Below are 57,671 nucleotides of genomic sequence, written 5' to 3' on the forward strand. Positions count from 1 at the left end.
GATCGTCGGAACCGGTGAGCGCACTGCCGATGCCCAGGGCGACCGCTCCGGCCCGCATCCACTCCGCTGCGTTCTCGGGATCGACTCCCCCTGTCGGCACCAGCGGAAGGTCAGGGAGGGCGGTGAGGACGTCGCGCATCGCGGCCGGAGTCCAGAGCGAGGCGGGGAACAGCTTCACGAAGGTCGCCCCCCAGTTCAGCGCCTGAACCGCTTCTGTCGGTGTGGCCGCGCCCGGGAGTACAGGCACTCCTGCGTCGACGGCGGCGCGGATGACGTCGCGGTCCGTGGTCGGCGTGACGACGAAGCGGGCGCCGGCATCGACTGCCGACTCGACGTCGCCGACAGACAGTGCGGTACCCACGCCCACCATCGTTCCGGCGGGGGCCCGACTGACAGCATCCCGAATGACGCCGAGCGCCCCGGGAGTGACGAGCGACACCTCTACCGCAGCCAAGCCGCTCCTGATCAGCGTCGCGACGTTCGCGGCAGCGACCTGCGTACTCGCCGCCCTGACGATCGCCACCACACCTTGGTCTCGGATGACGTCCTCCGCCCTCATATCCTCAGCCCTCATGACCTTGACCCTCACTCTTCACGTCCGATAGAAGCGGATGCTGCGGTGCCCGAATGCCCTCGACAGCCCCGACGTCACCCATCGTTTCCACGACCCGGGACGCGACGACGGCAGCACGCGCGGCGCACTCCTCGAACGTCAGCTGATCGAGGAACCCGCTGATGAAGCCTGCGGCGAAGGCATCGCCCGCCCCCACGGTGTCTCGAACGGCAGCGACGACGCTTGGCTGATGGAAGCTTCCGTCAGTACGGTGGACGATCGCTCCGGCGGCGCCATCCTTGACCACCACGACGCGACACCCGGTGCCGAGCAATCGTTCGACGGCATCTTCAGGTTCGGTGCCGGCGAGAAGGGCCAGCTCGAAACGGTCTCCGATGGCGATGTCGGCGCGGCCGCGAAGGCCGGACAGCGCCTCGGCGAACGCGGCCGGATCGCCGAGAGCGGACCGGTAGTTGGGGTCGACCACAACGATCGCTCCGTTCGCGCGCGCGAGTTCGACTGCACGCTCGACAGCGCGGCGCGCCGACAGCGACCGCACGGCAGTGATGCCCGTAACGAAGACGACGCTGACCTCGCTCCGCCATGCCGCCTCGACGTCCTGCACGGATAACGCTGTGGCGGCGGAGCCCTGGCGGAGATGCACGGCGTCGACGCCGTGCGGCCCGCGGACCAGCACCCCTGTGGGGCGGGAGTCGCGAAGGACAAACTCCCCCACACCCCACTCGCTGAGCTGATTCGCGACACTGTCCCCGAGCGGATCGTGCCCCACCCGGGTGACGAGGATGGCGTCGTGGCCCAGGTGCGCGCAGGCGGTGGCGACGTTGGCCTCGCTCCCCGCGACTACTCTGCAGTACTCGACCGCGGTCCTGGGTGATGGCGAATCAGTGGACAGGAACACGGCGAGAGTCTCGCCGAGCGTGAAGAGCGTACCCGTCACGTCGCGACCGTGGTGCTCTGGCCGCCATCGACGGGAACAGCCGCTCCGGTGACGTACGACGCAGCGTCACTCGCGAGGAAGCAGATGACGTTCGCCACCTCGTCCGGGGTACCCATGCGACCCAGCGTCGCCTGGGCGATCGCGGCCGCACGCCCGGCCTCATCGGCGTGATCCCAGATCCGCGTCTCGATCGATCCGGGAAGGACCGCGTTCACCCGCACTTCTGGCGCATATTCGAGCGACAACTGTCGGCTGAGCGCGACCACCCCGCCCTTGGCCGCGGCATAGGCAGAGTACCCCGGCCAGGCGAAGTTCGCGTGTACGCTCGCCACGTTGACCATGCTCCCGCGCTGCGCGGTCAGTGCATCGTGAAACGTCTTCATCGAACGCCAGACAGCGTTGAGGGTGACATCGACCTGGCGTGCCCAGTCGATCTCCGACAGCTCATGGGCTGGCGAGAGCACATGGAAGAAGGCGTTGTTGACGATCTTCCCGGGAAGGCGCTCCGCGCTGCGGAGCTCGACCTCGAGCGCCGCCCACCCTTCGGCCGACGAGACATCCAACAGGTGAGCGGTCGCGGCGCCGCCGGCCGCCCGGATCTCGTCCGCGACGAGCCTCGCTGCATCCAGGTCGATATCAGCGATGACGACGTCGTCGCCGGCTTGGGCGAGTGCCCGAGCCGTGGCAGCTCCGATGCCGTGCGCGGCTCCAGTGATGAGCGCCGTTGTCGAGGTGCGCGATGACATTTCGATCCTTTCTCACCGCCGGAGAACGTCGATGGACTCCATGACCGGCGATTGATAGTATAAACATACTTATGAGTCGTTAGTCACGCGTTCACCATCTGGACGACGCGCGATCCGCGATCTCATTGTGTCCGCTGTCGCGGCCATGACTCCAGGAACAAGACGAAGGCGACGCTCCATGAACACCGAGAACCCGCGACGAGGCGCTCAGAACCTCGGCTCCACCGGCCTCCGAAGCCGGGAGTGGCTCGGCGACGGGGGCAAGAACGGATTCATCGCGCGCCATCACCTCCGTCAAGCAGGGTTCTCCGGTCGGCAGTTCGATGGGCGTCCAGTGATCGGCATCGCTAACACATGGTCCGAGCTGACCCCCTGCAACATCCATCTGCGTGGACTCGCGGAAGCCGTGCGGCGCGGCATCCAGCAAGCCGGAGGCTTCGCCCTCGAGTTCCCGGTGCTGTCCTTGGGCGAGCCCTTCATGCGTCCAACCACGATGCTGTATCGGAACATGATGGCCATGGAACTCGAAGAGCTGTGCCGGGCGAACCCGCTCGATGCGGTGGTCGTGCTCACCGGATGCGACAAGACCACACCCGCAGCCCTGATGGCTCTCGCCAGTGTCGACATCCCTTCGATCGTTCTCACCGGCGGCCCCATGCTGAACGGCCGCTTCCGGGGACGCGTCGTCGGAAGCGGGACCGACATCTGGCGGATGACCGAGGCCCATCGGGCCGGTCTTGTGAGCGACGCCGAGTTCACCGAGTTCGAGAGCTGCCTCAATCGGTCACCGGGCCACTGCATGACAATGGGCACGGCATCGACGATGGCGAGCCTCACCGAAGCCCTCGGCATGCAGCTTCCTGGCGCGGCCGCTCTCCCCGCCGTCGACTCGCGACGCATGGTCCTCGCAGAAAACACCGGAGCGCGCGCCGTCGCGCTGGCCACCGAGGGCCTGCGCCCGTCGGAGATCATGACACGCGAAGCCATCGAGAACGCGCTCGTCGTCAACGCCGCCTGCGGAGGGTCGACGAACGCCGTGCTCCATATGCTCGCGATCGCCGGACGCCTGGGCGTTCCGCTCACTCTCGAGGAGATCGACGAGGTCAGCCGAGACATCCCCCTCCTCGCCGACATCATGCCCAGCGGCCGTTTCCTCATGGAGGAGTTCGCCTACGCGGGCGGCGTCCCCGCTCTGATGGCAGAACTCGGCGACCTTCTGCACCGCGACGCGATCACCGTCACCGGCGGGACGATCGGCGACAACGTGAAGGATGCGCGCAACGACGATCCCGAAACCATCCGCTCTCTGAGCAACCCCGTCCTTCCTGCCGGCTCCGGCACTGCCGTGCTGCATGGCAATCTCGCTCCGGACGGGGCCGTGATCAAGGTGAGCGCGGCGGATTCCTCGCTCCTCAGGCATCGCGGCCCCGCCCTCGTCTTCGATCGGCTCGAGGACTACCACGCGGTCATGAACGACCCGGAACTGGACGTCTCTTCGGACACTGTGCTGATCGTTCGCGGCTGCGGCCCACGGGGATATCCGGGGATGCCGGAGGTCGGCAATCTGCCCATTCCGCAGAAGCTTCTCGACCAGGGCATCCTCGACATGGTGCGCATCTCCGACGCCCGCATGAGCGGCACTGCGTTCGGCGCCTGCGTTTTGCATGTCGCCCCCGAGTCCGCGGTCGGCGGACCACTCGCATTCGTCCGCACCGGCGACATCATCGAGCTCGACGTCGCCGGGCGCACGCTCGACATGCTCGTGACCGACGAAGAGCTCGCGAAGCGCCGCCGCGGCTGGGTAGCCCCAGCCGCACCCAGCGGTCGCGGGTGGACGCGGATGTACACCGAGCACGTGACCCAGGCAAACACCGGCGTCGACCTGGACTTCCTCATCGGCTCCAGTGGTAACGCGCCCGGCCGTTCGCCTTTCTGATCGGAGAAGAAGCTATGACACCAGTACAGATCGCGGGCGTGTGCCCCGTCGTCGAAACACCGTTCACCGCGGACGGAGAGATCCACCCCGCCAGCATGGAGCAGTTGATCGACCGGCTGCTCCATGCTGGCGTGCGCGCGGTGATGTATCCCGGCTTCGCGAGCGAGTTTTACAAGCTCTCCGAAGCGGAACGCGACATGATGACCGGCATCGTCATCGAACGCATGCATCAGGTGGAGGGAACGGTCGTGGTCGTGTCTGTGCCGGATCACGCCACCGACATCGCAGTGCGCCGTGCGCGGGCCGCCGTCGCGGCCGGTGCGGACATGATCAACATCCTCCCTCCGCACCAGCACGGTCCGAGCTCCGACGCCGTCGCGGCTCACGTCCGCGCCATCCTCCGCGCGATCGCCCCCACGCCGGCGATCCTCCAGTACGCTCCGGCGCAGACGGGCACCACCCTCACCTCCTCGATGATCTCGGAGATGGCGCGCGAGAACCCGAACCTCGTCCAGGTCAAGGTCGAGTCCGCCCCGCCCGGACGCCTAATCTCAGCACTCGATTCCGAGGATCCGCGCCTCGACAGCATCGTCGGCTATGCCGGCGTTCAGCTCATCGATGCGTTGACGCGCGGCGCCGTCGCGGTGCAGCCCGGATCGTCGTTCCCGGAGATCTACCTGCGCATCTGGGATCTCTGGCAGACGGGCGATCGGACCGCCGCCCGAGAACTGCACACTCGCCTCCTGCCGTACATCTCCTACTGGATGCAGTCGATCGAACTGATCATTGCGGCAGAGAAGCGCATCTCGCAGCTACGGGGTCTGATCGAGTCGGATTTGTGCCGCGCCCCTGCTCGTACGCTCGACGCGCAGGAACTCGTGATGATAGACGCTTTCCTCGAGGAATTCGCCGACCTTTTGGGCTGAGGCGAGTCGCGCTCCGCGGGCTGCGGAGCGCGACCATGCCGCTCTACACCTGCGCGGGTAGGAGGCGAAGAATGAATCCGCCGCTCACCTGGACGCCGTCTTCCGCGCGCTGGACGACAGACGGGTCCATCCAATCGAACGATCCACTCACCGGGTAGTTCCGCCGGGAGAGGGCCACCAGACTCACGGCCGGATGCTCGGTGAACACATCGAACCCTTGGAGGCGCGCACCCACTGCCGTCGACCACGGGTGATGGCGACCGGTGACCTCGAATTCCAGCTCGTGCTCGCCATCCGCCAGATCGTCTGCACTGAAGATCGCGTGCCCCGAGCAGTCGACCGGCGAGAACAGATCGAACTCCCCGACAGGTTGACCGTCGAGGCGAACATCGATGATCCCGAGGTCGGGACCGAGCGCGCCGATGCAGTCGATCGCCGTCCCGGTGAAGCGCACGATGGCGCGTCCCCCCGGCTTGTCGCACCGATGGTCCTTTATCCCTGACGACCCTTGATTCAATCCGCCCGCGACCTCGCGATACTCCCAGGCGCCCACGAGGCGCACTCTCGCATCGCTCGGGGCGATCGACGTGCGACCGGGTGCGAGGCGCGTGCTGTGGTCTCCGTCGAGCAGAACCTCGATACCGGCGCCGCTGTCGTCCGTGATGATCTGCCGCCGGACATCCGTGCGTGCGGCGCGGAAGTCCTTGCTCCATCGATCACGTGCCGAACGGTCGATGCTTCCCGCTCTCACCTCGTTCCAGGATGCCGCCTCGTCGCCCATCCGCTGCGGGTCGGGCCGCGCATCGCGGACCGCCCGGCCGCGCGGACGCCGAAGATACTCTTCTCCGGCGATCGCGCCGCTCGCGCCCGCCACCCATTCGGTGACCGAGGCGGAGGTACCCAGCTGGAGTTCCATGCCCGCTTCGAGGATTCGACCGTTCGCGACCCCCGCAGGCATGCTCAGGCTGTACTCGAGCCGGATCATGCCGGTGCCGTCGACGAATAGATCGAACGTGGCTCGCAACGGTCCCGAGCTGCCGCTCACACGCACATTGACCGTCGCTTCAGCGGCGGTCACGTCGACCTGCTCCGGGCTCCAGGGGCCGAGCTGTATCCCCTCGATCGAGGGGATCGGGCCGCCCACCTCGACAGGCTGTTCACCGATCATCGCCCTGCGGATGGAGCCGCTACTGCGGTCGATCTCGATCCTGAAGGACCCCTGATCCCCCGTGATGACGAAGGCGTCCTCTGTCTCGGTGAGCTGCGGCGCCGCGATGGCGCTTTCGTGCGCGTCGTGTCCACCCGGCGAGACGAGGAGACGGTGATCGATGACCCGGGCACCGTCCAGGACCGCCAGCTCGACTGCTCCGGCGGGGATGCGCACGCCGGTCTCCTCGCCCGGTGCGACGTCGGGCCCGGCAGCACGAGTCGTGGAACCGTCGGGCAGCCGCCACTCGAAGACGAGCTCGGACAGGCGCCGTGTGGAGTATGCGTTGCCGACCATCACCTCGTCCGAGGCGTTCGACGTTGCCCGACCGGCGGCGATCCCCAGCCGCACCGGAGAAAAGGCGCTGCGGACCGCCCACCATTCCGGCTTCCGGCGGCGCCAGATGTCGATGAGTCCCCAGGGGCCGAACCCGACGATGCCGCCGGGGAGCGAGAACTGCTCGTCGACACCGGACCAGATCGCGATTCCGAGTCCGCCGTCGGACCCATGGAGGCGCTCGGCGAAGTCCGCGATGCTCACGGCCCAGTCCGCGTGGATGCCGGGGTCCCGACGCAGATCCCCGGATTGATACACAGGAACGTGAACGACCTCGTCATGCAGCACGGGCTTGCCCGCGGAGCCGAGGTCGGCGCCGTACGCCGGATAGTGCGAGCTCAGGATGTCTTCCGGCCCACCCTCGAAGCTCATGATGATCGGCCGCGAGGAGTCCAGGGATTGCACCAACTCGTGGGAACGGACGAAGTTCTCACCCCAGGTGCTCTCGTTGCCGATGGACCAGATGATGACGCTGGCGTGGTTGCGTGCGACAGCGATCATCTCGGCCAGCGGTTCGATGTACTCGGCGAGGAACCGTGGATCATCCTGGGTTGCGGGCCACCCGAATTGGCCGGCCCAGCAGACGCCGTTCTCGACCTCGAGGTAGATGCCGAGCTCGTCGGCGGCTTCGAGGAGCGCGGGGTGGGGTGGATAGTGCGATGTGCGCACGAAGTTGATGTTCGCCGCACGGAACAGCTCGAGGTCGCGGCGCTCGAGCGTGCCGTCGGACGAGCGGCCCAGCGCAGGGTCGATGTCGTGACGATTCACCCCGCGGAGGATCGTCTTCCGGCCATTGACGAGCAGCGTGTTTCCGCGCACTTCGACGGTTCGGAACCCGATGCGCTGTCGGTAGGACACGGGTCGCGTACCGCTCACCGTGATGCGGAGGTCGTACAGCGCAGGATTCTCATCCGACCAGAGTTCGGCGTCGTTGACGGGGAACCGCACATGGACGCTCCCGTCCGGCGCCGCCGCGATACCTGCCGCGCCCGCGCCGAGATCGACGGGGGACCCCGTCGGATCCGTGAGCTCGACTCCGAGTTCGGCATCTTGATGATCTCCGCCGAGGCGGAGGTCGAGCGTCAACGACGGGTGCCCGTCTTGGTCGACCGGCGTGGAGACGTGGAGTTCCTCGACCAGCGTCTCCGGGACGATCAGCACCGACACCGGGCGGAGTATCCCGCCGATGCAGTGGAACGCATAGTTGGATGCTGTCGACACCGAGTCCGATCGATCGGTCACCCCTACGGCCAGAACGTTCTCGGCATCCGAGTTCAGCATCGCGGTCACGTCGCATTCGAAACGCGTGAAGCCACCCAGATGCGTTCTCGCGAGGTGACCATTGACCCAGATGCGCGCTTGGTTGTAGACCCCGTCGAATCGCAGTACCGCACGACACCGAGGCGGCACGACGATCGGCGGCAAGGTGAGCCGGTACCCGGCTTCCACATCAGAGCTGACCGAGAACCCCTGCATCGACGGCTCACCCGGAACAGTGATCTGCGCCCAATCGGAGACGTCGGCATCGGGTGCGGCGAATCCCTGGTCGGGTTGCGTGCAGTAGACCCACCCTGTGGTGAGCACCGTGACGGGTGCGTCCACGCCCGAGACGGATTCAGGGGTAGGCAGCAGCCGAGGTTCGGCGTCGGGTGTGTGGGACACGGGTTCTCCTGGAAGATGTGGCATCGGCAGCGATCACCGCGAAGTGCTCAGGACGGGGGTAGTCTCGGATCGGATTCGTGGTCGGTGGCACTCGCGCCTCCGACCATATAATCTTACTATATTAAGAGGAGAAGCGATTGGCTAGTTGGCGGGGCCTGCACGGCATGGTGATGAACAGCCTGGGATCGCGCATCGTCCGGGGCGAGCTTCCGCCTGGCGCGCCCCTCGAGCCTGAAACGCTGATGATCGAGTTCGAGGTCAGCCGAACCGTCATCCGCGAAGCCCTGAAGACCCTCGCCGCCAAGGGACTCGTCGACGCACGCCCGAAACTCGGGACGCATGCCACAGATCGATCACGGTGGCAGCTCCTCGATGTCGACGTGATGCGCTGGCGAGTCGAGGGAGTGGTCGACCGCCGCCTGGTCCTCGAGCTCGATCAGGTGCGGACAGTCATCGAACCTTCTGCCGCGGCGATGGCCGCCGAAGCCCACTCCCCCGAGCAACTCGCCACGATCCGGGAGGCGCACGCCAAGATGGCGGCAGCCTTCGAGAGCGGCGACGAATCCTCCCACGTCGACAACGACGTGGCTTTTCACCTCGCAATCCTCGCCGCAAGTGGGAACGAGCTTCTCGAGAGATTCGAGGTCATCCTCGAGCCTGCTCTCCGCGCACGCCACGCTCTGGCGACCAAACACGCCGCGTCGAGGGAGTATCTCGATCTGCACCTCGCGGTGTACGAGGCGATCCGGGAAGGGGATGCTGAGGCAGCACGCAAGCGCGCGGCCGAGTTGATGCAGAGCTCCGCCCACGACCTCGAGCTGATCCTCAACGCCGCGCACGTCGGCTCGTGAGTCGATACGGCTCGACCGCACTCGCAGAACATCGCTGATTCCTTAACACGCTTGTTTCGAAACCTCTTTTCATATAAAACTACTTAACGCTCGTCGAGCACTTCGCCAACGATGACGAGGAAGGTAGCCATGAGAAACAGGAAACGTAAGCTGGCTGCGGTGATCACCGCAGCAGCGCTGGTAACAGGAGGCGTGGTGGCGGGTTCCGCTCCCGCGACGGCCGCGGTCGGGGTATACGTCGATCCGAATGGAGTCCTGGTTCAGGACTGGGAGGGCTGGGGCACGGCGATGGCCTGGTGGGCCGACCGCATCGGCACTTGGCCGGAGGCGAAGCGCGCCGAGATCGCCGATCAGCTGTTCTCCACCACGAACGGCCTGGGCCTGAACATCATTCGATACAACCTCGGGGGCAGCGCCGACCCCAACCCCGTCACGCAGATGCGGCCGGGCGGCGCAGTGCCCTCCTACCTTCAGAAGGACGAGACGACGGGCGTCGTCTCCTATGACTGGACCCTCGATACCGGTCAGCGCCAGATGCTCGATATGGCCAAGGCACGCGGGGCCGATACCTTCGAGGCGTTCGTGAACAGCCCGCCGGCGTTCATGACAGCCAGTGGAGACCCGCGTGGCAACCCGAACTGCAGCACCACCGACAACATCGCACCGGCCAACTACGACGCGTTCGTCGCCTATATGGTGACGGTGCTGAAGAAGTACAAGAACGGCTCGGCAGTGGACGGCGCCGGTTTCGGCACCGAGTTCGACACGATCTCGCCATACAACGAGCCAGACATCTGCTGGAACTCCGGCGGTGCGGGAATCTCCGAGGGAAACAAACTCTCGGCTGCGGCGCAGTCGGCGATCCTGGTGAAGCTCGACGCGGCGCTTGCTGCCGAGGGTCTCGACACCGAGATCTCCGGTCCGGAAACGTCCAACATGAACAACCTCGTGTCGCAGTGGAGCGCTCTGACCCCCGCCGCGAAAGCGGCTGTCGACCAGATCAACGTTCACGAGTACGGCGGCACGGACAGAGCCGGCGTTCGCAACACCGCCGTATCCGCAGGAAAGAAGCTGTGGATGTCGGAGTACGGATGCTGTGACGGCACTGGCGGCGACAACCATCAACTCACCAACCCCGGCCTATGGATCTCGCAGCAGATCTCGAACGATCTCAACGTGATGCGGCCGTCGGCGTGGGTGATGTGGCAGGTCGTCGAAGACGAGGGCATCCAGCAGAGCTACGACATCACCTGGGGTGCGATCCACGCCGATATGGCGGGTTCTACCTATACGCATAACCAGACGAAGATGTTCCCGTTCTTCCGGCAGTACACGAACTTCATCCGTCCCGGATCGCAGATCATCAGCACCGGGGACAACAATGTCGTGGCGTCGTATCAGCCGACGACCGGGAAGCTCTCGCTCGTCGCCGTGAACAACACCGGATCCGCCGTGAACAAGAGCATGAACCTCGGCGCGTTCTCGACCGTTGGTTCCTCGGCGACAGCGGTGCGCACCTCAGGCACCGAATCGTTCGTATCCCTGTCCCCGGTCGCGGTGTCGAACAAGCAGTTCACGACCACACTGCCGGCGAACTCGGTGACGTCGTACACCGTGAACGTCGGCGCCGCTGCCGCACCCTGGAACGCGTCAACGACCTACGAGATCGTCGCAGCCCACAGCAACCAGCGACTCGGAATCGCCGCCGGCAGCACAGCCGACGGAGGCCAGGCCCTTCAATGGACCGACACCAACGGCGCTGAGCAGGGCTGGAATCTCCAGCCGACCACCGACGGTTACTACAAGATCACCAACGCCAACAGCAGCAAGGCGCTCTCCGTCTCCGGCGAAAGCATCGCCAACGGCGGGAACATCGTGCAATGGACGTATGGCGGCGGGCTGCATCAGCAGTGGAAGATCGTCCCCACCAACGACGGCGGCTACGCCATCGTCAACCGCAAGAGTGGAAAGCTGCTCTCCATAAGCGGCGAATCCACCAACCCCGGAGCATCCGCCATCCAATGGACCGACGGCTCCGGCGCCCACCAGAGATGGACGCTGGTACCCCGCTAAGAACAAGTCCGGTGAAGGATGCGTACGGTTGCTCATGTCGAATGAGCAATCGCACGCATCCTTCCGTCCGATCCCGACCCAGCGCAACGGGAGTTATGGCAGACGGCGCGGTCGATTGCGCGCGGGGAACCGGCGTAGCAGCGTGGGCCGCTGGTCGTCAGACGGCAGCAGGTGCGGTCGGTTCTTCGCAAGTGTGTGGGCCGACTGTGAGGCGCGCTTCCACGCGGGATGGCTGATGCCGGGGACCGGTCGAGTCGCGAATCACGAGCCGCACGTCATAGGTTCTACGTCCGTGCACGCCTGATTCGGGGGCGAGGAGCGCGGCAACTGCGTCGGCGGCCATCTCTTCGACCGGTTGGTGCACGGTGGTCAGAGGCGGCGCGGCGAACGGCGCCTCGGGTGAGTCGTCGAAGGATACGACGGAGACCTCGGACGGCACCTGGAGTCCCACCTCTCGCAGAGCGCGGAGGGCGCCTACGGCGATCATGTCCGATGAGGCGAACACAGCGGACGGTGTCTGTTCCTCGAGGATCGTCCGCATGCCGTCGTATCCACCTTCTCTGGTGTAGCTGATCGCGGCCGCGGGTCCGGGAGTGCGGCCGGAAAGCCGATGGGCGTCGGACCAGGCTGCGTGTCGTTCATCGGCGCCCGGTGGGGATCCGAGGAATGCGACGGAATCGTGACCGAGATCGAAGAGATGCTCGAGAGCCATCAGCGTCCCCGCGCGCAGATCTGGCCGCAGAATCGCTCGGGAGGCAAGGGGTGCATCAGCATCCAGCTGGACGAGAGGGCTCGACAGCCGATCGATTTTCCGGGCATTGTCGTCGTCGAGTGGAGATACCAGGATGATTCCCGACACTTGGCGCGCATCGAGCTCGCGGAGGTGGTCGATCGTCTTCGCGGGATCACCGAGGGTACTTCCTATGATCACGCGGCTACCGAGTCGTTCGGCTTCGATTTCGACAGCGCGGGCGAGTCGCGCGTAGAACGGGTTGCCGATGTCGTGGATGACCAGGCCCAGCACTTCGCTACTGCCGAGGCTGAGCGCCCTTGCGGCGGCGTTGGGGCGATAGCCGAGCTTCTGCACGGCGTCTCGCACCCGATCGGCGGTGGCGGGAGCGACGGGTTGAGGGCCGCCGTTGAGCGTGTAGCTCACGACGGCAACGCTCACACCCGCGAGTTTGGCCACGTCCGCGCGCGTGACCGCCTTGCGCGACTCGTTGCTCACGCGGTCAGTCTCCCACAACCGCGACTCTCGCCGCTGCGTTTCCGAGCGCGATGGGCGCATCGCCGAAGTCCGGGATCTCGAGTCTCTCGCCGCCACGCAGCGCGGATTCGTGCGCGATTATCCCGGGAAGAGTGAAGCGCGCGGCGATCCATGCGTTGACCGGCGGAAGCGATCCCTGGTTGACGGCGGTCACGAAATCATCGACGAGGAAATGGTGGCTGCCTTCGTGACCGTTGCGCTCACCTTCGAAGCTCTGCGGTAGGCGGCTGCGGTCGTGCACGAGTGCGTATCCGGAAGCGAACGCGTCGCGAAGGTCGGGGTCGATGTCAGCAAGCGCCGGGTCGTCCAACGACATCGAGGTGTCGGTTGCCACGAGGCTGGAGATATCTTCGACATGCTCCTTGTCCTGCCAGACGGCGACGTTCGCGAGCTGTTCGAAGCTCGCCTCGGTCCCGAAGTAGCGGAAGCGGGATTCGCGGATCCGGGACGGATAACCCACGCGACGCATTTCGTTGATTCGCATGATCCCGCCATCGGCAAGTTCGAAGAGCGCGGTGGCGTTCGAGAAGTCGTTGTCGAACTGGCTCACGGTTTTGTCGAAGACGCCATCGCCGCGTTCGTCGCGCACTCCGATGCAGCTCACGCTGACGGCGTGTCCGCCGATCGCGCCCAGGACTCCGCCGATCGAGTGCGTCGGATAGAGCATGGGCGGGTAACTCGCCGTTGCCCGCCAGTTGTCCCCGCCGGAGTATTGATAGGCCTTGTAGAAGCCCAGGTCCATGTCGTGGACGTAGTCGCCCTCGGTGTAGAAGACCCGACCGAAGTCGCCTGCTTCTTTTCGCTGCCTCGCGTACACGGTGGCCGGATTGTAGTAGCTGGTCTCTCCCATCATGTAGGTGAGACCCGTCTGCTCGACCAACTCGATGATGCGCGCGATCTCGTCGCGGGTGATCGCCATCGGCACGGCACAGTAGACGTGCTTGCCCGCCTCAAGGGCCGCAGCCACGATGCTCCCGTGTGTCCAGCGCTGCGTGAAGATCGCGACCGCGTCGATCGACGGATCCTCGAGCAGTGCTTCGAATGAGGGTGCCACACCGTCGAGGCCGAGCCGCTCGACGTTCTCGGCGGCACGTTCCGGAATGAGGTCAGTCACGACGACCCGATCAATGCCCGGGTGCAATTTGAACAAGTGGGCGAAGTGGCCAGCGAACTGGCCGGCACCGACGATGCCCAGGGTGAAAGACATGTGTTCTCGCTTCCTCGCGTTGTCGTGCGCTGATGCCCGACGAACAGCGATCGTGACACATAACATTACGCGTGTCAATAATAAGACATCCTTCTGTTCACGGGCTTTGATTGCCAGTTGCGCTCAAATAGTTACGCGGGTAAAGTCGCCGCAACGCCCCGGCATTTCCTGAACCGACAGCGGACAGAGTCCGCCCTACACGAAGGCGATAGACGATGAAGTCACCGATTCCCCTGGCCGCAGCGACGGTCGTAGTCCTGGCTGTTGCCGTGACCGGCTGCGCAGGCAGCGGCTCCAGCGCCACCACCACGCTCGAGTTTCAGACGGCCACCGGCGCTGATTCGCCGGTTTTCGCCGAACTCGAGGCTGCCGCTGAGGCCTTCACGAAAGAGAACCCCGAGATCGCTATCGATGTCATCCCGCAGACGAGCAGCTATGAAGCAGACATGAAGGTGCGGCTGGCCGCTGACGACGTTCCCGACATCATGGGTACCCACGGCTGGTCGCTGCTGCGCTATTCCCCGTTCCTCGAGCCGTTGAAGGCGCAAGCATGGAACGCCGACGTCAACCCGGCGCTGAACGATGCGATGCGTGGGGAGGACGATGAGATCTATGCGTTGCCCATCGTCACCGATGTCGCTGGTCTCGTCGTCAACTACGACGTCCTGGAGAGCGTCGGCGCGAGCGCTTCCGATCTGACGACCTGGTCCGGCTTCACCGAAGTCGCTGAGAAGATCGCGGCAACCGGGATCGCGCCGATCGTTGTCGGTGGCAAGGACGAGTTCCAGGGGAACGTCGTCGATTGGATGGCCAGCGCTTACTACGACGAGGCCTCGCTCCAGGACCTCGGTGAGGGAACCTGGGTCAACGAGCCGTACGAAGAGATGCTCACCCTCGTCGACGATTGGCGCGCAGCCGACTTGTTCAACGACGACTACTCGTCGGCGACGGGCGATGACATGGCTCGCGCTCTCGCCGACGGACAGGGCGCTTTCGAGTTCGGCCAGAACAGCCGCATCACCGCTGCGCTCGACTACAACCCCGACGCGAATATCGGGTACATCCCGGTGCCAGCGCTCGAGGGCGGAGACCCCTTCCTCATCGGCGGCGAGATGGTCGCGTTCGGTACGGCCCGCGGCGGCGAGCACCTCGAAGAGTCCCTGAAGTTCCTCAACTTCCTGTCCGAGCCTGACCGCATCGCCAGTCTTGCCGCGGCCGCGGGGAATGCACCTGGTTTGGTGACGGCCGACGTGAAGCTCGCCGGCCCCCTCGCCGACTCCTACAACGAGTACGCAGCCTCGGGCGAGGTCCCGCTGGTGCCCTACTTCGATCGCGTGTACCTGCCCAACGGCATGTGGGACACGATGGTCACCACGACGGATGCCGTCATCACCGGCCAGCAGAATCCCTCAGCGGCGACATCGCAGATGGCGTCCGATTTCGACAGCCTGTTCAGCCAGTCCAAGTGATCCGGTGAGGGGCGCACATCGGTCGCGCCCCTCACCTGCGACCAAGAGGAGCACTCATGGCCATCAATGCGCTACCGCTGGCGGGAACGAAGTCCCTCCCTCGCATCCGTTCTCGTCGCCCCCGCGGCGCCGGCATCAACACCCTCTACCTCCCGGCGATTCTGCTGTTCGCCATATTCTCCGTCTACCCTCTGATCTCCGGCGTCCAGATCTCGTTCACGGACTGGGACGGATACAGCGCGGGTCGCGACGCCGTGGGACTGGACAACTACATCCGGTTGCTGACCGACGTGAACTTCCGAACGGCACTGCTCAACACGTTCGTCTACGGCATCGGCTCAACTGTGATCCAGCAGGTGATCGGTCTCGGGCTCGCCCTGGCATTGAACCGAGCCTTCCGCGGCAGGGGGCTCGCCCGCACGATCATCTATCTCCCGGTGCTCGTGTCACCGATCGTCATGGGCACCATGTACTACCAGTTGTTCCGCTACAACGGGGGCGCGCTCAATGACATCGCCGCGGCGGTCGGAGGGTCGCCTGTGCCGTGGCTCAGCGATGCGGGCCTGGGAATCGCTGTCATCGTCGCGGTGAACTCTCTGCAGTACGTCGGTATCTCGATGGTCATCTACCTCGCCGGTCTGCAGGCCGTCCCTCAGGAATACTACGAAGCCGCAGCCATCGACGGCGCCGGCCCATGGCAACGATTCCGCTCGATCACCGTCCCGCTGCTGCAACCGGCATTCGCCACGAGCGTCATCCTCAACCTCATCGGCGGACTCAAGCTCTTCGACGTCATCACGGTGATGACCGGCGGCGGCCCGGGTTACGCGACGCACTCCGTCTCATCACTCATCGGCAAGACGTACTTCGACAACCAGGCTGCAGGCTATGCCTCCGCAATGGGCGTTGTACTGTTCCTCATCATCGTGGTGCTGACCATCGTGCTCAACAACGCACTCAACCGAAAGCGGGTGGACTCGTGAACGACACACGACCGATTGCCAAGGCCGCCATCTGGATCTTCGTCGGAGCAGCGATGATCCTGCAGCTCCTGCCCTTCTACGTCACCGTCACGACCGCCCTCAAGCCCCGAACAGACCGCAGTTCATCATGGCTGCTCCCACAGGGTGAGATCGCATGGGAGAACTTCCAGACCGCCATCGAAGATGGAAACGTGATCACCGCGATCGTGAACACGGCACTCATCACCGTCGTGAGCACGCTTCTCACCTGTGTCATCGCTGCGGCCGCCGCCTATCCCCTGGCCCGCCGAACGACGATCGGCAACCGCACACTACTACTGGCGATCGTGGGACTCATGATGATTCCGCCGCTGTCCACGCTGGTGCCGCTCTACACCCTTCTCCGCGGCATCGGAGCGCTCAACACCCACTGGGGACTCACTATCGTGATGGTGGCGAACGGCCTCCCACTGGCGATCTTCTTGTACGCCGCCTTCATGCGCTCGTTGCCCGTCTCGGTCGAAGAGGCCGCACGCGTCGACGGAGCCTCCCAACTGCAAGTCCTGTGGCAGATCGTCGTACCGATGCTGAAGCCGGTCACCGCCACGGTCATCATCCTCACCTCCGTGGGAGTGTGGAACGAGTTCGCCCTGTCGAACTACATACTCACCAAGCCGGACACGCGCATGATCGCCCCCTCTATCAGCACCTTCTTCTCCGCCACGGGGTCCAACTTCGGCGCGGCCGCGGCTGCCTCGCTGCTCGCCGTCGCGCCCGTCCTTATCGCCTACCTCTTCCTGCAACGACAATTCATCTCGGGCATGGTCGCCGGCGCCGAGAAGTGAAGACGTCGGGCTCGCGGTTCCGTCGCACGAGAGCACTTGTGCGTCACGGTCTCGAGGCTGAGGACCCAGCTCGCTCCTGGTCTGGCAGTCACCATATATTGAATGGAGCTGGAGTGGCGCGGATGAGGCACGCCCTCCGTGTCACGAGTGGATCTGCTTCACCGTCACCACGACGTTCAGCGACAATGACGCGGTCGTGACCTACGCAGGGGCGCGGGGTCACTCCGGCGATCGCAACGCCGGCGACTTCTCCAACGACGTCTTCTAGACGCAGGCGAACGGGCCTCGGCGGCTGGTACTTGCCCGTGGCAAGCGCGCGGAGTTGTTGCATCGGCCCGCCGTTGGCTATGAGCGGGACCGCCTCCACAGTTCGAGTCCCGAGGAGCGTCCGCGACGTTGCGAGGGGCAGCGAACAGGGCGGCTCGGGGAGTTCGCGAAACCCGTCCCCCGATCGGGCGACACCTGTCGCCGAGACGCTGCCCTCACGTTCGATTGATCACCGGCTCCATGCAATGAGATCCCTGCCGAGGCAGGGATCTCATTCTGCGGAGACGAGGGGATTTGAACCCCTGGTCCCCGTGAGGGGACTCCACCTTAGCAGGGTGNGTGCACTCGGCCGGACTATGCGACGTCTCCAGGCATCCGCTCCGTGAAGACCGGATGCACCTTGCAAGCATAACGGGTTCAGGGGACAGTCACGAATCGGGACTCAGGCGACTTCGGCCGGGCCGCCTGCAGGACGAAAGCACGTCTGCAGGACGAAAACCGACGGATGCTCCCGCATCCGTGCCCCGGTCCTGCACACGGCACGGGTTCCGAGCGTGCCACCCACCGACGGTCGGTCAGCCGGCGCTCGACTCCCGCACGACGAGCTCGGGCTGGAATCGCACGCGACGATCGTGTTCGACGCCGTCGAGCTCCTTCAGCAGCAGGTCGACACCTGTCCAGCCGAGCAGCCTGGCGGGCTGGCGCACCGAGCTCAGCGGCACGACAGTGGCCGAAGCGAAGTCGATGTCGTCGTACCCGACCATCGCGATGTCCTGGGGCACGCGGATCGCGGATCCGAAGCTGAAGGCCTGCAGCAGGCCGACGGCGAGCAGGTCGTTCGCGGCGAAGACCGCATCCGGGCGCGATTCCGGGGCACGCGCCGCGATGGCCTCGCCCGCAGCCCTGCCCTGCAGCACGGTGAGCGCAGACTGCTCGAAGATCTCGAGAGTGACGTCGGGGTGGGCTGCGACCGCCGCCTGCACCCCCCGAAGACGATCGGCGACCTGATGCACCGACTGCGGCCCACCGACGAACGCGAGTCGGCGTCGTCCGGCCGAGAGCAGGTGCTCTGCAGCGAGCCGGCCACCCTCGACGTCGTCGACCGACACCGACGGAAGAAGGCCCTCCTCCACCTCACGGTCGACGAGGATCACCGGCATGCCACCCGCGGCGAAGCGGTGCACGGCCGAGAGGTCGTCGGAGGCAGGCGTCAGCAGCACGCCGTTGACGCGCTGCTCCTGGAAGAGTTCGAGATGAGCGACCTGGCGCTCGTCGCGCTCGTCGCTGTTGCCGAGCAGCACGGTCATGCCGGCATCCGCTGCTCTGTCTTCTGCCCCGCGCACGACCTCGGCGAAGAACGGGTTGCCGATGTCGGGCACCACGAGACCGATGCTGCGGCTGCGTCCTGCCCGCAGCTGCCTGGCCGCGTCGTTGCGCACGAAGCCCAGCTCCTGGATGACGCGCTGCACGCGTTCGACCGTCTTGGCGGACACGCGTTCCGGCTGATTGAGCACGTTCGAGACGGTGCCGACCGAGACGCCGGCCGCAGCAGCGACGTCCTTCACCCCTACAGCCATGGCGTGCCTCCGTCCGTCCGCGCGTGCGCCAACGACTACCTTCTCATTCCTCGCCGCTCTCCCGGCGCCGACGACGCCCCGGCACGGCGACGACGGCGAGCGCCGCGCAGCCGATTCCGGCGATGAAGAGGGGCGCGAGCGCCCAGGTCACGACACCGGTGAAGACGGCCGCGGCCGCGATGTAGGCGGCACCGGCAGCATCCGCCCTGATCGCTCCGGGCACCGCACGCACGGCGTCCTTCCACCCGAGGGAAGGCGACCAGGCTCCTGCGGCGAGGAGCACGGCGACGGCGAGAGCGAGCAGTCCCGCCCAGCCGACGACCGCGATGGCCTCGCCACCGGGCAGAGCACCCGACCCTGCGAGCACCACGTCGATCGTCAGCACGGTCGCGATCAGCGCAGCCGGCACACCGACGGCGAGCGACGGCAGGATGCCGGCGCGCACGTCCTCCCAGAACAGCGCGGTACGCGAGTCCTCGGCCGCGACGAAGCGTCGCAGATGACGGATGCCGGCGGCCAGCGCGATCGGCAGAGTGACGACGCCGAGGGCGATGATCGTCATGAGCAGCCCGACCGTCAGCACCTCGCCGAACAGCCCGAACTTCGCCGTCGCGCCGGGGTTGACTCCCGGCTCGACCCCACCGACCGTGGGGCCGGCACCCGAGCTCGCCTCACGCTTCGCGGCCCGATGGGCCCGACGGTCTTCGCGGATGACCGACATCGCTATCCCTTCAGCCCCTGTGTGGCCACGCCGTCGACGAGGAACCTCTGGAAGACCACGAAGAACAGCAGCACCGGCAGCAGCGCGACGAACGAGGCAGTGACCGTGGCGCCGTAGTCGGACGACGAGGTCTGGTCGTTGTAGAGACGCAGCGCGATGGGCAGCGGGTAGTTCTCGGGGCTGGTCAGGTAGAGGAGAGGCCCGAGGAAGTCGTTCCACGCCCAGATGAACGAGAAGATCGCGCAGGTGATCAGCGCCGGCTTGATGAGCGGCAGGATGATCGACCAGAAGATCCGCATGTGGCCCGCACCGTCGATCTTCGCGGCCTCGTCCATGTCGCGCGGCATCTGACGGATGAACTGCACGAGCAGGAAGACGAAGAACGCCTCGGTGGCGAGGAACTTCGGCAGGATCAGCGGGATGAACGTGTCGACCCAGCCGAGCTGGTTGAAGATGATGTACTGCGGGATGATCACGACGTGGAACGGCAGCAGCAGCGTGCCGATCATCGCCGCGAACAGCACCCCGAGTCCCTTGAACTGCACCCGGGCGAACGCATACGCGGCGAGAGCAGACGAGAGCACGGTGCCGACGACCGCGGAGACCGCGAGGATCAGCGAGTTCAGGAAGAAGCGCCACATCGGCACTCCGGCGATGCCCTCCATGACCTTGCCGTAGTTCTCGATGGTCGGTGCCTGCGGGAACAGTCCCGGGTTCTGACCGAACTCGGAGTTCGGCTTGAACGTCGACAGGAACAGCCACAGCAGCGGATACAGCACGACCGCGGTGAGCACGATCAGACCGATGAACCAGATGACGGTCTGCCAGGTCTTGCGCTTGATCCTGCGACGAGGGGCAGGCGGGCCGGCGGGCGTCGTCTGCTGCGCGGCGAAGACCGGGGTCGACGCGGCACCGGACGTGGTGGCCTGGTTGGAGGTACTCATTTGTCGTCTCCCGAGTAGTGCACCCACGACCTCTGCGTGCGGAAGAGGATGAAGGCGATGATCGCGACGACGACGAGGAGCACCCAGGCGATCGCCGCGGCGTAGCCCATCTGTCCGTCGGAGAATCCGCGCTTGTACAGGTACACGGTGATGAAGTTCGTCATGCCGGCGGGGCCGCCGGTGCCGTTCGAGATGATGTAGGCCGAGGCGAACACCTGGAACGCACCGATCAGACCGAGCAGCAGGTTGAAGAACATCACCGGCGAGAGCATGGGGATGGTCACCGCGCGGAACCGGCGGTACGCGTTCGCGCCGTCCATCTCGGCCGCCTCGTACAGCTCCTTGGGGATCTGCTTGAGACCCGCGAGGAAGATCACCATCGTGGCACCGAACTGCCACACGGCGAGCAGGATCATCATCGGGAGCACGAGGCCCGGGTTTCCGATCCATCCCCCGAGGTTGATCCCGAAGATCTGCAGACCGCTGTCGACCGGACCGTCGGAGGAGAACATCGCACGCCACACGATCGCGACGGACACCGAGCCGCCGATGAGCGACGGAGCGTAGAACGCCGAGCGGAAGAAGCCCGCCCCCTTGTCGCGGTAGTTCAGCAGCATCGCGACGGCCAGCGCCGCGGCCAGGGTGATCGGGGTGCCGATGAACACGTAGACCAGAGTGATCTGCGCCGACTGGATGAAGTTCGGGTCGTTCGTGAACAGGCGGACGTAGTTGTCCAGGCCGATCCACTTGGGCGGCTGGAAGATGTTGTACTTCGTGAAGGACAGGTAGAGGGAGTACACCATCGGCACTCCGGTCAGCCCGAAGAAGCCGATCAGCCATGGGGTGAGGAACGCATAGCCTGTCGCGGTCTCGCGACGCAGTCGTGCGCGCTGTCCGGGCCGTGCGAGTTCGTTCTCGGGACGGCGGCCGCTGCGCAGCGCCCGCCCTCGCCCGGACTTCTTGCCCGTGACGATCGTCCTGGTCGCCGTCGTGCTCATGACAGCTCCTTCCGAAGTGGATGGGGTACGGTGGGTCGGGCGGACGTCGCCCGACCCACCGACGGAATCACTGGTTGAGGACGACGTCCATCTCGGAGAAGAACTGCTCCACGGCCTCGTCGACCGTCGTCGTGCCGAAGTTCAGCTCGGTGCCCAGCGTCCGGAACTTCTCCTCGAGGGTGCCGTAGCCGACGATCGGCACGGGCGGAGCGTCGCCGAGGCGGTCGGAGATGGACTCCTCGTAATCCTTGACGAGCTGGCTCATCGGGTCGAGGTCGGCCGCCTCGAGAGCGGTCTCGGATGCCGGGAGGCCACGGTTCGTGCCGAAGATCTCACCGGACTCGGGCGAGTTCACCAGGAAGTTGACGAGCGTCGCCGCCGCCTCCGGGTGCTCCGTCTTGGCCGAGATCGTGTGCAGCATCGACGGCTTCAGGTAGAGGTCCTTCGCGCCGTCCTTGGTGACGGGAGGAGCCACGAGGCCGAGCTCGGTGTAGTTCTCACCGAGGTTGGCGAGGTAGCCGGCACCGAAGTTGTCCCACGTCAGCTCGCTGGCGTTCTTGGCCGCGTCGAAGGCGCTCAGCGGGTTGAGCTCTTCGACGGTCTGCTGAGGAACGACGGCTCCATCGCGGATGTCATCGCCGGACTCCCAGAACTCCTTCAGGCGGTCCTCGTCGAAGCCGGGGGTGCCGTCCTCGTCGAACAGGTTCTTGCCTTCGCTGCGCAGCTGGATCTCGAAGTTCTGGATGCGGCCGGTCCAGTCGGACCCGCCCCAGAACGCTCCGCCACTGGCGTCGGTGACCTCGCCGATCCACTCGTCGTAGTCATCCCAGTCGCCGCCGGCGAACTGCTCGACGCCCGCGGTCTCGAGAAGAGCGGGGTTCGTGAACATGCCCCACGCGTTGGTGGAGGTCGCGATGCCGTAGGTGGTGTCGTCGACGACGCCGATGCCGAGGATGTTCTCAGGCAGCGGGTCTGTCTCGATGACGGATCCGAGGTAGGGCTCGAGGTCGAGCAGCAGGCCGTTCTCGGAGTACTGACGCAGGTACGAGTAGTCGAACTGCATCACGTCGGGGAGTCCGCCACCGGCCGCCTCGGTCTGACGCTTCTCCCAGAACTCCGGGAATCCGAGGAAGGTCGCGTTCACCGTGATGTTCGGGTACTCCTCGTTGAACGCCTCGATCGCCTGGTTGTACAGGTCGGCGCGGACGTCGTTGCCCCAGAACGCGAGGTCGAGCGTGACCTTCTCGTCAGGGTCGTAGGTGGCCCCGCCCTCGGGGCTGCCGCCGCCGGCGCAGCCGGCGAGTACCAGCGCTGCGCTGGTGGCGACGGCCGCTGCGGCCGCCAGACGCTTCTTGCTGAACATCGTTGTCCTCTCTGGTGAACGTCCTCGTTCGGCTGAGCCGCGGAACGCCTGTGTCCATGTGGTGCGGGTAACGATTCCCATGGTGCGGGGAAAACGCTTACCTGCACGCTAATCCAGATTGAAACGTTTCGCAACCGGCAATTTCGCGGCCGGATTACATCGATTACCGCGGGATCTTCCAGTCTTTCACGACCAGGTTCCCAGCCTCGACCTCGAGACCCAACCGATATACCGCGGCTCGTCTCTGCTCGCCCGTGGCGGCGTGCACCGGCGCCGCCTCCGCGGTGGCGAAGAAGTAGAACCACAGCTCGTCGCCGTGGCGCACATGCGCGCCGTGATTGCCGTGGCCTCCCCCGGGAGCATCGGCGAGGATGACGGCATCCTCACCGCCCTGCCTGGTCCACCGGACGCCGTCGTCTGAGCGATACACGCCCATCCCCCGCCACTCGTCGACGATCATCCACCAGAATCCCCCGAGGACGAAGACCGTCGGCCCCTCATGGGGGCGTCCGCCGATCGCGATGCCGTCGAGACGCCACTCCGCGAGGTCGGCGGATGACGCGACCATCGTGACCGAGTCCGCCGCCTCGTCCTTGTACCAGATCCGCCAGAGGCCGTCGGGGGTGCGCGCGACCGCCGCGTCGATGACCCGATCACTGCTCAACGCCAGCGGTCCGCGTCTCTCCCAGCGACGGAGGTCACCTGAGACGTACTCGACGATCTCGCGCACGAATCCGGGCCAGCGGTCGGGTATACCGTCGATCTCGGTCAGGTACATGCGCCACTGCGCGCCGTCCCAGACGACCTCGGGCGCCCAGTGCGTGCGGTCGACCTCGGCGGGCGGCGGGCCCGACTCCAGGACGAGGTCGGAAGCCGCGGGCTCGAGCGTGCCGTCGTAGGTCCACTCGACGCCGTCGCGCGAGGTGGCGACGCCGATGCGGCTGCCGTGGATCCATGAGACGCCGGGACCCGCGTCCTCGAGGCTCGCCCGGCGCTGCGTGTAGAACATCCACCACAGGCCGTCGGCATCGATCACGACCCGCGGATCCGTGGCGCCGTCGTAGACCGGGTCGCGGTAGAGCTCGATCATCGGCGGAGGTCGGTCACCGGACTCGCGAAACCGGCACGATGCGTCGGGTGTGCGGCGAGCACCTCGGGCGTGATCACCGCGCCGTCGGATGCCGCCGAGGCGTAGATCCCCGCGACGATCTCGAGCGACCGCGCGGGAGCATCCGCAGTCGCCGGCAAAGGCTCGCCGTCGAGCAGCGCGTCGAACACGTCGCGCAGCAGCGGCTCGTGGTCGCTGCGCTCCTCGACATCGGGGAACGCCCACGAGTCCGCCTCGGCCTCGAAGCCGGGCGCCGGGGTGATCCGCCAATTCTCGTGCCCGTGTCCGTAGACGTGGTCGACCGTGATCGTGGCCCTCTGCGTGTCGATGCGGATCGAGCTCGCCTCTCGCGGCGACACCGCGCTCGTGATCAGCTGCGCGACGACACCCTGCTCGAAGACGATCGTCGCGGTCGACACGTCTTCGGTCTCGGTCTCGCGATCGAGCCTCCAGAGGCGCCCCTGCACCGACGACCAGTCACCCAGCAGGTGAGCGAGCAGATCGATCTGATGGATGCCGTGGCCGAGGGTCGTGCCGCCGCCCTCCGTCTCCCACTTGCCGCGCCACGGCACCGCGAAGTAGTCGGCGTCACGGAACCACAGCGTCTGGCACACCGCGACGAGCGGGCGACCGAGCGCTCCGCTCTGCAGAAGTCCGCGCACGTGCGCTGCCGCCGTGCCTGTGCGCTGCTGGAACACCACCGCCAGCTGCCTGTCGGTCGCGAGTGCACCCGCGCGCATGTCGTCGAGCTCGTCGAGGGACGGTGCCGGCGGCTTCTCGACGATCACGTGCGCGCCCGCGGCGAAGGCGGCCAGCGACTGCGTGCGGTGCGGACCCGGCGGGGTGCAGATGAGCACCACGTCCGGATGCTCGGCCGCGAGCATCTCGTCGAGGTCGGAGTAGGCGGCGGCGATGTCGTATCTGCCGGCGAACTCCTCGGCCTTCTCGAGGCTGAGGTCGGCGACGGCGACGAGTTCTGCGCGCGGATACGCGGCGACGGCGCGGGCGTGGGAGTTCGCCACGGAGCCGGTGCCCACCAGGGCAGCTCGAAGGGTCTTCTCGGAAGTCATCGGTCCTCCTCAGGACGGTGAGTCGGTGTCGTCTCAGATCGCGTCATCTCAGATCGCGTCATCTCATGCCGTTCTGCACCAGGTGCAGCCGAGCGTATCGCCCGTCGGCCGCGAGCAGCTCGTCGTGGGAGCCCTGCTCGACGATGCGGCCGTGCTCGAGCACGACGATGCGATCGGCCTGCCGAACAGTCGACAGCCGGTGCGCGACGACCAGGGTGGTTCGGCCGCGCATGAGTCGTTCGAGAGCCTCTTTCACGAGGCCTTCGGATTCGGGATCGAGGGCACTGGTGGCCTCATCGAGCAGCAGGATGCGCGGGTCGCGCACGAGCGCACGGGCGATCGCCAGTCGCTGACGCTGGCCACCCGACAGGCGCGCACCCCGCTCGCCGACCACCGTGTCCCAGCCGTGGGGCTGCTCGCTCACGAACTCCCACGCGTTGGCATCGCGCAGCGCCTGTTCGACGCGGTCCGGCGTGACGTCGGGCATGCCGTAGGCGATGTTGTCGAACACCGACCCCTCGAACAGCACCGATTCCTGCGGCACGACCGAGATGGAGCGACGGACCGTCCGCAGGTCCAGCTCCTGCATGTCCTGCCCGTCGAGCCTGATACGGCCGCTGGTGGGTCTGACGAAGCCGAGCACCAGGTTGAGGAGCGTCGATTTGCCCGACCCCGACGACCCCACGAACGCGACGGTCTCGCCCGGCGCGATGCGCAGATCGATCTCGAACAGGGCGTCCTCCTCGGCATCCGCGTACCGATGCGTCGCGGAGTCGAGCACGATCTCACCGGCGACGGCCGAGACCGTGCGCTTGCCCGAGTTCTGCTCGACGTCGGGCTCCTGCAGCACCTCCGCGATGGAACGCACCGACTCCAGGCCGCGCGCACCGACGGGGATGAGCATGAGCAGCTGGGTCAGCCCACCGGTCAGCAGCGTGAAGTAGCTCGAGAGCATCACGACCTCACCGGGCGTGATCGGCAGGAATCCGGTGAGCGCGCACACCGCGGCGAGCATGAGGCAGGCGACGCCGAGCAGCTGCATGGCCACCCACGAGATCGACGCGACGCGTCCGTTCAGCAGATCGAGGTCGAGTCCCGCCCGGCGCACGCCGTCGGCCCCGCCCGCGACCCGGGTGATCGCCGTCTCCTCGAGCCCGTGCGCGCGGGTCACCGGGATCAGGGATGCCATCTCGCCCACCCGCGCCGACAGGGTCTCGATCTCGCGACGGAACACCTCGTTACGGCGCTGCGAGCGGTTGCGCATGCCATAGCGGATGCCGATGGCGATGGGCACCGCGAGGGCGTAGACCGGCAGGAACTGCGGCACGGTGACCGCCGTCATGGCGAGCGCCCCGAGCATGACCATCATCGATGACAGGAGCGGATGCGTGACCTGCTGCAGCATCAGCTCGACGTTCTCGACGTCGCGCACGACCTTGGTCTGCACGATCGACGAGCTCATGCGTGTGTGGTACCCGATCGAGAGACTCTGCAGTCGCGCGGTGAGCGCATTGCGCAGGTCCGCGCCGAGGTCGCGCACCACGGTCATGAAGTTGCGTGTGTAGATGATGTGGTTGGGGTAGTTCTGAACCAGAAGCACGGCGGCGAGCGCGAACCACCAGAGCACCTCGGTGACGTCGCCCTTGCTCGCCACGACATCGATGATCGCCGCGGTGATGACCGGCAGGAACCACAGCGGGATCTCCTTCACCGCGAACGCCGTGATCGCGAACGTGAGGCGCCAGGGGCGGCGTGCGACCAGACGCAACACAGAACGGGTCGGGTGCTGACCGTCGATGAGCGCAGCCGGATGGGAAAGCGCTTTCTGTGTCATGGTCCTATCGTAGAGTCCGAGCCGTCGCCAGGGAAGCGCGACGACCTGAATCGGCCGGGAGCACACACATGACCTTCGACGCAGCGTTCGACTGGGCCCGCCGCCACGTGCAGGCGGAGCGACTGCCCACCGCCGTGCTCGGCATGGCGACGGCCGACGGGATCGTCGACCTCGAGGGCTTCGGCGCCGCCACGGATGCCGTGTATCCGCTGTTCTCGATCACGAAGGTCCTCACCGGCATCACGGCGGCGAGGGCGATCGAGCGCGGCCTGCTCACCCCGAACACTCCGTTGACCGACGCCCTCCCCGACTTCGGGTCGTCCCGCGATGACGTCGTGCGCCTGTGGCACCTCGCCTCGCACACATCCGGGATCTCCGAGCCCGCGCTCGACACGGCGCTGCCGCTGCGCCAGGAACTGCTCACCAGAGGACGCGACTTCGCCGCCGGAACCGCCTCGCGGTATTCGACGCTGGCCTTCGAGGGCATCGCGGCACTGATCGAGCATGCGACGGACTCGTCGTGGGATCACGGCACTCTCGACTGGGCCCATCGCATCGGCGCGATCGGCCTGACCCTCGACACCGCGGAGTCGGTCGGTGTGCCTGACGCTGCGGCGGGAGGACTCGACCTCGATCGATTCCACGCCAGCCGGGCACCGGGTGCGGGTCTGCTGGGCCGAGCCGAGGACCTGCTGCACCTGGGCACCGAACTGCTGCGCATCGACCGGGGCGGCCGCGACGGCATCCTCTCTCCTGCCGGACTCGCGATGATGCGGCGCCCGCTCACGGGAGACATCCCCCGCCTCGACCCGTACCCCGACGAGCGCGGTCAGGACTGGGGCTTCACGTTCAATCTGCGTTCTCGGGCCCCTGGACTCGTCGACCGCGACGTCTTCGGCCACGGCGGGTGGGCCGGCACCGAGTTCTGGGTCCACCCCGGTGCCGGGGTCGCCTGGGTGCTGCTCACCAACGCCGCCGTCCGCCCCGGCGTCGATGCCGACGAGCTCGACAACGCGGTGGTGAGCGCGCTCTAGCGCGGCCCGCCCGCGCGACGGTCGGCCCCCGCGCGAGCCGCTGGGCTCATATTCGAGACATCGCCTGAAACGTCTCAAGAAAGTTCTTGCCACCGCCTCCGACCGCGTGCAAGGATCGGTGCCAACCCTCGGGAATACGTTTTCCGGGCAATTCGGATCGATCAATCGGCCGAGACGAAGTGGTCTCTTTCGCCTCGGCTCCCCCTTTTGATATCCGCACCGACGCGGGTCTCTCAGTCGTACCCCTTAGCCAGTGATGTCCAAGGAGGAACCGTGGAGCATTCCACCCGTTCTGCACGAAAGTCCCGTCCGTTCCCGCGCCTGCGCGCAGGGTTCGCCGCCGCCACGATCGCCGCCGTGATCGGGGCGACCATGACCGCCGTCCCGGCGGCGGCCGCGCTCGAACCGACCACCGATGGCGCCTGGCGCTTCGACTTCGGCACGGCCACGAGCCCGGTCGCCGAGGGATACGAGCCGGTGCTCGCGACCTCGCTCTACACGGCCGCATCGGGATGGGGAGTGACGGTTCCCGACGGCGTCGCACTGTTCGCCCGTGACCGCACCGGCAACCGCACTCCGGCGGATCCGGTGGCCGAGGACTTCGTCGCGGGGACCTCCTGGGGCTTCCTGCTCGACAGCGTCCCCGCCGGCGAGTACGACGTGACCGTGACCATCGGCGATGCGCTGACGACGGCGTCGAGCACGAACGCGACGCTCACGCTCGAGGGGGTCGCGCAGACGCGACTGCTGTCACCCAAGGGCGGCTCGACCACCGAGACGTTCCGCACGAAGGTCGAAGACGGTCAGCTGACCGTGGGCTTCACGGGGAGCGGTCTCGGGGCCTACGTCAACGGACTCGTCGTCGCCCCGGTGCTCCCTGCGGTGCCCGCCGACCTCGCTGTCGCCAAGGTCGCCTGGAACACGGTCGACCTGACGTGGACGCCCTCCGATGGCGCCACGGCCTACCGCGTGCTGCGAGCCGACGTCGATGGCGACGCTGTCGGCGAGTTCAGCCGGATCGCCGAGATCGAGACGACGACGTTCTCCGACACCGCCGTCGCCGAGGGCGACACCTTCGCCTACGTGGTCGAGGCCGTCAACTCCTATGGGCTCGTGTCCGCCCGCACCGCCGAGGTGCGCAGCGGCGCCGTCCCGGCGCTCGCCGTGCCGGCGACCCCTGAAGGACTCGCGGTCGCGCAGGTGACGAAGGATGCCGTCGCGCTGACCTGGACCGCGACGCCCAACGCCGACGAGTACGCCGTCGAGCGCGCGGGTGCCGACGGACTCTTCTCCCCCGTCGCCACCGTGTCCGCACCTGCATTCACCGACACCGTCGACACGTCCGAGAAGTGGACGTACCGGGTGACGGCGCGCAACGCGGCAGGCACCTCCGATGCATCCGTCGCCGTCGAATCCGCGGTCTACGCGGCGCCCGCTCCCCTGCCCGCCGGCGACCGGATCGTCTTCGACTTCGGCCCCGGCGCCCTCGCCGACGGCGCCGTCGGCGTCACCTCGGCCGTCGGGTTCTCCGACGAATGGGGATACGGCTTCAGCACGGCTCCGGTCTCTGCAGAACCCGATGTCGATCGCGGCGGCGACGACCCGCTGCGCGGAGACCACGTCGCAGCCCAGGGCGGCACCTTCGAGGTGCAGCTCGGTGCAGGCGACTACATCGTCAGCGTCATCGCGGGTGACCGCAGTGCCGCGAGCGAGATCGCGATCACTGCGGAGGGCATCGCCAAGGTGCAGACGACCGCGAAGCCCGCCGGGGAGTACCTCGAGATGGCCTTCCCGATCGCCCTCATCGATGGTCGTCTGACCCTGCAGGTCGGCGGCTCGGCGGCCGCACTCGACGCACTCACCATCACGCGCCAGACGAGCCGCTCGCCCGGAGCGCTGCCGACGGTGTACCTCGCCGGCGACTCGACCGTCCAGACCTACACCGACACGTTCGCACCGCAGGCCGGGTGGGGGCAGATGATCGACCGCTTCTTCGCCGATGACGTCGCGTTCGCGAATCATGCGATCGGCGGACGGTCCTCGAAGAACTTCATCACGCAGGGCCGTCTCGACGAGATCCTCCGCGGGATCCGCCCCGGCGACTATCTGTTCGTGCAGTTCGGCCACAACGACGCGACTCAGGGCGTCGACGATCGCTACGCGTCTCCCGCCGACTACAAGGAGTATCTGCGCAGCTACGTGCAGGGAGCCCGCCAGCGCGGCGCCACCCCCGTGCTCGTCACCCCCGTCTCGCGCCGCAGCTTCGACGCCACGACGGGCGCCGCCAACGTGAGCTTCCCCGAATACGTGGCGAAGATGATCGAGCTCGCGCAGGAGGAGGGAGTCCCGCTCGTCGACCTGTCGGCATCGAGCCGTGCCTACCTCGACGAGATCGGCCCCGAGGCCGCGAAGTCGGTGTTCCTCTGGGTCGATCCGGGCATCTTCCCCGGGCGCCCGTCCGGCACCCAGGACGACACGCATTTCCAGGACTACGGCGCGATCCAGATGGCTCGTCTGATCGCCCAGGACGTCGCCGCCCTCGACGATCCCCTCGCCGCGAAGGTCGTCGACGTCGAGCCGCCGGCCGCGGTGCCGTCCGCGCCCGCGAATCTCGTCGCCGGCTCCATCTCGAATGCCGGCGCCGTGCTGCAGTGGAACGCGTCCTCGGGCGCAGACATCTACCGCATCGAACGCCAGGCCACTGCCGATCCGGAACAGGTCTGGTCGCTGGTGACCACGACCACGCAGACGAGCGCCATCGTGCAGGGCCTCGCCGAGGGCGCGGGATACCGCTACCGGGTGTTCGCGGTGAACGGCCGGGGCGTCTCGGACGCGTCGAACACCGTGAGCTTCTCGACAAAGCAGGCGAAGTGGAAGTTCGACTTCCAGCTCACCGGCGGGGTCGTGATGCCGGGCTACACCGAGGTGAACCCCGACGACGGATACACGCCTGATGCCGGATTCGGCTTCGGGACCCCTTTGGCAGCGAGCGCCGGACGCGACCGCGGGAACGCGGGTGGTGCGAGCGACCTCGAGCGTGACTTCGTCCTCCCCGGTGACTCGAGCGAGTTCCTCCTCGACGTGCCGAACGGCACGTACTCGGTCAAGACCTACTCGGGCGATTGGATCGGCTCCACCCGGACCAACTTCGACATCGAAGGCAAGGCATTCGGAACGGGCAACGCCGGATCCGGATCCGTGAACGCGTCTGTCCGCGGCCCTGTGCTCGTCACCGACGGTCAGCTCACCGTGCGGGTGCACGGTGCCGCCGCAGGAACACGCCTGAACGGCATCGAGGTGACTCCGATCCTGCTCGGCCCGGCCGGCCTCGAGGTGACGGACGTGGACGCGGATCCTGCTGCGCCGACCGTCTCCCTCGCCTGGAGCGCCGAGCCGGGGATGACCTGGAAGGTGTACCGCACCTCGGCCTTCGAGAAGTCGTCGACCCTGGTCGGCGAGACGGCGACGGCCTCGTTCGTCGATGCCGGCGCCCGCCTGGGGCTCGATTACGCCTATCACGTCACCGCGGTCGACCAGACCGGACTCGAGTCGGTGCCCTCGGCATCCGTCGACGTGTCCTTGGTGGATCCGGCGGTCGACGCTCCCTCGGCACCCACCGCTCTGGCAGTCGACCGGCTCGAGAAGCGCGAGGTGGAGATCTCGTGGGCGCAGCCGAGCACCGCCGTGTACACGATGGTCTTCCGGTCCGAGATCGAGGGTGAGCGCGGTGAACTCGCCGGCTTCGCCAGCTCGAACCGCTTCGTCGACACCGCCGTGCTGACCACGATCCCGTACCACTACACCGCTGTCGCGGTGAATGCCGGTGGTGCGGGGCCCGACTCCGCGCAGCTGAGCACGGAGGCGGCCACCGTGCTGCAGCGGCAGGCCGAGTACCTCGACCGTGCGCCCGCAGCAGTGCAGACGGACGACGGAGTCCTGGTCAGCTGGCGCATGCTCGGCACCGACCCGGATGCGATCGCCTTCCACGTCTACCGTGACGGCACCCGCATCACGGACGAGCCGATCACCGACTCGACCAACCTCCTCGATGCCGACGGTGCGGGCGACTCGACGTACTTCGTCACCAGCCTCCTCGATGATCGCGAGTTCACGGTGACCGACGAGTTCGGAGTGCAGGACGGCGACCACCTCTCGATCCCTCTCGACAAGCCTGCCGACGCGTACACGAAGGACGGCCAGCCGTACTCCTACCGCGCCAACGATGCGAGCGTCGGAGATCTCGACGGCGACGGGCAGTACGAGATCCTCGTCAAGTGGGACCCCTCGAACTCGAAGGACAACTCGCAGTCGGGTTACACGGGCAACGTGTACCTCGACGCCTACCGCCTCGACGGCACGCGCCTGTGGCGCATCGATCTGGGGGTGAACATCCGGGCGGGCGCGCACTACACGCAGTTCCAGGTGTTCGACTACGACGGCGACGGCCGCGCCGAGGTGGTCATGAAGACCGCTGACGGCACGATCGACGGCGTGGGTCAGCCCATCGGCAACGCCAGCGCCGACCACCGCAACAGCACGGGGTACGTGCTGACCGGCCCCGAGTACCTCAGCGTCTTCACCGGACTGACGGGGGCTGCGGTCGACACCGTGGACTACGTGCCGGCCCGAGGCGATGTCGGCTCGTGGGGCGACACCTACGGCAACCGGGTCGACCGGTTCCTGGCGGCGACCGCCTACCTCGACGGCGAGCACCCCAGTGCGATCTTCAGTCGCGGGTACTACACCCGGGCCGTGATGGCGGCGTACGACTTCGACGGCACCACGCTCACTCAGCGCTGGGTGCTCGACTCGAACGACCCGGGCAACGAGGGCTTCTACGGAATGGGCAACCACAACCTGTCGGTCGCCGACGTCGACGGCGACCAGAAGGACGAGATCGTCTACGGATCGGCCACGGTCGACGACGACGGCACACTCCTGTACTCGACCGGCCTCGGCCACGGCGACGCGATCCACGTCTCGGACCTCGTGCCCTCGAACCCCGGACTCGAGGTGTTCGCCGCACACGAGGAGATGAACGCCTCGGGCAACGTCGGTGCGACGATGCGCGACGCGCGCACGGGTGAGGTCCTGTGGTCCATTCCCGCGGCCAAGGACACCGGTCGTGCCGCCTCCGCCGACATCGACCCCCGATACGAAGGCGCCGAAGGCTGGGCGATCGGCGGTGATGCGGCGTGGAACTCCCCCGTCGGGCAGCTGCGCTCATCGACCGGTGAGCTCATCGGTGAAAGCATCCCTGCGGCGAACTTCCTCGCCTGGTTCGACGGAGACCCGCTGCGGGAGATCGTCGACCACGACTGGAACGCCGACACGTCCACGGGCGTGCCGACCGTGTCGAAGTGGAACTGGGAGACAGAGTCCAGCGACGTGATCCTGAAGGCTGCGGGCGCTCTCTCCAACAACAGCACCAAGGGCACGCCGAACCTGCAGGCGGACCTCTTCGGCGACTGGCGCGAGGAGATCGCCTGGCGCTCCGACGACTCGACCGAGTTGCGGATCTACTCGACCACCGACGAGACGGATCTGCGTCTGCGGACCCTGATGCACGATCCCGTGTATCGACTCTCGGTCGCGTGGCAGAACACCGGATACAACCAGCCGCCGCAGACGAGCTTCTTCCTCGGTGACGACATGGAGCAGCCGCCGGCTCCGCGCATCGCGGTCACCGGCGACCCGTCGGGGGCAGTCGACAAGACGGCTCCCGTGGTGTCGGGGATGCCTGCGGACGGCACCCTGTTCGCCAGCACGTCCACCTTCACCGTGGATGTGACGGCCGCCGATCCCGAGTCGGGGGTGCGGACACTCGACGTCACCTTCGACGGAGAACCCGTCGCACCCGGCCAGACGATCGACCTGGCCGACCTCGTCGGACCCCACACGGTCACGGCGAACGCGGTCAACCACGACGGCCTGGTCACTCGTGCGGAGGCTCAGATCCTGGTCTACGACGACGAGCGTCCGACGGCGAAACCCGCCCGCGGCACGCTGTCGACGGACTCGGGCTGGGACACCGGTCTGCACGACGGCGAGTTCACGGTGTCGATGAACCTCTGGCACGGCGTGAACGGCGCGGTGTTCCGGCTCTACGAGAACGGGACGCTCATCGCGACGAAGCTCCTCGATGCCGACTCCCCCAAGGCCCAGCTCACCACGGTCGCCGTGAGCGGCCGCACCGACGGCACGTACGTGTACACGGGTGAGCTGACCAATGCCAAGGGCACGACCTCGACGACATCCGTCACGGTCAAGGTCAAGGATGCCGCCCCCGGGGTGCCCGTCGTCAGCCACGACAACTGGGATCGCGACGGGAGCTACACGGTGACCACCGACCTCTGGTGGGGCACCAACGGCATCGAGTACCGGCTCTACGAGAACGGGGTCCTGATCGACACCCAGGCCCTGGTGGCCGCCTCCCCCTCGGCGCAGCGCGCGCAGACGGCGATCACCGGTCGCGCACCCGGCACGTACGCCTACGTGGCCGAGTTCTCGAACACTGCGGGCGCGACCGCGTCGAGGAGCGTGACCGTGACGGTGAGGTGATTCGGCGATCCATCCGAGACATGGCCGGTCGCTTGACAGAGCGATCGGCCATGCTAGTGTTGAGACATTGAATGAAACGATTCAAAACCCCTCGATGAAGAGAGATCCATCATGACCCGCGTCGCGTTCCAGTTGCAGGTGCGTCCTGAACTGCTCGACGAATACCTCGCCCGTCACTCGCCCGTGTGGCCCGAGATGCTGGCTGAGATCGCGGCCGCCGGCCGCCGCAACTATTCACTGTTCCTCGCAGACGGCGGCCGACTGACCGGCTACTACGAGGTCGACGACGACGACGCGGCGCAGGCCTACCTCGCCGCCTCCCCCGTCGCCGCCCGCTGGGAGGCCGAGATGGGCCGCTTCTTCATCGGGCTCGACGGTCGCCCAGACCAGGCGGCCGCCACGCTCACCGAGGTCTTCAACCTCGAAGATCAGCTCGCCGACGCCGGCGGCTCCGCAGCATCCGACATCGATCACAACGACACCGACAACCGCAACGACACCGAAGGCAGCGCCTCATGAGCATCCTCTCGTCCGACAACCTCGCAGCTCTCGAGCAGCAGGGCATCGAGCTCCCCAGCTGGGCGTTCGGCAACTCCGGCACCCGCTTCAAGGTGTTCGGCACGCCGGGCACCCCGCGCGACCCGTGGGAGAAGATCGCGGATGCCGCGCAGGTCAACAAGTACACCGCGCTCGCTCCCTCGGTCGCTCTGCACATCCCGTGGGACCTCGTCGACTCGTTCTCCGATCTGCGCAAGCACGCCGAAGACCTCGGCGTGACCCTCGGCACGGTCAACTCCAACACGTTCCAGGACGACGACTACAAGTTCGGCGCCCTGACCCACGAAGACCCCACGATCCGCCAGAAGGCGATCGACCACCACCTCGCCTGCATCGACGTGATGGATGCCACGGGCAGCCGCGACCTGAAGATCTGGCTCGCAGAGGGGTCGAACTACCCGGGCCAGGCCGACCTGCGCGGCCGCCAGGACCGCCTGCAGGAGTCGCTGCAGCAGATCTACGCCCGCCTCGGCGATGACCAGCGCCTGGTGCTGGAGTACAAGTTCTTCGAGCCGGCGTTCTATCACACCGATGTTCCCGACTGGGGTACGTCGTACGCTCAGGTCTCGTCTCTCGGCGACAAGGCGATGGTGTGCCTCGACACGGGCCACCACGCTCCCGGCACCAACATCGAGTTCATCGTCATGCAGCTGCTGCGCCTCGGCAAGCTCGGCTCGTTCGACTTCAACTCGCGCTTCTACGCCGACGACGACCTGATCGTCGGCGCGGCCGACCCGTTCCAGCTGTTCCGCATCCTGTTCGAGGTCGTCCGCGGCGGCGGGCTCAACAACCCCGATGTGGCGTTCATGCTCGACCAGTGCCACAACGTCGAGGACAAGATCCCCGGCCAGATCCGCTCGGTGCTCAACGTGCAGGAGATGACGGCGCGTGCGCTCATCGTCGATCGCGACGCCCTGGCCACGGCACAGAAGTCCGGCGACGTTCTCGCCGCGAACGCCGTCTTCATGGACGCCTTCTACACCGACGTGCGCCCGGCCCTCGCCGAGTGGCGCGAGTCGCGCGGACTCGCCGCCGACCCGATGGCGGCCTACGCCGAGTCGGGCTACCAGCAGAAGATCGCCGCCGAGCGCGTCGGCGGCGTGCAGGCCGGCTGGGGCGCGTGACCCTCGACCGCTGACACCATGAGACCCGTCGGGATGCGGGAGCCGATCCCCGCATCCCGACGCCCCACCGACAGAAGGACGGATGCTGTGAGCGACCAGGTGCTCGACGGACCACACGGACCGCTGCGCGTGCGCGTGTACGAGCCGGAGAAACCTGCAGGACCCGGACTCGTCTGGGCGCACGGCGGAGGGTTCGCCGCCGGCGAGCTGGAGATGCCCGAGGCCGACTGGGTGGCGCGGAGCTTCGCCGACCGGGGCATCGTCGTGGTCTCGGTGGACTATGCGCTCGCCCCGTTCCCGCGCACCTGGGCTGCGGCAGCCGGTGCCCCGGAACGTGCCGGCGTGCACTATCCGGTCGCGTCCGACGAGCTCGAGGCCGCGTTCCGCTGGGCCGTCGACTCCGGTCTCGCACGTGGCCCGTGGTCGATCGGCGGAGCGAGCGCCGGCGGCAACCTGGCAACCGGCGCAGCTCTGCGTCTGAGCCATGGCGCAGGCCCCGTCCCCGCCCTCGCAGTTCTCGCCTACCCGACTCTGCACGCGGTTCAGAGCGCACCGGATGCCGCCCTCCGCGCCGCACTCGACGCGGATCCGGAAGCCGACCTGTTCGGGCCCGACCCCGTGCGCGTCATGTACGAGAACTACCTCGGCGGCTCCCTCGCGGACCACGATGTCTATGCGGTGCCCGGCACTGCGTCGGTCGACGACCTCTCACGCTTCCCCGCCACGATCATGATCAACGACGAGGTCGACGAACTGCGAGTCTCCGGAGAGGCCTTCGGCGCCTCGCTGCGATCCGCCGGAGTCGACCTCGACATCTCGACCGAGCCTGGCACCCGCCACGGCCACCTCAACCGTCCGGAACACGCGGCGGCGACAGCATCCATCGACCGCTTCGCCGCACGCATCCTCGCCACTTCTCCCGAGAACAAGGAACAGCCATGACCAACCCCACCGCCGCCGCCCTCATCGAGCGGTCGAACCGCCTGGGCGCCGACCCCAAGAACACCAACTACGCCGGCGGCAACACGTCGGCGAAGGGCACCGAGACCGACCCCGTCACGGGGCAGCCCGTCGAGCTGATGTGGGTCAAGGGCTCGGGCGGCGACCTGGGGACGCTGAAGGAGCAGGGACTCGCCGTGCTGCGCCTCGACCGCATGCGCGCGCTCGTCGACGTCTACCCGGGTCTCGACCGCGAAGACGAGATGGTCGCCGCGTTCGATTACTGCCTGCACGGCAAGGGCGGCGCCGCCCCGTCGATCGACACCGCGATGCACGGCCTCGTCGACGCCGCACACGTCGACCACCTGCACCCCGACTCGGGCATCGCGATCGCGACCGCGGCGGACGGCGAAGCGCTGACCGCGAAGATCTTCGGCGACAAGGTCGTGTGGGTGCCCTGGCGCCGTCCCGGCTTCCAGCTCGGACTCGACATCGCCTCGATCAAGGCACAGAACCCGCAGGCGATCGGCACGATCCTCGGTGGCCACGGCATCACCGCTTGGGGCGACACGTCGGAGGAGGCCGAAGCCCACTCGCTGTGGATCATCGACACCGCAGCTGCCTACATCGAGGCGAACGGCAAGGCCGACCCGTTCGGCGGAGTCCGCTCGGGCTTCGAGGCACTGCCCGAGGGTGAGCGCCGCGAGCGCGCTGCCGCCCTCGCCGGCACCATCCGCGGCATCGCCTCGACCGACAAGCCGATGGTCGGTCACTTCACCGACTCCGACGTCGTGCTCGACTTCCTGGCGTCTGACCGCGCCCCCGAGCTCGCAGCTCTCGGCACGAGCTGCCCCGATCACTTCCTGCGCACCAAGGTCAAGCCGCTGATCCTCGACCTGCCCGTCACGGCATCGGCCGACGAGCAGATCGCCCGCCTGCACGAGCTGCACACCGAGTACCGCGCCGACTACCAGGCCTACTACGACGCGCACGCGACGAGCGAGTCGCCCGCGATCCGCGGCGCCGACCCCCTGATCGTGCTCGTCCCCGGAATCGGGATGTTCTCGTACGGCGCGAACAAGCAGACAGCCCGCGTCGCCGGCGAGTTCTACGTCAACGCGATCAACGTGATGCGCGGCGCCGAGTCGCTGTCGACGTACTCCCCCATCTCGGACGCCGAGAAGTTCAACATCGAGTACTGGGCGCTTGAAGAGGCCAAGCTGCAGCGCATGCCGAAGCCGAAGTCGCACCAGGGCCGCATCGCCTTCGTGACCGGAGCCGCCAGCGGCATCGGCAAGGCCATCGCCACCCGTCTCGCGGCCGAGGGCGCCTGCGTCGTCATCGCCGACCTCGACCTCGAGAAGGCCCAGGCCGCCGCGGCCGAGCTCGGGAACACCGACGTCGCGATCGGCGTCGCTGCGAACGTCGCCGACGCGGATGCCATCCAGGCCGCTCTGAACGACGCCGTGCTCGCTTTCGGTGGCGTCGACCTCGTGGTCAACAACGCCGGCCTCTCGCTGTCGAAGCCGCTGCTCGAGACGACCGAGAAGGACTGGGACCTGCAGCACGACGTCATGGCCAAGGGCTCGTTCCTCGTGTCGAAGGCCGCAGCACGCGTGCTGATCGATCAGAAGCTCGGCGGCGACATCATCTACATCTCGTCGAAGAACTCGGTCTTCGCCGGACCGAACAACATCGCCTACTCGGCGACGAAGGCCGACCAGGCGCACCAGGTGCGACTGCTCGCCGTCGAGCTCGGCGAGTTCGGCATCCGCGTCAACGGCATCAACCCCGACGGCGTCGTGCGCGGCTCGGGCATCTTCGCCTCGGGCTGGGGCGCGAACCGCGCAGCCACCTACGGCGTCGCCGAAGAGGACCTCGGTCAGTTCTACGCCAACCGCACGATCCTCAAGCGCGAGGTCGTTCCCGAGAACGTGGCGGATGCCGTGTACGTGCTCACCGGTCCCGAGCTCAGCCGCACCACGGGCCTGCACATCCCGGTCGACTCCGGCGTCGCCGCGGCGTTCCTGCGATGACGGTGCGGTCCGTCGCCGCCGTCGACCTCGGGGCGACCAGCGGTCGCGTCATGATCGGTCGGATCGGCGACGGCCGGCTCGATCTCGAACTCGTCTCGCGGTTCCCGAACGGGCCCGTCGAGCGCGAGGACGGCCTGCACTGGGACTTCGGCGCTCTGTACGAGCACGTCGTCTCAGGGCTCGCCGAGGCCGTGCGCCGCGAGCCCGGCATCGAGAGCATCGGGATCGACTCGTGGGCCGTCGACTACGGCCTGTTGAAAGACGGCGCGCTTCTCGCCGAGCCTTTCCACTATCGCGACGAGCGCACCGCGCGGGGCGTCGCCGAGGTGCACGCCGAGGCGCCCTCCGCCGAGCTGTACCAGCGGAACGGACTGCAGTTCCTGCCGTTCAACACGCTGTACCAGTACCGCGTCGACGCCCGCCTCGCCGATGCCGACACCGCGCTGCTGATCCCCGACCTCATCGCGTTCCTGCTCACCGGAACAGCTGTGGCCGAGCGGACCAACGCCTCGACGACGGGTCTCTTGGGCGTCGAGACGGGCGAGTGGGACGCGGAGCTGGCCGAACGCCTCGGCATCCCGTCGAGCATCCTGCCGATGCTCGTCGACCCTGGCGAGACGATCGGCACTCTGCGACCCGAGCTCTCTGAGCGCATCGGCACGCAGCTGCCCGTGATCGCGGTCGGCTCGCACGACACCGCATCCGCTGTCGTCGCCGCACCTCTGTCGACGCCGCACTCGGCCTACATCTCGTGCGGCACGTGGGGTCTGGTCGGCGTCGAGCTGGCCGAGCCGGTGCTGACGGATGCTGCACGCGAGGCGAACTTCACGCACGAGCTCGGCGTCGACCGGCGCTACCGCTTCCTGCACAACGTGACGGGGCTCTGGCTGCTGAGCGAGACCGTGCGCGTGTGGGAGGCGCAGGACGGATCGTCGATCGACCTGCCCGCGCTGCTCGCTGCGGCATCCGCGGTCACGGGCGATGTGCCGCTGTTCGACGCGAACGACTCCTCGCTCAGCGCCCCGGGAGACATGCCCGCGCGCATCGCGGCGCTTCTCGGCTCAGAGGCGCCCTCGACGCGACCCGCCTTCGCCCGCTCGATCGTCGAGTCGATCGCCACGGCATTCGCGGATGCGGTGCAGGCGGCATCCGATCTGTCGGGACGCGAGCTCGACGGCATCCATCTGGTGGGTGGCGGTTCGTTGAACCGCCTGCTGTGCCAGGCGACGGCCGATCGCACCGGTCTTCCGGTGCTGGCCGGCCCTGTCGAGGCGACGGCACTCGGCAACGTGCTCGTGCAGGCGCGCGCCCTCGGTGCCGCCCCGGCCTCTCTCGAGGAGCTGCGCTCGCTGGTCGCCGCCACGCACGAACCGGAGCGCTTCGACCCACGCTGATCCGCTCACACCCGTCGCAGCCGCACATTCGGCTGCCCGGATCACGGATGGATGCCGAGAACACCTTTTCTCAGCATCCATCCGTTTTTTCGGCATGCATCTGTACCCGTCGACGCAGGGGCGGGTGCAAAATCCCGGTGTGGGATGCCGGTGCGGGATCCCCGTTCGGATGCGGATGCCGGCCGCGTCGGGCGCCGAAGAAGGAACGATCCCGACACACGAAAGGGGCGCCGGAGCCGAAGCCCCGACGCCCCCACGAACCCGACTCAGAAGTCGAAGTCGCCGATGTTGTCTGCGTTGAACTCGAACGGGTCGCCCAGAAGCACGACGCCGTCAGCGCCGACCGTGTACTCGCCGAGCTCGCCCGCGTCGAAGGTGTCGCCCTCCTCGCCGGTGATGTCGCCCTCGATCAGCGCCTTCGAGGCGAAGGCCGCCAGGTAGCCGAGGTCGGCCGGGTTCCACAGCGCGAACGCGGTGACGGTGCCGTCCTCGACGTACTCGCGCATCTGGTTCGGGGTGCCGAGACCGGTGATCGCGACCTTGCCCTTGTAGTCCGAGGTCGAGACGTAGCGAGCGGCAGCAGCGATGCCGACCGTGGTGGGCGAGATGATGCCCTTCAGGTTCGGGTGGCTCTGCAGCAGGGCCGCGGTCTTGTCGAACGAGGTCTGGTCGTCGTCGTCGCCGTAGACGGTCTCGACGATCGTGATGTCGGGGTACTCGCTGGCGACGTACTCCTTCATCAGGTCGATCCAGGCGTTCTGGTTGGTCGCGTTGGCGGATGCCGACAGGATCGCGACCTCGCCCGCTCCACCGATCTGGTCGGCGATCAGGTCGACCTGCACCTTGGCGATGCCCTCGGAGTCGGCCTGGTTGATGAACAGGTCGCGGCACTCGGGGTTCGTGTCGGAGTCGAAGGTGACGACCTTGACGCCCGCGTCACGCGCCTCGTTCAGTGCGTCGCAGATCGCCTTCGGGTCGTTGGCCGAGACGACCAGCGCGCCGACGGCCTGCTGCGTCGCGGTGTTGATGTAGCTGACCTGGGCGTCGGGGGTGGCCTCAGCCGGGCCGACCTCGGCGAACGTGCCGCCGAACTCGTCGACGGCGGTCTTGCCGCCCTCGCTCGAGGTGTCGAAGTACGGGTTGCCGAGGTTCTTGGGCAGGAACGTGATCGAGAGGTTGTCGGATCCTCCGCCCTCCGAGCCCGATCCGCCGGAGCCGCCGCTGGTGTCGGCGCAGCCGGTCAGCACGAGCGCTGCGGCCACGGCGACCGCCGCGAACCCCGCGATCTTCTTACGTGCAAACGTCATTGTTCTTCCTTTCGTGATGATCACCGCAGGCGGGTGCCGGCGATGAGAGGCTGCCTCATGGTGCGGGGGAGGCTGCTACGCGCAGTGGCGGACCGGCCTTCGCACGGACGCGCTGCGCCCAGGCGAGGACGCTGGCTGCGACGACCGAGAAGATCAGCAGTCCACCGGTGATGATGTTGATGACGTCGGAGGTGACGCCGGCGAGACGCAGGCTGCTGCCGAGCACCCCGATGAGGAGCACGGCGGCGACGACGCCGTGCAGGTGCCCGCGTCCGCCGAAGACCGAGACGCCGCCGAGCACCACCGCCGCGATGACCTGCAGCTCGAGCCCCGTCGCGTTGTCACCTCGTGCGCTGCCGAACCGCAGCGTGTAGAAGATTCCGGCGAAGGCGGCGACGACGCCCGAGAGCACGAACAGGATGAACTTCGTGCGCTCGACGTTGACGCCCGAGAAACGCGCGGCGTCCTTCGAGAGGCCGATCGCGAAGACACCACGACCGAACGGCGTGAAGTGCAGCAGCACGACGAACAGCACGAGCAGGATCAGGAACGGGATCACGATGTACGGGATCGTCGTTCCGGCGATCTTCGCCTTCGCGAGAGCGGTCCAGGCCTCGGGGAAGTCGGTCACGGCCGTGGTTCCGAGAAGGCCGACCGCGAGGCCGCGGAAGAGAGCCAGGGTGCCGATGGTGACGGCGAGCGAGGGCAGACCGACGATCGTCACGAGGAAGCCGTTGAACGCACCGCCCACCACTCCGACCAGCAGAGCGGCGAGAGCCGCGACCTCGAACGGCGCACCGGATTCGGTGAGCACACCCGTGACGACGCTGGCGAGCCCGACCATGGATCCGACCGAGAGGTCGATCTCGCCGGTGATCATCACGAGTGTCATCGGCAGGGCGATGAGCAGGATCGGTGCGACGTCGAGCAGCAGGTAGTTCGCGGTGATCGGCTGCGCGAACCCGCGGATCGAGATGGCCGCGACGATCGTCACGAGCACGAGCAGCGCGATGATCGCGAACTCGCGGTTGATGAAGATGCGCCGCCAGAGCGGACGGTCGTAGTCGCGGATGACGCGCGTCGACGTGGTCGTCGTTGTCGTGGTCATGATTCGTCCCTCGCCTCGATGAGCTGGCGTCTCTGTCTGACCGCGAGCACCCGGTCGAGCACGATGGCCCCGATGATCAGCACACCCACCACGGCGCGCTGCCAGAAGTCGGGGATGCCGAGGATGGGCAGCGCACGGTTGATGGTCATCAGGAGCATCGCGCCGATGGCCGCTCCCCAGACCGTGCCGACACCGCCGGTGATCGCGATGCCGCCGATGACGGCTGCACCGACCGCATCCAGCTCCCAGCCGCTGCCGGCCTGCGAGCTGATGGATCCGTAGCGAGCGGCATAGAAGACACCGGCGAGACCCGCGAGTGCGCCCGAGAGGATGAACGCCGAGAGCACGCGGCGAGTGACCTTGAGACCGTAGAGCTCTGCAGCCGACGGGTCGGAGCCGATCGCGTAGTACTCGCGGCCGCCGCGGGTGTTGCGCAGGTACCAGGCGGCCATCGCGAGCACGATCACGGCGATGATCGACAGCACCGGGATGAACAGGATCTGCTGGGTGCCGAGAGCGAGGAAGTCCTTGGGCATGTCGGAGGCGTTGATGCGATCGCTGCCCGTCCACAGCACGTTTATGCCTCGATAGGCATACAGCGTGCCGAGCGTGATCACCATCGCCGGCACCTTCGCGAATGCGACCAGGGCGCCGTTCACGAGACCGAGGAAGGCTCCGAGCAGCACGGCCGCGATCACAACGATGACGATCGGGATTCCCGGGACGTCGACGAACAGGCGTCCGGTGAGGTAGGCCGTGAGCCCCATGACCGAGCCGACCGAGAGGTCGACGTTGCGCGTGATGATCACGATCGCCTGGCCGACCGCGACGAGCATGAGGATCGACGGCGTCAGCAGCAGGTCGCGCCAGCCGTCGGAGCTGAACAGGAAGTTCGGGTTCTTGACGGTGGCGGCGATCACGACGAGCACGAGAGCTGCGAGGATGCCGAACTCACGCGCGCGACCGATGCCGCCCGGCTTCTTCGAGATCGCCGGAGCGGCGGCCGCCGGCGCGGTGGTGAGGCTCATGAGTGCAGCTCCGATGAGTGAGTGGCGGCGAACATGACGTTCTCGCTGGTGGCGTCGTCGCGGGAGATCTCGGCGGTGATGCGGCCTTCGCGCATGACCAGCACCCGGTCGGCCATGCCGAGGACCTCCGGGAGCTCGGACGAGATCATGAGGATCCCCAGCCCTTCGCCCGCGAGCTGCGAGAGCAGTCGGTGCACCTCGGACTTCGTGCCGACGTCGATGCCTCGCGTCGGCTCGTCGATGATCAGGACCCGCGGGTCGGTGGCCAGCCACTTGGCCAGCACGACCTTCTGCTGGTTTCCTCCGGACAGCGTGGCTGCCACGGTGTCGAGCGCGTGGGTCTTGACCTCGAGACGGGACGCCCACTCCTTGGCGGCGCGGTTCTCGATCCCGCTGGTGATCAGGCCCCACTTCGACAGACGCCGACGGATCGCGAGGGTGATGTTGCCCCCGACGCCCGCATCGATCACGAGCCCCTGCTTGCGGCGGTCCTCCGGCACGAGCGCGAGGCCGCTGCGCATCGCGGCGGTGGGATTGCGGCGTGCGACGGCCGAGCCCAGCATCCGCACCTCGCCCCCGCTGTACGGGTCGACGCCGAAGATCGCGCGGGCGACCTCGGAGCGGCCTGCTCCGACGAGGCCGGCCAGGGCGACGATCTCGCCCGCTCGCACGGTGAACGAGATGTCGTGGAAGACGCCGGGACGGTTGAGGCCTGTGACCTCGAGCAGCGGCTCACCGATCACTGCGTCCTGCTTCGGGAAGAGCTCGGTGACGTCGCGGCCGACCATCTGCCTGACCAGGTCGTCGACCGTGGTCTGGGCGATCGGGGTCGTGTCGATGTAGGCGCCGTCGCGCATGACGGTGACCGTGTCGCACAGATCGAAGACCTCGTCGAAGCGGTGCGAGATGAACAGGATCGCTCGCCCCTCGTCGCGGAGGCTCCTGGCGACGGCGAACAGGCGGTCGACCTCGACGCCGCTGAGGGCGGCGGTCGGCTCGTCCATGATCAGCACGCTCGCATCGAGCGAGATCGCCTTCGCGATCTCGATGATCTGCTGGTCGGCGATCGACAGTCCCTCGGTGATCCGATCGGGGTCGAGCGTCACGCCCAGGCGACGGAAGATCTGGTCGACCTCGGTGCGCATCGCCTTGCGGTCGATGCGGCCGAGGAAGCCGGTGGGCTGGCGCCCCATGAAGATGTTCTCGGTGACCGAGAGGTCGGGGAACAGCGTCGGCTCCTGGTAGATCACCGCGATGCCCGCGGCCTTCGACTGAGCGGTGCTGGTGAAGTCGACCTCTTCGCCGTGCAGGCGGAAGTCACCGGAGTCGCGGCGGTAGAGACCGGCCATGATCTTCACGAGCGTCGACTTGCCTGCGCCGTTCTCGCCGATGAGGGCGTGGATGGAACCGGGGCGGAGCGTCAGGCTGCCGGAGCGGAGCGCGACGACGGGGCCGAAGGACTTCACGACCCGATGCAGCTCGAGCGCGGTGGGGGGAGCGCTGCGGGCGGAGGCTGCGTCTACCACTGGCTTTCCTCTCCGTTGAGGGGGATGATGATCGGAATGAACTTTACCTGAATCGATTCAAGCTCGTTTCAGGCTAGTGTATGTGATGCCGGTCTCAGGTCAACCCCTGATGCCGAAGCGTGATCCGCCCGACGACGAGAGGACAGCCGAATGCCGATCAGCATCCGCGATGTCGCGCTCCGTGCGGGCGTCTCGGTGGGCACGGTGTCGAACGTCCTGAACCGCCCTGACGAGGTCTCGAGCGACTCGGTCGAACGCGTCACCCAGGCGATCGAAGAGCTCGGCTACGTGCGCAACGACGCGGCCCGCAAGCTCAGAGCCGGCGTGAGCACGACCGTCGGATTCGTGGTGCTCGACGGACAGAACCCGTTCTACAACGACGTGGTGCGCGGCGCGGAGGACGAGGCGTCCAGCCACGGCATCGCGATCCTCTACGGCAACACCGACGACGACCCCTCGCGCGAGAAGGTCTACCTCGACCTGTTCCGCGAGCAGCAGGTGCGCGGACTGCTCATCGCCCCGTACGGCGACGTCATGACGCAGCTGCGCCGGTTCCGCGCGAGCGGCATCGCCACCGTGCTCGTCGACCGGTTCAGCGCCGACAGCGGATTCTCGTCGGTCTCGGTCGACAGCGTCGCCGGCGGCAGATTGGCCGTCGAGCACCTGATTGAGGGCGGGCGCAGACGCATCGCCTTCGTCGGCGGCCCCTTCGACATGCGCCAGGTCACCGATCGTCTCGCGGGAGCCCGTGCGGCGGCCGAGAACGCGGCGGTGCACGTCGAGCTCGAGGTCGTGCCGACGTCGGCGATGACCGTCGAAGAGGGCGTCGCCGCCGGTGCGCGCCTGCTCACCCGTCCGCGGCGCGAGTGGCCGGATGCGCTCTTCGCCGCCAACGATCTGCTCGCCCTCGGGCTGCTGCAGTCGCTCGTGTCGGGCGGTCGTGTGCTGGTACCGGACGAGATCGCGCTGATCGGCTTCGACGACAATCCGTTCGCCGCCGCGGCCGCGGTACCGCTGTCATCGATCCGCCAGCCCAGCCGCATGATCGGCCGCACCGCGCTGCGCATCGTGCTCGAAGAGGCGGCAGACCCCGAGAGCATCCCGCGGCAGACCGTGTTCCCGCCCGAGCTGATCGTGCGTCGCTCCACCGGCGGCTGATCCGACGCCGTCTTCCCCGGCCGACCTCGGCGGCTCACGCACATCTGCATGCCGAGAACACAGGTGCATGCCGAGATCGGCCTTTCCGGCATGCATCCGCCATCTGAGCATGCATTCGACGCCCAGCCCCGCGATAAGACCCGCGATAGACCCCCGATCAGCTTTCGTACGCCCTCGCGACCGGCCGCCGCAGCCCTTCGTATTCGACCGAGGGCCAGCGCTCGTCGACGGTCAGCACCTCCCAGCCCGTCTCGGTGCGCAGCATGGTGTCTTCGACTTTGCGGCCCCGCCCGGTCGGATTCCAGGCGAACGCCTGATTCTCGACGAGCAGATCGGTAGTGGATGCCGTGGCACGCGGGTCGCGTCCGGCATATCCGGTCGGCCCGCCCTGGTGATGGTGCTGCCATTCGTCGGCGTCGAACCCGAAGCGCGCGTACGCTGCGATCCCCGCCGCGAACGCCTCGTCGAGGCGCGCGCCCGGTGCCGACGCGTCGAGGAACGCACGCTCGACCCCCAGAATCGGCTCCTCGTCGACCGATTCACCGACCCACCGGGTCGCGTTGGCGATCAGGCCGTCGCGTCGCCCGCACACGACGATCATCGCGCGCTCGCCGAGCACGCCGGCGGTCGGAAGCGGATGCCGGAACCCGCCACGCTCGGCGCCGGCGACCAGCACGACGAGCGGGTCGATGCCCCGAGCGATCAGCTCTGCAGCGGCGACGGCCGCGACGGCGCGCTCGCTCTGCGCCGGCGAGACCCGAGCGAGGACATCGGTGAGCGTCTCGGCCGTCTCACGCCCGAGCGAGCGATATCTCGCACGCTCGGCCGGCAGCATCCGCGCCCGTGCCGCGCGTAGCTGCGTGGCAGCATCCGCCTCGGCGACCCCCGCCATCTCGGCGGCGGCGACCGCCGGCGGGATCCACCAGGGCACTCGCACGATGCGATCGGCGTCCTCGGGCAGCAGCTCTTCGGCGATCATCCGGTCGGCCTCGTTGTCGGCGACATAGAGCACGTCCCCGCCCTCCTCCGCACGCACGGCGAGCACCGGGGGCCCCGCAAGCGACACGTGGGTGCGCACGCCCTCGAGGTACCACGACACCGCCTCATGCGACGCCAGAACGAGCGCTGCGCCGCCGAGCTCCCGCCGCACTCGGGCGACACGATCCTGCTTCTCGATGCGGTCCTCGGATGCTCCGACCATGCGACTCTCCCCTGCAAAACGTTTTCTCGTAGTATGACGACAGCCGCGACCGATCGCGGAACGAAGGGATGCTGATGGCACGCGAATCCTCACGCCCCGGCATCACCGACGTCGCGAAACTCGCCGGGGTCTCACTGTCGACCGTGTCACGGGCGATGAACGGCAATCCGACGGTCGATCCGGCACTCGCGGAGCGCGTTCAGGCGGCCGCAGCCGAGCTCGGCTACACGGCCAATCCGGTCGCCCGCAGCCTGGTGCTGGGTCGTACGCAGACCGTCGCCGTCGTGATCCCCGACCTCGAGAACCCGACGTTCCAGGCGATCCTGCGCGGCCTCAGCCGGGCAGCCACGGCCGACGGATATCACGTACTGGTCGCCGACTCGCGAGAAGACCTCGACGAGGAGCACGCACTCGCCAGGGCCACCAGGCTGCGTACCGACGGTGTGATCCTCTGCGCTCCGCGCATGCCCGAGGAGGAGCTCGCGACGCTGCTCCCCTCGCTCTCCCCCGCCGTCGTGATCAACCGCGGCCCCCAGCCGAGCGCACCGGTCGTCGGCGCGGACTACGGGTCGGGAATGCGCGAGATCGTCGACCACCTGACGTCGCTCGGTCACCGTCGGCTGCTCTATCTCGCCGGCGCCACCCGCAGCGTGACCCACAGGGCTCGACAGGATGCGATCGCGGCAGCGATCTCGCGAACGGCGGGCCTGGAGGTCGAGGAGATCTCCGCGGGTGTCGACTTCGACAGCGGCACCGCGGTCGCCGATCAGGTGCTCGCGAGCGGCGCGACCGCCGTGATCGCCTACAACGACCTCGTCGCGATGGGTCTCCTCTCGGCGCTGACCGTGCGCCGCGTGGAGGTGCCGGGCCAGCTGTCGATCACCGGCTTCGACGACATCCCGTTCGCTGCCTACACCTCGCCGCCGCTCACCACCGCCGCCGTGCCTGCGGTCGAGATCGGCGCCGCCGCCTGGGCTGCGATGCACCCTCAGCTCACCGGCGGCGACCCCACCCCGACGCTCACAGTGACGCCGAGCCTCGTCGTGCGCGGAAGCACCGCGGTCCCGCACGAAGGCTGAGCGTCCGCATCCCGACGACTCGACATACGCCCTGTGCTATCGTCGAGAAAACGTTTCCTGAGTTCGAGGTCAAAGAAGGATCACGATGACGAAGACCCGCTACGCCCTCGCCGGCGCCGGAGCCCGCGCCCAGATGTACATCGAGGGAATCCTCGGCACCCACCGCGACAGAGCAGAGCTCGTGGCGATCATCGAGCCCAATCCCGTGCGGGCGGCGCTGTACGCGGACCGCATCGCCGAGGTCGGGGCACCCGCTCCCCGACTCGCGACGCCCGACGAGCTCGAGCAGGTCATCCGCGACGAACAGGTCGACCGGGTCATCATCTGCTCCCGCGACGACCTGCACGCCGAGCTGATCGTCCGCTCGCTCGAGGCGGGTGCCGACGTCGTCGTCGAGAAGCCGCTCACGATCGATGCGGCGAGCGCGGCCCGCATCGAAGAGGCGGTGGAGCGCACCGGCCGCCAGGTCGTGCTCACGTTCAACTACCGCTACTCCCCTCGCAACAGCGCGCTGCGCCAGGTGATCCAGGACGGCACGATCGGGGAGGTCACCTCGGTGGACTTCTCGTGGATGCTCGACACCAACCACGGCGCCGACTACTTCCGCCGCTGGCACCGTGAGAAGAAGAACTCGGGCGGTCTGCTCGTGCACAAGTCGAGCCACCACTTCGACCTGGTGAACTGGTGGATCCGCTCGCAGCCGACCCGTGTCTTCGCCTCGGGCGCGCTGCGCTTCTACGGAGCCGACAACGCGCAGACCCGCGGACTGGGCGAGCGCCCCGCGCGCGGCACGCACGACGGCGGCGACCTGTTCGAGCTCGATCTCCGCACCGACGAGCGCCTCACCGCCCTCTACCTGAACGCTGAGGAGCACGACGGATACCGTCGCGACCTCGACGTCTTCAGCGAGGGGATCACGATCGAGGACAACCTCGCGCTCGTCGTCGACTACGCCTCGGGCGCGACGATGTCCTACTCGTTGAACGCGCACGCGCCGTGGGAGGGCTACCGTGTCGCGGTCAACGGCACGCTCGGCCGGGTCGAGCTCGAGGTCATCGAGCGGGGTGCAGTCCTTGCGGGCGAGGGCCTGCATCCGCACATCGACCCCAGCCTCTCGGGCAGCGACGGCACCACCTCGCTGCGCCCGGAGGGCGAGCGGCTGATCGTGCAGCGGCACTGGGAAGAGGCCTACGAGGTGCCGATCGACGGCGGCGACGGGGGCCATGGCGGCGGCGACGAGCTGCTGCTCTCGGATGTCTTCGAGGGCCCGGGAGACGACCCGCTCGCCCGCCCGGCCGACTGGACCGACGGCATCCGCTCGATCGCCGTCGGAATCGCCGGCAACCGCTCGCTCGAGACGGGGCTGCCCGTGAAGGTCGACGAGCTGGGGATCGCCCTGCTGGCACGTCGATGAGGATCGTCGTCACCGGCGGATCCGGCCGGCTCGGGCGCACGCTCGTGACGGGCCTCGCCGATGCCGGACACGAGATCGTCTCGATCGATCGCGAGCCGACGGACGACCTCGATCGCCTCGGGATCACGCAGTTCTCCCTCGACCTGACCGATGCGGATGCCACGGCCTCGACACTCGCCGGCACGAAGGCCGACGCACTCATCCACCTGGCAGCGATCGCTGTGCCGTTCAGCGCCCCGGAAGACGTCATCCTGCGCACGAACGGCGCTCTCGCGCAGTCAGTTCTCGGCGGAGCGGTCCGCGCCGGCATCCATCGGGTGGTCGCTGCCTCCAGCCCGACCGTGATCGGCTACGGCGCTCCACGCGGATGGACGCCGGAGCGATTGCCGCTCGATGAGGATTCGCCCACCGAGCCCTGGAACGCCTACGCCCTGTCGAAGCTGCTGATCGAGCAGACCGTCGACATGCTGCGGCGTCAGACCGGCGACGACGTGCGCTTCGCGTCCTTTCGCCCCTGCTACGTGATCGCCCCGGAAGAGTGGGCCGGTGCTCCGACGCAACAGGGTCACACCGTGCTCGAAAGGCTCGATGACCCGGCACTGTCGGCTCCCGCCCTGTTCAACTACGTCGACGCCAGAGACGTGGCCGGTTTCGCCGACACCCTGCTCGCCGCCCTCGATGACATCCCGAACGGCGAGGTCTTCTTCGTCGGCGCCGACGATGCACTCGCCCGTCGCCCCCTGAGCGAGCTGCTCCCCCGATTCCACCCCGGCGCCGAGCACGCGGCCAGCGCCCTGACCGGCAGCGCCCCCGCCTTCTCGTCCGCCAAGGCCGCCCGTCTGCTCGGCTGGCGCCCGACCCGCAGCTGGCGGACCGAGCTCGCTTCCTCCACCGCATCCGCCACCGCATCCGTCTCCTGAAAGGCTCGACATGGACTTCGATGGAATCCTCTTCTTCCCGGTGACCCCGTTCACCGCTGACGGCACGATCGACCACGAGCTGCTTGCCGCCCACGTCGCGACGGGTGTCGAGGCCGGAGCCGGCGGCGTGTTCCCCGCGTGCGGCACGGGCGAGTTCCACGCCCTGTCGGCGAGCGAGGCCGCCGCCGTCACCCGCACGGCTGTCATCGCTGTGGCCGGACGTGTGCCGGTGATCGCCGGTGCCGGTGGCCCGCTCGGCCACGCGATCGAGGTGGCGAAGGCCGCAGCGGATGCCGGCGCCGACGGACTCCTCGTGCTGCCGCCCTATCTCGTCGGCGGTACACAGGCGGGACTCGCCTCCTATGTCGAGAAGATCGTCGAGGCAGCGAGCCTGCCGGTGATCATCTACCACCGCGGAAGCGCGCAGTACTCGGTCGAGACCGTGCGCCGACTCGTCGCGAATCCCAAGGTCGTGGGCTTCAAGGACGGCACCGGCGACATCGGCACGACGCAGGTGATCGTCCGCGCCGTCGCCGAGGAGGGCCGCTCGGACTTCGCCTTCTTCAACGGGCTGCTCACGGCCGAGCTCACCCAGGGCGCGTATCGCGGCATCGGCGTTCCCCTCTATTCATCGGCCGCCTTCGCCATGGCGCCCGATATCGCGAACGCCTACTATCGCGCCTACGCCGAGGGAGACGAGGCACGGCGCCTCGCACTGCTCGACGGCTTCTATCGACCTCTCGTCGAGCTCCGCGATGAGACCCCCGGATTCGGCGTCTCTCTGATCAAGGCGGGGCTGCGGCTGTCGGGACTCGCCGTCGGGTCGGTGCGCGCACCGCTCGTCGACCCCACGCCCGCCCAGGAGGCACGCCTCGCCGAGATCCTCGCCGCAGGGCGCGCGCTGCTGTGACCACGATCCGGAGTCTGACGACGCGTCTGCAGCGGGTGCCGCTGACGCGCCCGTGGGCTGCCGACGTCACCTCGGTCGGCGTCATCGCGACCCATGTCGTCCGCTCCGACGGAGTCGAGGGCTGGGGGTTCTCGTGGAGCCCGCAGATCGGGGCGCCCGCGGTGAGGGCTCTGCTCGAACACGACATCGGGCCCGCCGCGGTCGGACGATCAGCCGTGCCCGGCGAGACCTGGCAGGGCCTGTGGGAGCACCTGCACGAAGCCGGAGGTGGAGGCATCACGACGATCGCGCTGGCTGGGCTCGATCTCGCGCTGTGGGATGCCGAGGCCCGGTCGACCGGCGACACGGTGTCAGGAGTGATCGGCCGCCGCCGCGAGCGCGTGCGCGCCTACGGCTCGGGGGTGAACCTGCACTATCCGCTCGAGGAGCTGCTCGCGCAGGTGCAGCGGTGGATCGATTCGGGGTTCACCGCCGTGAAGATCAAGGTCGGCAAGCCCGATCTCGCCGAAGACCTCGATCGCGTCGCCGCCGTCCGCGAGCTGTTGGGGCCCGACCGGTCTCTGATGATCGACGCGAACCAGCGGTGGGATCTTGCGCGCGCGACCACGTCGATCGACGCACTGTCGCCGTTCGATCTCGCCTGGATCGAGGAACCACTGCGGGCCGACGACCTCGACGGCCACACGGAACTCGCACGGCGCATCGATGTGCCGATCGCGCTCGGCGAGAACCTGCACACCGTGCACCGCTTCGGCGACTTCCTGCGCGCGGGAGCCGCGCAGATCGTGCAACCCAACATCGTGAGGGTCGGCGGCATCACCCCGTTCCTCCGCATCGCCGAGCTGGCGGCGTCTCACGGCGCAGCCCTGCACCCGCACCTGCTGCCCGAGCTCTCGGGTCAGCTCGCTCTGACGCTGCCCGAGACAGCAGCCGAGGTGCTCGTCGAAGACGTCGAGGACGCCGGGTTCGGCGCGCTGGGCGCCCTGGTCGACGCGTCGCCGGTGACGATCGCCGACGGCTGGCTCACCGAGAACGCGCACGACGGCCTCGGCATCCGCTTCTCCCCTCTGCTCGACACACCGACGCTCACCGACGCCACCGCACGAACCGACGACCCTCAGCTCGATATCCCCGCGTTCACCGCAGGAAAGGACCCCTCGTGACCACCTCTCCCGAAGATCTCGACGCGATCGTCCGCGCCGCAGCCGCCGCTGCCCCGATCTGGCGTCGCTCGCCCGCCTCGGACCGCTCGAGCTGGCTGCGTGCCGCGGCCGATGTGCTCGACGCGAACGTCGCCGAGCTCGTCGCGATCGCCGATGAGGAGACCCGCCTGGGTGCGACCCGCCTGACCGGCGAGGTCGCCCGCACGAGCGGCCAGCTGCGGCTGTTCGCGACGGTCGTCGAGGAGGGCTCGTACCTCGAACTCACGGTCGATGATCCGGATGCCGGCGCCACCCCGCCGCGACCGGAGCTGCGCCGCCTGCTCACCGCTCTCGGCCCGGTCGCCGTCTTCTCGGCGTCCAACTTCCCCTTCGCGTTCTCGGTCGCCGGTGGCGACACGGCCTCGGCCCTCGCCGCCGGAAATCCGGTCGTCGTGAAGGCGCACTCGGGCCATCCTCGACTGTCGGCGCGCACCGCCGAACTCGTCTCCGCAGCGCTGGAGGCCGCAGGAGCCCCCGCCGGTTCGCTCGCGCTCGTGGAGGGTCGCGACGCGGGCAACGCGCTCGTGCAGCATCCGCTCGTCCGGGCCGCCGGCTTCACGGGTTCGGTGTCGGGCGGACGCGCACTGTTCGACCTCGCCTCCGGACGCCCCGACCCGATTCCGTTCTACGGCGAGCTCGGCAGCATCAACCCCGTCGTCATCACCGAAGCCGCGGTCGCCGCGCGTGGTGACTCCCTGGCTCAGGGGCTCGTCGGATCGTTCACGCTCGGCGTCGGCCAGTTCTGCACCAAGCCGGGCGTGGTCTTCGTTCCCGCAGGCTCGGGATTCGAGGATGCCGTCGCTGCCGCCGTGCCCGCGACCTCGGGCGGTCCGCTGCTCACCGATCGCATCACCGCGGCGTTCCCCGCCGGCCTCGCGCACCTCGAGGGCGACCCCTCGGTGTCGATCATCGCCGAGGGCGTCGAAGTCGACGGCGTGCGCCCGGTCGCCCTGCTCACCGATGCGCGTGCGGTCGCCGCGCGAGCCGAGACGCTGCTCGAGGAGTGCTTCGGACCGGTCACCCTCATCGTCCGCTACGACTCCGAGGCCGACCTGCACGCGGCGCTCGCCACCGTGCCGGGGAGCCTCACCGCGACCCTGCACGCCGAGCCCGGCGAAGACTCCACCACGACGCTCGACCTGCTGCAGGAGCGTGCAGGACGCGTGCTGTTCGCGGGCTGGCCGACGGGCGTCGCGGTGACCTGGTCGCAGCAGCACGGCGGCCCGTGGCCGGCGACGACCTCCCTGCACACCTCGGTCGGCGCCTCGGCGATCCGCCGGTTCCTGCGGCCGCTGGCGTTCCAGGATGCACCGGAGGCTCTGCTCCCCGAGGTGCTCCGCGACGAGATGCTCATGCGGCTGCCGCACCGCCGCAACGGCACGCTCGTGCTGCCGGCCTGATCGCGGCACACGGATCACACCCGATGTGAAACGCCCTCCCCGTCGCAGGACGGAGAGGGCGTTTCGGCATCCGGAGAGGGCGGTCAGCTCTGCGCCAGCACTCCCGCGTTCGCGCCGGCGAGCAGCTGCTCGATCTGCTCGTAGGTGACGTCGACACCGGGGAAGCCGATCAGGCGTCCGATCGGGAAGGAGGCCATCATCTTCTCCATCGCCTCGTCGTTCGGCATCATCGACGCGGCAGACGAGTCGGCTCCGGTGAGCCCGTCCATCAGTCCGCCGAGCGCGGCCATCGCGATCGGTCCCGCGACGGGGTGGGCGACCACGTCGCCGATCGACGAGTTCATGGTCAGGGGCAGCGAGACGACGTCGCCCTCGACCGAGACGGTCGACGACGAGCGGATGTCACGGCTCGACGCCGCGACCTCGACCGTGTACTCGCCGCTCTCGACGATGAAGCGGTCGACGCGGACGTCCCAGTACGCCAGGTCCTGCCGACGGACGACGAGCTCGACCGTACGGGTCTCCCCCGCGGCCAGCGCCACTGACGAGAACGCCTTCAGCTCGCGCGGCGCACGCTGCACGGCGGAGGCGACCGGAGCGACATACACCTGCACGACCTCGCGGCCGTCACGCGCTCCTGTGTTGGTCACGTCGACCCGCACCACGATGTCGCCGTCTGCGGCCACCGACACCGAGGCCTCCCCGTAGGAGAACGTCGTGTACGAGAGTCCGTGGCCGAACGGGAACGTGACGTCGAGGCCCTTCGCGTCGTACCAGCGGTAGCCGACCAGTACACCCTCGCCATAGCGGACGTGACCGAACTCCCCGGGGAAGTTGCCGAACGAGGGGTTGTCCTCGAGCCGCACCGGGACGGTCTCGGTGAGCTTGCCCGACGGGTTCACCGCGCCGTACAGCACGTCGGCGACGGCGCCTCCGCCTGCCTGGCCGAGCAGCCAGGTCTCGACGATCGCGGGAACGCGGCCCGCGAACGGCAGCGCCACGACGCCGCCGTTCGAGAGCACGACCACGGTTGCGGGATTCGCCTCGATCACGGCGTCGAGCACCGCGAGCTGGTCGGCGGGGAGGTCGATGTGCTCACGGTCGAAGCCCTCCGACTCCTCTGCGGCGGGAAGGCCGAGGAAGACGACGGCGACGTCGGCTGCGGATGCGGTGGCCACCGCCTCGGCGCGCAGGTCGTCGTCGGAGCGACCGGATGCCGCGACCGCACCGCCCGCGACCGAGTAACCGGCCGCGTACGAGACGTCGTCGCCGCCGACGGCGCGCAGCTCGTCGAGCGCCTTGTCGACTCGGGTCGGGTTGATCAGCGACGAGCCCGCGCCCTGGAAGCGCGGTTCGGTGGCGAAGGCTCCGATGACCGCGATCTTCTGTCCCTCGGCGAGCGGAAGCACATCGCCGTCGTTCTTCAGCAGCACGATCGAGCGACCGGCGGCCTCCCTCGCGAGCGCGTGGTGGGCGTCGACGTCCAGTGGCCCTGGCACGGCCGGACGCTCGCCGGCCTTGCGCACCAGGTCGATGGCTCGGGCTGCCGCCGTGTCGAGCACGCTCTCGGCGAGATCACCCGCGCGCACAGCGGCGACGAGCTGAGCATCCGTTCGTCCACCCGACGACGGCATCTCGAGATCGAGTCCGGCGGCGACACCGGCGACCCTGTCGTTCACCGCGCCCCAGTCCGAGACGACGAGGCCGTCGAAGCCCCAGTCGTCACGCAGGACCTGGGTGAGCAGCCACGGGTCCTCCGAGGCGTAGACACCGTTGATGCGGTTGTACGAGCACATGACCGTCCACGGCTGGGCATCCTTGACGACGCGCTCGAACCCGCGCAGATAGATCTCGTACAGCGGGCGCGGGTCGACGTCGGAGCTGGCGCGCATGCGGTCGAACTCCTGGTTGTTCGCCGCGAAGTGCTTGAGCGAGGTGCCGACTCCCTGCGACTGCACGCCGCGCACGGATGCCGCGCCGAGGACGCCCGACACGATGGGGTCTTCGGAGAAGTACTCGAAGTTTCGTCCGCACAGCGGGGAGCGCTTGATGTTGATGCCGGGGCCGAGCACGATCGCGACGTCCTCGATAGCGGCTTCCACGCCGATCGCGGCGCCCACGCGCTCGATGAGCTCGGGGTCGAACGACGACCCGATGCCGACGGCGGGAGGGAAGCACGTGGCGGGCACGCTGCTGGCGAGGCCGAGGTGATCCGTGCCTCCCGACTGCTTGCGGAGGCCGTGCGGACCGTCGGTCATCATGATCGACGGAAGACCGATGCGTTCGATGGCCTTGGTCGTCCAGAAGTCCGCTCCGCTCGTGAGCGAAGCCTTCTCTTCGAGGGTGAGGTCGGATGCCGAGGGCTCGGTCATGGTCTTCCTTTCGCAGGCGACAGCAGTGTCTTGCGAAAACTATATGCGAGTAGGTATTGGATTTCAAACGTTGTTCAGGATTACTCTCGAGAGATGGCACGACGAGGTTCATACGCGAAGGGCGTCGCACGACGCGGAGAGATCCTCGAGAGCGCGCTCGATGTGATCGGACGAAAGGGCTACCAGAACGCCTCGCTGAAGCAGATCGCCGAGGTCGTCGGAGTCACCCCGGCAGCCCTCCTGCACTACTTCGGGAGCAAGGAGGAGCTGTTCACGGAGGTGCTCCGCACCCGCGACGAGCACGATCTCAAGGCCCCGCAGCCGCCGGATCCCGCCGATGCCAAGGCCGCCTTCGTCGACGTGATCCGCCGCAATACCGAGGTCCCCGGTGTGGTCGAGCTGTTCTCGCGCCTCTCGGTCGATGCCGTCGACCCCGAGCATCCCGCCCACCGGTACTTCCTCGATCGCAGCGAACGTCTGCGGGAGAGCATCGCGGTCGCGTTCGAGCACGATGCCGCTC

General features: G+C 67.7%; 42 protein-coding genes and 1 tRNA gene (2 of these 43 running past the window's edge). 22 read left to right on the forward strand and 21 right to left on the reverse strand.

What is annotated here, in order from left to right; all coding sequences use genetic code 11:
• The 3 genes in view from ASF80_RS08380 to ASF80_RS08390 are tightly spaced (each overlapping or abutting the next) and all read right to left on the reverse strand, a layout consistent with a single transcriptional unit that may run on beyond the window.
• Positions 1-574 carry the 5' portion of a bifunctional 4-hydroxy-2-oxoglutarate aldolase/2-dehydro-3-deoxy-phosphogluconate aldolase gene (locus tag ASF80_RS08380; RefSeq protein WP_082488233.1) on the reverse strand. The gene continues 59 nt to the left of window position 1, outside the view, so 574 of the gene's 633 nt are visible here — the first part of the coding sequence; its start codon is at positions 572-574; its stop codon lies beyond the left edge, outside the window.
• On the reverse strand, positions 564-1,511 hold the full coding sequence (locus ASF80_RS08385) for a sugar kinase (RefSeq protein ID WP_056309775.1): 948 nt from the start codon (positions 1,509-1,511) through the stop codon (positions 564-566). Before ASF80_RS08385 ends, ASF80_RS08380 begins: the two co-directional genes overlap by 11 nt.
• Complete coding sequence (locus ASF80_RS08390; RefSeq protein ID WP_056309778.1) at positions 1,508-2,257, reverse strand: SDR family NAD(P)-dependent oxidoreductase; 750 nt, start codon at positions 2,255-2,257, stop codon at positions 1,508-1,510. The genes ASF80_RS08385 and ASF80_RS08390 overlap by 4 nt, the downstream gene beginning before the upstream one ends.
• A 178-nt stretch (positions 2,258-2,435) precedes the next feature.
• On the opposite strand from ASF80_RS08390, the gene ASF80_RS08395 reads away from it, so the two are divergent.
• Positions 2,436-4,193 carry an IlvD/Edd family dehydratase gene (locus ASF80_RS08395; protein ID WP_056309780.1) on the forward strand — a complete coding sequence of 586 codons (1,758 nt, stop codon included), beginning with the start codon at positions 2,436-2,438 and terminating at the stop codon, positions 4,191-4,193.
• A 14-nt stretch (positions 4,194-4,207) separates the two neighbouring features.
• On the forward strand, positions 4,208-5,119 hold the full coding sequence (locus tag ASF80_RS08400) for a dihydrodipicolinate synthase family protein (protein ID WP_056309782.1): 912 nt from the start codon (positions 4,208-4,210) through the stop codon (positions 5,117-5,119).
• A gap of 43 nt (positions 5,120-5,162) precedes the next feature.
• Here ASF80_RS08400 and ASF80_RS08405 read toward each other — a convergent pair whose 3' ends face one another.
• Complete coding sequence (locus tag ASF80_RS08405) at positions 5,163-8,324, reverse strand: glycoside hydrolase family 2 TIM barrel-domain containing protein (protein ID WP_162239122.1); 3,162 nt, start codon at positions 8,322-8,324, stop codon at positions 5,163-5,165.
• Between the two features lie 137 nt (positions 8,325-8,461).
• Here ASF80_RS08405 and ASF80_RS08410 point away from each other — a divergent pair, with 137 nt between their 5' ends.
• Entirely contained in the window at positions 8,462-9,175 is a 714-nt protein-coding gene (locus ASF80_RS08410; protein WP_157521006.1) for a FadR/GntR family transcriptional regulator, read from the forward strand.
• A 159-nt stretch (positions 9,176-9,334) separates the two neighbouring features.
• Entirely contained in the window at positions 9,335-11,248 is a 1,914-nt protein-coding gene (locus ASF80_RS08415) for an RICIN domain-containing protein (protein WP_162239123.1), read from the forward strand.
• A 157-nt stretch (positions 11,249-11,405) separates the two neighbouring features.
• On the opposite strand, the gene ASF80_RS08420 is transcribed toward ASF80_RS08415, so the two are convergent.
• Both ASF80_RS08420 and ASF80_RS08425 read right to left on the reverse strand, forming a co-directional pair.
• Positions 11,406-12,536: a LacI family DNA-binding transcriptional regulator gene (locus ASF80_RS08420; RefSeq protein WP_082488237.1), complete on the reverse strand. Its 1,131-nt coding sequence runs from the start codon at positions 12,534-12,536 to the stop codon at positions 11,406-11,408.
• Positions 12,481-13,722 (reverse strand): Gfo/Idh/MocA family protein, encoded by a 1,242-nt coding sequence (locus tag ASF80_RS08425; protein WP_056309793.1) that lies wholly within the window; start codon positions 13,720-13,722, stop codon positions 12,481-12,483. The genes ASF80_RS08420 and ASF80_RS08425 overlap by 56 nt, the downstream gene beginning before the upstream one ends.
• A 215-nt stretch (positions 13,723-13,937) precedes the next feature.
• On the opposite strand from ASF80_RS08425, the gene ASF80_RS08430 reads away from it, so the two are divergent.
• From ASF80_RS08430 to ASF80_RS08440, 3 genes are read left to right on the forward strand one after another with little or no spacing between them, the layout of a single operon-like run.
• Entirely contained in the window at positions 13,938-15,191 is a 1,254-nt protein-coding gene (locus ASF80_RS08430) for an ABC transporter substrate-binding protein (RefSeq protein ID WP_056309798.1), read from the forward strand.
• A 56-nt stretch (positions 15,192-15,247) separates the two neighbouring features.
• Positions 15,248-16,174, forward strand: a complete 927-nt coding sequence (locus ASF80_RS08435) for a carbohydrate ABC transporter permease (protein ID WP_082488238.1) — start codon at positions 15,248-15,250, stop codon at positions 16,172-16,174.
• Positions 16,171-16,998, forward strand: coding sequence for a carbohydrate ABC transporter permease (locus ASF80_RS08440; RefSeq protein ID WP_056309800.1), 828 nt, complete (start codon positions 16,171-16,173; stop codon positions 16,996-16,998). Before ASF80_RS08435 ends, ASF80_RS08440 begins: the two co-directional genes overlap by 4 nt.
• Before the next feature lie 546 nt (positions 16,999-17,544).
• On the opposite strand, the gene ASF80_RS08445 is transcribed toward ASF80_RS08440, so the two are convergent.
• From ASF80_RS08445 to ASF80_RS08485, 9 genes are all read right to left on the reverse strand, one after another.
• Positions 17,545-17,634, reverse strand: a tRNA-Ser gene (locus ASF80_RS08445).
• 206 nt (positions 17,635-17,840) lie between these two features.
• Entirely contained in the window at positions 17,841-18,842 is a 1,002-nt protein-coding gene (locus ASF80_RS08450) for a LacI family DNA-binding transcriptional regulator (protein WP_056309803.1), read from the reverse strand.
• 43 nt (positions 18,843-18,885) lie between these two features.
• Entirely contained in the window at positions 18,886-19,563 is a 678-nt protein-coding gene (locus tag ASF80_RS08455) for a hypothetical protein (RefSeq protein ID WP_056309806.1), read from the reverse strand.
• A 2-nt stretch (positions 19,564-19,565) separates the two neighbouring features.
• Positions 19,566-20,507, reverse strand: a complete 942-nt coding sequence (locus ASF80_RS08460; protein WP_056309808.1) for a carbohydrate ABC transporter permease — start codon at positions 20,505-20,507, stop codon at positions 19,566-19,568.
• Positions 20,504-21,505, reverse strand: coding sequence for a carbohydrate ABC transporter permease (locus ASF80_RS08465; RefSeq protein ID WP_056309811.1), 1,002 nt, complete (start codon positions 21,503-21,505; stop codon positions 20,504-20,506). Before ASF80_RS08465 ends, ASF80_RS08460 begins: the two co-directional genes overlap by 4 nt.
• Positions 21,506-21,572: 67 nt before the next feature.
• The gene (locus ASF80_RS08470) at positions 21,573-22,868 is read right to left on the reverse strand and encodes an ABC transporter substrate-binding protein (protein WP_056309813.1); all 1,296 of its coding nucleotides are present in this window, start codon (positions 22,866-22,868) and stop codon (positions 21,573-21,575) included.
• Between the two features lie 163 nt (positions 22,869-23,031).
• Positions 23,032-23,958 (reverse strand): hypothetical protein, encoded by a 927-nt coding sequence (locus ASF80_RS08475; RefSeq protein WP_056309815.1) that lies wholly within the window; start codon positions 23,956-23,958, stop codon positions 23,032-23,034.
• On the reverse strand, positions 23,955-25,046 hold the full coding sequence (locus ASF80_RS08480; RefSeq protein ID WP_056309818.1) for a Gfo/Idh/MocA family protein: 1,092 nt from the start codon (positions 25,044-25,046) through the stop codon (positions 23,955-23,957). Before ASF80_RS08480 ends, ASF80_RS08475 begins: the two co-directional genes overlap by 4 nt.
• Positions 25,047-25,104: 58 nt before the next feature.
• Positions 25,105-26,880, reverse strand: coding sequence for an ABC transporter ATP-binding protein (locus ASF80_RS08485; protein ID WP_056309821.1), 1,776 nt, complete (start codon positions 26,878-26,880; stop codon positions 25,105-25,107).
• A gap of 68 nt (positions 26,881-26,948) precedes the next feature.
• On the opposite strand from ASF80_RS08485, the gene ASF80_RS08490 reads away from it, so the two are divergent.
• The 7 genes from ASF80_RS08490 (at position 26,949) to ASF80_RS08520 (ending at position 40,526) form a co-directional block, all read left to right on the forward strand.
• Positions 26,949-27,914, forward strand: coding sequence for a serine hydrolase domain-containing protein (locus tag ASF80_RS08490; protein ID WP_056309823.1), 966 nt, complete (start codon positions 26,949-26,951; stop codon positions 27,912-27,914).
• 273 nt (positions 27,915-28,187) lie between these two features.
• Entirely contained in the window at positions 28,188-34,475 is a 6,288-nt protein-coding gene (locus ASF80_RS19545; protein WP_056309825.1) for a fibronectin type III domain-containing protein, read from the forward strand.
• Positions 34,476-34,586: 111 nt separating this feature from the next.
• Positions 34,587-34,994 carry an L-rhamnose mutarotase gene (locus ASF80_RS08500; protein ID WP_056309828.1) on the forward strand — a complete coding sequence of 136 codons (408 nt, stop codon included), beginning with the start codon at positions 34,587-34,589 and terminating at the stop codon, positions 34,992-34,994.
• Positions 34,991-36,157: an L-rhamnose isomerase gene (gene rhaI / locus ASF80_RS08505; protein ID WP_056309831.1), complete on the forward strand. Its 1,167-nt coding sequence runs from the start codon at positions 34,991-34,993 to the stop codon at positions 36,155-36,157. The genes ASF80_RS08500 and rhaI overlap by 4 nt, the downstream gene beginning before the upstream one ends.
• Before the next feature lie 87 nt (positions 36,158-36,244).
• On the forward strand, positions 36,245-37,099 hold the full coding sequence (locus ASF80_RS08510; RefSeq protein ID WP_056309833.1) for an alpha/beta hydrolase: 855 nt from the start codon (positions 36,245-36,247) through the stop codon (positions 37,097-37,099).
• Entirely contained in the window at positions 37,096-39,132 is a 2,037-nt protein-coding gene (locus tag ASF80_RS08515) for a bifunctional rhamnulose-1-phosphate aldolase/short-chain dehydrogenase (RefSeq protein ID WP_056309834.1), read from the forward strand. Before ASF80_RS08510 ends, ASF80_RS08515 begins: the two co-directional genes overlap by 4 nt.
• Positions 39,129-40,526 (forward strand): rhamnulokinase, encoded by a 1,398-nt coding sequence (locus tag ASF80_RS08520; protein WP_056309836.1) that lies wholly within the window; start codon positions 39,129-39,131, stop codon positions 40,524-40,526. Before ASF80_RS08515 ends, ASF80_RS08520 begins: the two co-directional genes overlap by 4 nt.
• A gap of 266 nt (positions 40,527-40,792) precedes the next feature.
• Here ASF80_RS08520 and rhaS read toward each other — a convergent pair whose 3' ends face one another.
• From rhaS to ASF80_RS08540, 4 genes are read right to left on the reverse strand one after another with little or no spacing between them, the layout of a single operon-like run.
• A complete protein-coding gene (gene rhaS / locus ASF80_RS08525; protein WP_056309838.1) occupies positions 40,793-41,833 on the reverse strand; it encodes a rhamnose ABC transporter substrate-binding protein in 1,041 nt (346 codons plus the stop codon).
• Between the two features lie 55 nt (positions 41,834-41,888).
• Positions 41,889-42,941: an ABC transporter permease gene (locus tag ASF80_RS08530; RefSeq protein ID WP_056309840.1), complete on the reverse strand. Its 1,053-nt coding sequence runs from the start codon at positions 42,939-42,941 to the stop codon at positions 41,889-41,891.
• Positions 42,938-43,969 (reverse strand): ABC transporter permease, encoded by a 1,032-nt coding sequence (locus tag ASF80_RS08535; RefSeq protein ID WP_056309842.1) that lies wholly within the window; start codon positions 43,967-43,969, stop codon positions 42,938-42,940. The genes ASF80_RS08530 and ASF80_RS08535 overlap by 4 nt, the downstream gene beginning before the upstream one ends.
• Positions 43,966-45,495: a sugar ABC transporter ATP-binding protein gene (locus ASF80_RS08540; RefSeq protein WP_056309845.1), complete on the reverse strand. Its 1,530-nt coding sequence runs from the start codon at positions 45,493-45,495 to the stop codon at positions 43,966-43,968. Before ASF80_RS08540 ends, ASF80_RS08535 begins: the two co-directional genes overlap by 4 nt.
• A gap of 150 nt (positions 45,496-45,645) precedes the next feature.
• Between ASF80_RS08540 and ASF80_RS08545 the strand changes: the two genes are divergently transcribed.
• Positions 45,646-46,653: a LacI family DNA-binding transcriptional regulator gene (locus tag ASF80_RS08545; RefSeq protein WP_056309846.1), complete on the forward strand. Its 1,008-nt coding sequence runs from the start codon at positions 45,646-45,648 to the stop codon at positions 46,651-46,653.
• Between the two features lie 157 nt (positions 46,654-46,810).
• Here the strand turns inward: ASF80_RS08545 and ASF80_RS08550 are convergent, their stop codons facing one another.
• On the reverse strand, positions 46,811-47,854 hold the full coding sequence (locus ASF80_RS08550) for a M24 family metallopeptidase (RefSeq protein WP_235559915.1): 1,044 nt from the start codon (positions 47,852-47,854) through the stop codon (positions 46,811-46,813).
• A 74-nt stretch (positions 47,855-47,928) separates the two neighbouring features.
• On the opposite strand from ASF80_RS08550, the gene ASF80_RS08555 reads away from it, so the two are divergent.
• The 6 genes from ASF80_RS08555 to ASF80_RS08580 all read left to right on the forward strand — a co-directional run bounded on the left by ASF80_RS08555 (position 47,929) and on the right by ASF80_RS08580 (position 54,779).
• Complete coding sequence (locus tag ASF80_RS08555; protein ID WP_056311934.1) at positions 47,929-48,933, forward strand: LacI family DNA-binding transcriptional regulator; 1,005 nt, start codon at positions 47,929-47,931, stop codon at positions 48,931-48,933.
• 85 nt (positions 48,934-49,018) lie between these two features.
• Positions 49,019-50,347, forward strand: a complete 1,329-nt coding sequence (locus ASF80_RS08560; RefSeq protein ID WP_056309848.1) for a Gfo/Idh/MocA family protein — start codon at positions 49,019-49,021, stop codon at positions 50,345-50,347.
• Complete coding sequence (locus ASF80_RS08565; protein WP_056309850.1) at positions 50,344-51,267, forward strand: NAD-dependent epimerase/dehydratase family protein; 924 nt, start codon at positions 50,344-50,346, stop codon at positions 51,265-51,267. Before ASF80_RS08560 ends, ASF80_RS08565 begins: the two co-directional genes overlap by 4 nt.
• 10 nt (positions 51,268-51,277) lie before the next feature.
• On the forward strand, positions 51,278-52,177 hold the full coding sequence (locus ASF80_RS08570; RefSeq protein ID WP_056309852.1) for a 5-dehydro-4-deoxyglucarate dehydratase: 900 nt from the start codon (positions 51,278-51,280) through the stop codon (positions 52,175-52,177).
• Entirely contained in the window at positions 52,174-53,340 is a 1,167-nt protein-coding gene (locus ASF80_RS08575) for a mandelate racemase/muconate lactonizing enzyme family protein (RefSeq protein WP_056309854.1), read from the forward strand. Before ASF80_RS08570 ends, ASF80_RS08575 begins: the two co-directional genes overlap by 4 nt.
• Positions 53,337-54,779: an aldehyde dehydrogenase (NADP(+)) gene (locus ASF80_RS08580; RefSeq protein WP_056309856.1), complete on the forward strand. Its 1,443-nt coding sequence runs from the start codon at positions 53,337-53,339 to the stop codon at positions 54,777-54,779. The genes ASF80_RS08575 and ASF80_RS08580 overlap by 4 nt, the downstream gene beginning before the upstream one ends.
• 83 nt (positions 54,780-54,862) lie before the next feature.
• On the opposite strand, the gene ASF80_RS08585 is transcribed toward ASF80_RS08580, so the two are convergent.
• Positions 54,863-57,151, reverse strand: coding sequence for a glycoside hydrolase family 3 C-terminal domain-containing protein (locus tag ASF80_RS08585; RefSeq protein ID WP_056309858.1), 2,289 nt, complete (start codon positions 57,149-57,151; stop codon positions 54,863-54,865).
• Between the two features lie 93 nt (positions 57,152-57,244).
• On the opposite strand from ASF80_RS08585, the gene ASF80_RS08590 reads away from it, so the two are divergent.
• Positions 57,245-57,671: the 5' portion of a TetR/AcrR family transcriptional regulator gene (locus ASF80_RS08590; protein WP_056309860.1), read on the forward strand. It continues 185 nt past the right edge of the window; 427 of the gene's 612 nt are visible here — the first part of the coding sequence; the start codon lies at positions 57,245-57,247; its stop codon lies off the right edge, out of view.

The sequence above is a fragment of the Microbacterium sp. Leaf159 genome (genome assembly GCF_001423615.1).
GTDB lineage: Bacteria > Actinomycetota > Actinomycetes > Actinomycetales > Microbacteriaceae > Microbacterium.

Excerpts from the sequence above, each read along its gene's own strand:
- ASF80_RS08390 (WP_056309778.1), bottom strand. The coding sequence starts at position 2,257 with ATGTCATCGCGCACCTCGACAACGGCGCTCATCACTGGAGCCGCGCAC.
- ASF80_RS08395 (WP_056309780.1), top strand. The coding sequence starts at position 2,436 with ATGAACACCGAGAACCCGCGACGAGGCGCTCAGAACCTCGGCTCCACC.
- ASF80_RS08400 (WP_056309782.1), top strand. The coding sequence starts at position 4,208 with ATGACACCAGTACAGATCGCGGGCGTGTGCCCCGTCGTCGAAACACCG.
- ASF80_RS08420 (WP_082488237.1), bottom strand. The coding sequence starts at position 12,536 with ATGCGCCCATCGCGCTCGGAAACGCAGCGGCGAGAGTCGCGGTTGTGG.
- ASF80_RS08425 (WP_056309793.1), bottom strand. The coding sequence starts at position 13,722 with ATGTCTTTCACCCTGGGCATCGTCGGTGCCGGCCAGTTCGCTGGCCAC.
- ASF80_RS08430 (WP_056309798.1), top strand. The coding sequence starts at position 13,938 with ATGAAGTCACCGATTCCCCTGGCCGCAGCGACGGTCGTAGTCCTGGCT.
- ASF80_RS08435 (WP_082488238.1), top strand. The coding sequence starts at position 15,248 with ATGGCCATCAATGCGCTACCGCTGGCGGGAACGAAGTCCCTCCCTCGC.
- ASF80_RS08450 (WP_056309803.1), bottom strand. The coding sequence starts at position 18,842 with ATGGCTGTAGGGGTGAAGGACGTCGCTGCTGCGGCCGGCGTCTCGGTC.
- ASF80_RS08455 (WP_056309806.1), bottom strand. The coding sequence starts at position 19,563 with ATGTCGGTCATCCGCGAAGACCGTCGGGCCCATCGGGCCGCGAAGCGT.
- ASF80_RS08460 (WP_056309808.1), bottom strand. The coding sequence starts at position 20,507 with ATGAGTACCTCCAACCAGGCCACCACGTCCGGTGCCGCGTCGACCCCG.
- ASF80_RS08465 (WP_056309811.1), bottom strand. The coding sequence starts at position 21,505 with ATGAGCACGACGGCGACCAGGACGATCGTCACGGGCAAGAAGTCCGGG.
- ASF80_RS08470 (WP_056309813.1), bottom strand. The coding sequence starts at position 22,868 with ATGTTCAGCAAGAAGCGTCTGGCGGCCGCAGCGGCCGTCGCCACCAGC.
- ASF80_RS08475 (WP_056309815.1), bottom strand. The coding sequence starts at position 23,958 with ATGATCGAGCTCTACCGCGACCCGGTCTACGACGGCGCCACGGATCCG.
- ASF80_RS08480 (WP_056309818.1), bottom strand. The coding sequence starts at position 25,046 with ATGACTTCCGAGAAGACCCTTCGAGCTGCCCTGGTGGGCACCGGCTCC.
- ASF80_RS08485 (WP_056309821.1), bottom strand. The coding sequence starts at position 26,880 with ATGACACAGAAAGCGCTTTCCCATCCGGCTGCGCTCATCGACGGTCAG.
- ASF80_RS08490 (WP_056309823.1), top strand. The coding sequence starts at position 26,949 with ATGACCTTCGACGCAGCGTTCGACTGGGCCCGCCGCCACGTGCAGGCG.
- ASF80_RS08500 (WP_056309828.1), top strand. The coding sequence starts at position 34,587 with ATGACCCGCGTCGCGTTCCAGTTGCAGGTGCGTCCTGAACTGCTCGAC.
- rhaI (WP_056309831.1), top strand. The coding sequence starts at position 34,991 with ATGAGCATCCTCTCGTCCGACAACCTCGCAGCTCTCGAGCAGCAGGGC.
- ASF80_RS08515 (WP_056309834.1), top strand. The coding sequence starts at position 37,096 with ATGACCAACCCCACCGCCGCCGCCCTCATCGAGCGGTCGAACCGCCTG.
- ASF80_RS08520 (WP_056309836.1), top strand. The coding sequence starts at position 39,129 with ATGACGGTGCGGTCCGTCGCCGCCGTCGACCTCGGGGCGACCAGCGGT.
- rhaS (WP_056309838.1), bottom strand. The coding sequence starts at position 41,833 with ATGACGTTTGCACGTAAGAAGATCGCGGGGTTCGCGGCGGTCGCCGTG.
- ASF80_RS08530 (WP_056309840.1), bottom strand. The coding sequence starts at position 42,941 with ATGACCACGACAACGACGACCACGTCGACGCGCGTCATCCGCGACTAC.
- ASF80_RS08535 (WP_056309842.1), bottom strand. The coding sequence starts at position 43,969 with ATGAGCCTCACCACCGCGCCGGCGGCCGCCGCTCCGGCGATCTCGAAG.
- ASF80_RS08545 (WP_056309846.1), top strand. The coding sequence starts at position 45,646 with ATGCCGATCAGCATCCGCGATGTCGCGCTCCGTGCGGGCGTCTCGGTG.
- ASF80_RS08550 (WP_235559915.1), bottom strand. The coding sequence starts at position 47,854 with ATGGTCGGAGCATCCGAGGACCGCATCGAGAAGCAGGATCGTGTCGCC.
- ASF80_RS08555 (WP_056311934.1), top strand. The coding sequence starts at position 47,929 with ATGGCACGCGAATCCTCACGCCCCGGCATCACCGACGTCGCGAAACTC.
- ASF80_RS08560 (WP_056309848.1), top strand. The coding sequence starts at position 49,019 with ATGACGAAGACCCGCTACGCCCTCGCCGGCGCCGGAGCCCGCGCCCAG.
- ASF80_RS08565 (WP_056309850.1), top strand. The coding sequence starts at position 50,344 with ATGAGGATCGTCGTCACCGGCGGATCCGGCCGGCTCGGGCGCACGCTC.
- ASF80_RS08570 (WP_056309852.1), top strand. The coding sequence starts at position 51,278 with ATGGACTTCGATGGAATCCTCTTCTTCCCGGTGACCCCGTTCACCGCT.
- ASF80_RS08585 (WP_056309858.1), bottom strand. The coding sequence starts at position 57,151 with ATGACCGAGCCCTCGGCATCCGACCTCACCCTCGAAGAGAAGGCTTCG.